The following is a 57,671-nucleotide window of genomic DNA, read 5'->3' on the forward strand; positions in this document are numbered from 1 at the left end:
AGCCTGTGTGGTCACCGGATGGTCAACGTATTTTATTCGTCGCCAGAATAGCAGAGCATTCGAAAGAGGATACGGATTTACGTAAGCAGAATGATTTGTTTACGATAGCCCCTGCGATTTCAAATGGTGATGCAGCAGCACCGCTTAAGCTGACCCATTCTAAACTGCACATCGAGAGTGCCGCTTATTCTCCCGACGGTTCAACGATTGCCTTTTACGGTCATGATCGACATGCCAAAGACGCTACTCAGACCCGACTGTACACGGTTCCTTCCAGTGGGGGGACGGCAGTATGCGTTAGTGAGACGCTTGACGCTCACCTCCGTAATGCGGGTATGAGCGACATGCGTTCACATCTTCATGTAGGACCACCACGCTTCAGTGCGGACGGTCAATCTCTGTATACGCTGGTTACCCATGAAGGAAATGTGCACGTATATCAGTTTGCGCTTGATAGGACTTTTAAAATTTTAACCCAAGGAGAGCGGGAAATTTACCAATTCGAGCTTACTTCGGATGAGCAGCATATCATTGCCGCCTCCACCGATGTAGCTTTACCAGGTGATTTATTCCAGATTGCGATTCATTCAGGAACTGAGGAACGGCTGACACGAGTGAATGATTCTCTGCTTGATGAGATTGAGATCAGTGTGCCTGAGAGCTTCTGGACTGAGGTTGAGGATGGACGACGGGTGCAGGGATGGGTGATGAAGCCTGCTGGGTTTAAGGAGGGGGTATCCTATCCTGCTATTTTGGAGATTCACGGTGGTCCTCATGCCATGTATTCCAATTCTTTTTTTCATGAATTTCAGTTGCTGGCCGCTCAGGGGTATACAGTCATCTACACGAATCCGGGAGGAAGCCGAGGGTATGGACAGTCTTTCACCAATGTCGTCCTTGGAGATTACGGCGGACGCGATTACACCGATCTGCTGAGCGCAGTGGACGAGGCTATACGTCAATTTCCATTCATTCATCCGGAAAGGCTGGGTGTAACAGGAGGCAGCTATGGTGGCTTTATGACAAACTGGATTGTCGGCCATACCGATCGTTTCCGCGCAGCTGTGACCCAGCGCTCCATATCTAACTGGCTGTCCATGTATGGAGTGAGTGACATAGGGTACTCGTTTACTGAAGATGAAGTCGGCGGGAATCCGTGGGAGGATTGCGAGCTTTTGTGGAGGCAATCTCCGCTGGCTTATGTGCAGCAAATCAACACACCGCTGCTCATATTACACGGGGAGCAGGATCTGCGATGTCCTATAGAGCAGGGAGAGCAGCTGTTTACAGCATTACGTCGCTTGGGGAAACCTACGCAATTTGTCCGTTTTCCAGCTTCAAGTCACGAGCTTTCACGAAAAGGGCACCCGCAGCTTCGCGTGGAACGACTGCAACGTATTACCAATTGGTTTGCCCAACACGAATTATAAGTAAATCGATTTCTTGCACTTACGACACAGAAATTTTTACAAAAATTCATTAAAAAATTACAAACAATGCCTGATTTTTAGACAAAAAAGGGCATTGTTTGTGTGTATAATATATTTATACATTATAATGTCATACTTTAATTTATTTTGTGATTATAATAACATAAAAAATCACATATCACATTTTTTTTCTTATTAAAGGAATTTAAAAAAAATATTGACATTTTTCTAGTCCATATTTATTATATAAATAAAATATTTCACATTTAATTCTTACTTATGTAATAACATTTTGTATGACCTCAGCACTTTCACATCACATTCATCTATGATGCTGAATTTTGGGTTCCAAGCCTGAAATTCCAGCATACTCCAAGGTTTTTACACTTCCAAGTCTACTCACACATCATACTTTTAATCTCAATTACACCACGAATGGAAACTCCATAACCAATTCAAATTTACAATATATATTTCTAATTTTTGGAAATCTATATTGTTGCTTTTTGCCACATCTATGTGGAGAGGAAAGGGGGGTGGTATGAATCGCATGGCTTTGGTTTTTCCGGGACAAGGATCTCAGTATGTAGGAATGGGACCCGCATGGCATAGCGATTTTACAGAAGTGGATCGTTTGTTTGAAGAGGCTATTGATATTTTGGGATATGACCTGAAAGCTTTATGCATGGCAGGTCTGATCACCCAATTATCCAGGACATTCTATACTCAGCCCGCACTTCTTACGATCAGCGTCATTGCATTCCGACGTTATATGCACGAAATCGGAATTATTCCCGGATTTTCAGCAGGTCATAGCCTGGGTGAATATTCAGCTCTGGTAAGTAGCGGTGTTCTATCCTTTGGCGACGCTTTACAACTGGTACAAGAGCGGGAACGCTTCATGGAAGCAGCCGCAGAGGCCGGTCTGGGCAGCATGATTGCCATTCGCGGAGCTGAGTTGAACGCCGTGGAAGAATTCTGTCGTCTGCACTCCACAGTCGATCAGCCTGCTGTCATTGCTTGTTACAATTCGCCCAATCAGTACGTCGTCTCAGGTCATCATACGTCGGTAGTTGTGGTAGCTGGCGAATTAGAGCAGCGAGGGGCTCAAATTACCCGGTTGCAGGTCAGTGGTCCTTTTCATAGTCCGCTTATGCAACACGCTGCGGACAAGCTGACCGCAGAGCTGCAAAAATATACTTTCCATGAAGCGCGGTGGCCCGTGATTTCCAATGCGACCGCTCAGCCATACTCCGATGTGGACAGCATCCGTCAAGGATTGGTTTCGCAAATGATTCACCCGGTTCGATGGATACAAACCATGCAATATATGGAAAACTATGGCGTGGAGCAAGGCATTGAGTTAGGCCCACGGACAGTGCTGAAAAATTTGGCGAAAGAAATAAACACTACCATCGAAGTACTGTCCCTGGACAGAGACTTGGATCGCGTTGAACTGGAACGCCGTTTCTCGATCCGTGATTGGGTAGCCCGTTCCCTGTCACTGGCGGTGTCTACCCCCAATGCCAATTGGAATGAAGATGAGTATCGAAAGGGTGTTATTTTACCTGTTCGGAGACTGGAAGAATTACTGCGAAACTCAGAATCAGGCAGCAGTCCACCTCCTGCTTCTGAGCTAAGACAGGAAATACTGGGGTGTATTCGCCTGGTGTTGCAAACCAAACAGGTCGACGAAGGAGAGCAGGAAGTAATGCTAGAGCAATTGAGGAGGGATCAGGATGGAGCAGTTTCAAACTTTAATTGAAATCATTCAAGACCGTGCAAGCCGGGATGAGAACGGGATCACCTTTATTTCCGGTGATAAGCAAGAGGAATATGTGTCCTACAGTAAACTTCTGGAGCAAGCATCACAGGTGCTTCATGCATTACAGGAAAAAGGGATACAACCTGGCGATGAGCTGATCATGCAGATCGACGACAATCATACCTTTGTGAATGTATTTTGGGGCTGCCTGCTCGGTGGAATCGTTCCTGTTCCTGTAAGCATCGGGAATAATGATGAACATAAAATGAAACTGTTTAAAATCTGGAATACCCTATCCCGCCCTTATATGATTGCGGATGATAAGGTAATGGAACAACTGGAAAAGTACTCGCACCAGCACGGATTGCTGGATTCCTTTGAGCCTGTTAAAAAAGCAACTTTTTCAAGCCATACATTCGACTATTCCATTGAGGGTAAAGGGGCAGTTCATGCATCCAAACCGGAGGATTTGGCTTTTATCCAATTTTCCTCAGGCTCTACAGGTGATCCTAAAGGAGTCATGTTGACACATGAAAATCTGGTTTACAATATTCGGGATATCGCAAATCAAACAGGCATGAGCTCCAAGGATGCTTATTTGGGTTGGATGCCGCTTACGCATGACCTGGGATTGATCGCCTTTCATTTAACCTGTGTGGTCGCTAATGCCAAGCAGCTGATTATGCCGACGGCACTTTTTATCCGACGCCCGTCTTTATGGCTAAAAAAAGTATCGGAGCACAAGGTGACTCAAATATGCTCTCCCAATTTCGGATATAAATTTTTTCTCGATCAGTACAAACCTGAAACAGCGGATAACTGGGATTTGTCAAGCGTGCGTATGATTTTAAATGGGGCTGAGCCGATATCTGTAGAGCTTTGCCATGTGTTTATGGATGCGATGAGTGTTCACGGCTTGAATAAAAATGCGATGTTTCCCGTCTATGGATTGGCAGAGGCGAGCGTGGGTGTTTCCACTCCCCCTCTGGACAAAGATTCCTTTATTCCGCTTTATTTGAATCGGCAGCAGTTACACGTAGGTGAACCCATAGAAGAAGTAGACAAGTCCGACAAGCGGTGTCTTACTTTTGTGGATTTGGGGTATCCGATGGCCAGCACCTCTGTCCGCATTTGCGATGAACAAAATCGGGTGCTGGAAGATGGTGTGATTGGACACACGCAAATCCGTGGCAAAAATGTGACCGCTGGATATTACAACAATCCAGAGGCTACTTCGAAGGTCAAAACCGAGGATGGCTGGCTCATCACCGGAGATTTAGGGTTTATGAGAAATGGCCGCCTGACTATTACCGGTAGAGCCAAGGATATCATTTTCGTGAACGGACAGAATGTCTACCCGCATGACATCGAGAGGATTGCCGAGGAACTGGATGGCGTGGATCTCGGGAAAGTAGCTGTGTGCGGTGTACATGATGCGCAAACCAGGCAGGATCGTATTGTTGCCTTTGTGATGCACACGAAAAAGATAGAGCATTTTGTACCGCTAGTTCAAAAGCTGAAAAGCCATCTGAACTACCGGGGAGGTTGGCATATTCAGGATGTAGTTCCGATTCGACGTATCCCTAAAACAACCAGCGGGAAGGTTCAGCGCTTCAAATTAGCCCAGAATTATGAGCAGGGTGACTTTAATGAAATATTGACATCACTGGCCGAGGCTACTCAAATCGCGCAGGCAGTTGGGCGTATAGTCCTGCCTCAAGGAGAAATAGAACAAAAGCTGATTGGAGTCTGCCAGGATATTTTAAATGTAAAGTCGATTGGAACGGATGATAGCTACTTTGATATCGGAGTGACTTCTTTGCAGCTCGTTCAAATTGTGGACCAGTTGGAGGACCAACTAGGGGTTCATATTGAGGTGACGGACTTCTTTTCCTATCCGACCATCGCCAAGCTGGCTTCGTATATCTCCAGTCAAGGCCTAAGCAGCGATGCGACTGCACTAACACAGCCCGAGGGCAAGGAGAAAACCAATGACCGGGATATCGCCATCATCGGCATGTCCGGCAAGTTTCCTCAAGCGGAAACACTGGAGCAGTTTTGGGCGAATGTCGCATCAGGTGCAGACAATATCGGTCCGTACAGCGACGTAAGAAGAAAAGACGCCGAAGCTTTCATTTCCCGTCTGAATACGGAAGGGCGGAATATGCAAATCGCAGAAGGTGGCTATCTGGATGAAGTAGATAAGTTCGATTACTCCTTCTTTAAGCTGACTCCGCGGGAAGCCTTGCTAATGGACCCGAATCAACGGCTATTTCTACAAACCGCCTGGAGCACGATTGAGGATGCGGGGTATGGCGGTAAGCAACTTGCAGGCCAAAAGGTCGGCGTGTATGTCGGCTTCTCCAAGACCAGCTTTGAATACGAGCGTTTGTTGTCCGAGGTGGAACCGGGTGCGCTGCCGAACTTTGCCATTGGTAATTTACCGTCCATTATTTCCAGCCGAATTGCGTATTTGCTCGATCTAAAAGGCCCGGCGTTAACGATTGATACAGCATGTTCTTCCTCACTCGTAGCGGTTCATCTGGCATGCAAGTCTATCCTCAACGGAGACTGCGATATGGCACTGGCAGGTGGAGTGAAGACGATTTTACTGCCGTTGAAAGCAGGTATTGGCATGGAATCCTCCGATGATCGGGCACGAGCCTTCGACGACCAGTCGGACGGAACGGGCTGGGGCGAAGGCGTCGGAGCGGTTTTCCTAAAGCCGCTGCGTAAAGCGGAGCAAGACGGTGACAATATTTTGGCCGTGATCAAGGGAAGTGCAATCAATCAGGATGGCAGTACGATTGGTATTTCCGCGCCGAATGCGCTCGCTCAGGCGGAAGTAATTTCGCAGGCGTGGCACGATGCACAGATTGATCCAGAAACAGTTAGCTACATCGAAGCGCATGGCACCGGGACCAAGCTGGGCGATCCGGTCGAGATTGATGGCATTACCAAGGCTTTTCGCAAGCATACACAGCGCAAGCAATTTGTGGCGATCAGCACAGTCAAAACAAATATCGGCCATTTATACGAAGCCGCGGGGATTGCGGGCTTGATCAAATCCGTACTGTCCATGAAGCATCAACAGATTGCGCCGCTCGTTCATTTTCGCACGCCAAACCAGAAGATCCATTTCGAGGAATCTCCGGTATATGCCAATACGAAGCTGAGGGAATGGAAGACGAACGGCTTCCCGAGAAGAAGCGGGCTGAGTTCCTTTGGATTCAGCGGGACAAACTGCCATGTGGTACTGGAGGAATATATTGCAAAGACGGAATCGGATAAATCCTCCACGGGCAGCAATAATGGATCATCACCGCTGCTGCTGACCCTGTCAGCGCGGAGTGAATCCGCTTTACGCGAGCTGGTCGGGCGATACGCAGAACGGTTCAGACGGGCGGAAGAACTCGTGATGAAGGATGTATGCTATACGGCTAACACGGGGAGAAGCCACCTGAATCACCGGATTGCGGTGACTGCCGCAGGAGCAGATGCGCTGAAAGCAAAGGTGCTTCAGTTGCACGAACAAGGCAGAGCCGTCGATGGTGTATACACCGGGAAAGCGGATAGCGCTGGTGGCACAGAGACGGTCACTGGAAGCTTGGACACGTTGCAATCACTGGAGCAACTGGCTGCCAAGTATGTGCAGGGAGCGCAGATTGATTGGAGTACCCTATATGCAGGTAGGCACTACAAAAAGGTTTCTCTGCCTACGTATCCATTCGAACGGAAAAGATGCTGGATTAACGTGCCCGAACAGGTTCGAAAGGAACAGAAGGCGCCCGTTCATGAAAACTCAACAGTAAGGGAGACTGGAATTATGGGGAAAGAGTATTCGGTGTCAGCATCAGCTACCGATCAGCACAAATCTTCTATCCTTCAAAAGTTAGCGAAAATGATCGGTAACGTGTCCCAACTCAGTCTGGAGGAATTGGAGCCACAAACACATTTTCTGGAGCTCGGGCTAGATTCCATTAATTTGTCTCAGGTTCGCCACAGCATCAAGGATACCTTCGGACTGGACATTCCCATGAACGAATTTTTCGAAACGTTGACCACGCTGGAGCTGTTGGCCAGCTACGTAGCCGAGCGGGTGAGCATTTCCACTTCTGCTGAAGCCCCGGTTCAGTCTGTGGTAAATCGTTCGGAAACAACTCTGAGTCAGGCTGATCATGCATCTTCCCCCTTAACCCAACTGCCTCATGAATCCGGCGTTCCGGCTGAGCAAATACGGGCTCAAAGCTTCACAATCCCTACAGCCACAGGTGTAGAGCGAATTTTGGAGCAACAGCTACATCTGATGTCACAGCAGCTTGATGTTCTCCGACATCAGCCATCTGCATCCGTAATAGCTTCCGAGCCATTTAGCCCGGAATCCAGCATTTTGCCCTCAGCAAGTATAGGAAGCGCGGAGATTATCCGTATCGAGTCCAAGCAGGAAGTCGCGGCTGCATTAGCACCGGCTCCATCCGTAAAGGCTGTTCCCAAGCAGACAGGCAATGAAGCCAAACCGTATACGCCTTATAAAAAGCTGGATGTTAAAGCACGCGAATTGCTTTCGCTCCGTCAGGAACAACATCTGCAAGAGCTGATTGAACGCTACACGGCCCGTACGCGTAGCACCAAGCAGTACACCCAGCAGTATCGCTCCGTATACGCCAATAACCGTAATGCGGCTGGTTTCCGGCCTGTTTTGAAGGAAATGGTGTACCAAATCGTTTCTCAACGTGCAGACGGATCAAAAATTTGGGATCTGGATGGCAATGAATATGTCGATTTGACGATGGGCTTTGGCGTGAATCTGTTTGGGCACAATCCGGCCTTTATCCGAGAAAAAATTGAGGAAGAACTGAAAAACGGCATGTGTGTCGGCCCGATGTCCAACATGGCTGGGCAAGTCGCTGAGAAAATTTGCAAGATGACCGGCGTGGAACGGATTGCGCTGTACAATTCTGGCACGGAGGCCGTCATGGTCGCGCTCCGTCTGGCGCGTGCTGCTACGGGACGAGCTAAAATCGTCATTTTTGCTGGCTCGTATCACGGTACATTTGACGGGGTACTGGCACTGGGGAGCGCAGGTGACAACAAGGAGCATTCGACGCCTCTCGCTCCAGGTATCTTGCAGCATATGGTGGACGATATCGTCGTGCTTCATTATGGAGCGGACGAATCGCTGGATTATATCCGCACCCATGCGCATGAGCTGGCCGCGGTTGTCGTGGAGCCGGTGCAAAGCCGCCGTCCAGATTTTCAGCCTCAAGCCTTTTTGCAGGACATTCGCCAGATTACGGAGCAGTCGGGTACTGCCTTCATTTTTGATGAAGTTATAACAGGGTTCCGTATTCAGCCGGGAGGGGCACAAGCCTGGTTTGGGGTGCAAGCCGACCTTGTGACCTACGGTAAAATCATTGGTGGCGGGCTGCCGATCGGCATCGTAGCCGGGAAAGCCGCCTTTATGAACGGGATCGACGGAGGTACGTGGAGCTTCGGGGACGACTCCTACCCGCAGCATGAGCAACAGCGGACCTTTGTCGCGGGGACCTTCTGTCATCATCCGCTGGCAATGGCTGCATCCTTAGCGGTGCTGGATCATTTGGAGAGCAACGGTGAGCAGTTGCAAAATCGTCTGAACAGCCGCACCTCGGCGTTAGCAGCGGAGCTAAACAGCTATTTCACGGACGAACACATACCTATGAAAGTTGTTAACTTTGGCTCTCTGTTCCGCTTCGTGCTCAAAGGCGATCTGGAATTGTTCTTTTATCACATGCTGGACAAAGGCATCTATATCTGGGAGGGACGAAATTGCTTCTTGTCCACGGCCCATACCGAGGATGATATTGCGCGAATCGTGCAAGCGGTCAAGGATAGCGTGAACGAGCTGCGAAAAGGGGGATTTTTACCGGACCCGCCCCCGAATGGAAACGGCCCAGGGCCGGGCAAGCAAACTGTACCTGTAACTGTACCTCCAGAAGCTGAAGCAGTGAGTGTTCCAGAAACCGTAATTGCGCTGACTCCTGATCAAAAGCAGCTTTGGTTCGCCTCTGTTTCAGAACGAAGTGACTCTCAATCTTTACACGAAACCGCCTTGTTGCGGTTTCGTGGTCCACTTCAGCAGGAGGAGTTCAACCGGGCTGTCCAGACCATTGTGAACCGGCATGAAGCCTTACATACCTTTATGAGTGGTGATGGGGAAACTCAGGTGATCGCTCCTGTGATGAAAGTGGAAGTTCCGCTTCATGATTTTACCAGTCACCATCTAAATGAACAGGAACAACATATCCGGGCATGGATGATCCAGGACAGCGAAATCCCGTTTGCCATGACGCCAGGAGATCCGTTATTCCGAATCCATCTGCTGAAAATATCAGATGAGGAGCATCTGAGTGTCTTTACGTTCCATCATTTTATCGCGGATGGCTGGTCGATTGGTGTATTCATTCAGGAACTGGAACACATCTATTCTGCGCTTGTCCGAAATGCTGACTACAACCTTCCCGATCCAGTACCTTTTCGGAATTACGTTGTTTGGCAGCAGGATCAATTGAAAGCCGGGAAAGAAGGGGCCCTTGCTTTTTGGTCAGCAGTGCTGGAAAATCATCCGCCTGTCCTCAATCTACCATCTCCGGTGAGGGGAATACAGATTCCGTCTTCTAGCGGAAGCAGACATACTGTAATGCTCGAAGCGCCGCTCGTTAAACAATTGAGATCCGCCAGCATAAAGCTTGGCACCAGTCTTTTTATAACACTGCTATCAGCCTTTCAGATTTTTCTGCATCGCCTGACAGGGCAGCAGGAAGTAACGGTGGGGGTTCCTACTGCAGGACAATCCCATATGGACGCCTTCTCCCTGATCGGCAACTGTGTCAACTTACTTCCAGTGATCAGCGAAGTGCGTCCTGATGCTACTTTTACGGAGCATGCCCAAACGGTTAAAAAGCGCATGAATGAACTGGACAGCTTCCAAAAATACAGCTTTGCCGGACTCGCTCAGCTGGGGCTGAGAAATTTGCCTGTCATTAACGCTGTATTCAATTTGGATCGTCCGATTCCGCGTTTTCAATTCCATGGTATGGAAGCAGAACTCATTGAGAATGAGGTATCATTCAGCAAATATGAGTTGTTTTTGAACGTGACAGAGGCACAGAAGCAATTACGTCTTGATTTTGACTATAATTCGGATCTTTTTCAGCAAAACATCATCGAAGCTTGGTCAGGGTATTTCCTGAATCTGCTGCATTCCATTGTAGAGGAAGAAGGGGCTCGCGTTTCCGCGATGTCTTTACTTCGTGCGTCGGAGAACGAACAACTTCGAGCTGCATGGGCAGCAAATACCGATGCCAACGGAAACTATCTTTGCGTTCTAGATGCCTACAAGCATTTGGCACCTGTCGGGACAGCAGGGGAGGTGTATCAAGCCTCAGGAGCAGGCCTGTTGGGAACGACCCGGGAATGGGCTTACGTGGAAAACGATGGCAAGCTGCGGCATATTGGAAATTTAAATCGGACCATTCACATTCGCGGACATCAGGTTAATCTGGAGCAACTGGAGAAACACCTGCTGCAAATTTTCCAATGGGAGTCCTGCGTCATTACACCACAAACGGGCGAAACTGGAAAAGTCTCATATATAACCGCCTATGTGGTTGCAAACGCATCGAAGCCTTGGGAAGAAGACGCACTGAAAAAGGCTGTAATCGAAATTCTTCCAGATTATACGCAGCCCCGTTTTTGGATTCCTATGGATCATATTCCTCTTCTGCCGGATGGTCAGCCTGATCTACAGGCTCTACCAGCGCCAGAACGAGCAAGTGTATTCGCTAAAACAGACGTCGCTTCTGAGAACCACGGCGTAGAAGATCAGCTCGTGAACATTTGGATGAACGTTCTGAATGTAACGGATATCAGCTATGACGATAACTTTTTTCAACTGGGCGGTGATTCGCTAAAAGCGACGGTCATTCTGTCGAGAGTCAACAAGGAATTGGGTGTACACATTCCGCTCAGCCACATTTTTGAGCTGCAAACGATTGCTGAGCTGGCTACATATATTGCGGGTGGAACAAAGCAGACCTATGAACCGATTGTATCTGTAAAATCGCAGGCCTTTTATTCGGTGTCTTCTTCCCAAAAGAGAATGTACGTGCTGGATCAAATGGGAAGCGGAACGGCCTATCATGTACCCGGTCAGCTTTTCATAGAGGGAAATCTGGAGGTCCCCCGCTTTATTGAAGCCGTTAAGGAAGTTATTTTGCGACATGAATCCTTTCGGACGTATTTCGATCTGGAAGACGGGGAAGTAGTACAAAAAGTTCGGGACACGATTCCATTCGACATCCCGTATACCCGTATTTCCAAGGAAGAAGCAAAGCAGGCTCGGGTCTTGTTTGTTCAGCCTTTTCATCTGGGAACAGCTCCTTTATTCCGTGCCGAACTGTACGAATTTATCGAAGGTGGCTTCATACTGCTAGTGGATATGCATCATATTGTGTCCGATGGTTTCTCCATGGCCGTGCTGCTGGATGAAATCATTCAACGGTATCAGGGCAGACAGCTTGCGAACATTCAGCTTCATTACAAGGACTTTGTTGCTTGGCAGAAGCAGCAGATCAATGACGACGCATGGCAAGCGCATGAATCATATTGGTTCCAGACCTTGAATGGCGAGCTTCCTGTACTGAATATGCCTACGGACTTTTCACGTCCGCAAGCACAAAGTTTTGAAGGTGACAGCTTGACCGTTACATTGGAATCCAAACTTACTAACACACTCTACAAATTGGCCCAAGATACCGAATCTACGATCTTTATGGTACTTTTGGCAGCTTATAATGTCCTGCTGGGCAAATATTCTAGTCAAGAGGATATTATCGTGGGTACACCTGTTGCCGGAAGACGGCATGTGGATACTCAAGCGATGATTGGCATGTTTGTCAATACGCTGGTTCTTCGCAATCATCCGCAATCTTCTTTAACGTTCCAATCCTTTTTGCAGGAGGTTAAGCAAAATTCGCTGCTGGCACTGGAGCATCAGGAATACCCGTTTGATGAGCTTGTAGACAAGCTGGAACTGGTACGGGACGTAAGTCGAAACCCGGTGTTCGATACGATGTTCAGTCTGCAAAATGTCGGCACAGATGTTTTGGAAACAGGAGGCATTCGTTTTAAGCCGGAAGAATTCAACGCGGGCATATCCAAGGTGGATTTTTCATTGCATGTGACTGAAGAAAAAGGACGTTTGTCCTTCACTTTGGAGTATGGCACGAAGCTGTTTAAACTGGAGACCATCCGACGGCTGGCAGAGCATTTTGTGCGAATTTTGGAAACAGTGACGCAGGATGTCGGGGTGCAGTTGGCTGATATTACGATCGTATCTGATGAAGAGAAGCAATTGCTGCTGACCGGATTTAACGATACCGTCGTACCTTTTCCGACAGATGAGACGATCCACGGACGATTTGAAAAGCAGGTTGCAATGACCCCGGAGAACATAGCATTTGTATTTAGGGATCAGAGCTTGACTTACCTAGAACTGAATGAGCGGGCTAATTCACTGGCACGAGTGCTTCGTGAAAATGGCGTTGGTCCTGACAAGCCCGTAGGTCTGATGTTGCAACGTTCGACAGAACTGATCGTTGGTATGATAGCTATACTGAAAGCAGGCGGTTGCTATGTGCCGATTGATCCTGAATTTCCACCAGCCCGTATTAGATACATGTTTGAAGACAGCGAGGCGACTGTAGTTTTGACCCATCGTAAACTGGTAGAAGAGAATAGCTACAAAACAAAAATGCTTTTTTTAGAAGATGAGGAATTATATCAGAGAGAGAAGTCGAACCTGGAAGCGAATGTTCAATCAGAGAACCTAGCTTATGTTATTTATACTTCAGGGTCGACCGGGCATCCAAAAGGGGTCATGCTTCAGCATAGTTCCGTTATGAACTTTATCACAGCAATGCATGAATTGATTGATTTTAAGCCTGACAAAAGGATTCTGTCGCTGACTACTATTTCTTTCGATATTTTTGTGGTTGAGACGATATTGCCGCTGCTAAACGGAATGACCTTTGTACTGGGTGATCGCCATCATCAAGTTGATCCACAGACACTTGGGGAATTAATTGTTGCTCAGCATATAGATTTGCTACAAATGACACCCTCTCGCCTTAGAATGTTACTCAGCAGTGAAGCGGGAATGCACGCACTACAAGGTATAAAGGAGATTATTCTTGGGGGCGAGGCGCTTGCGCCTACGTTACTGAAGAAATTGCAACAAATTAAAGGGCTGCGTATCTACAATATGTACGGACCTTCGGAATCAACTGTATTTTCATCAGCTAGGGAACTGACAGGTGCTAAACATATTGATATCGGGTCCCCCGTTGCCAATACGCAAATGTATATCCTTGATGGACAGGGTGCATTACAGCCAATTGGAATCCCTGGTGAGCTATGCATTGCAGGGGAAGGATTGGCTCGTGGCTATTGGAATCGCGCGGAACTGACGGCGGACAAATTTGTAGATAATCCATTTTCAACAGGAACACGAATGTACAGAACGGGCGATCTCGCCCGCTGGAAAGCGGATGGAAATCTGGAGTTTATCGGCCGAATCGACCATCAGGTGAAAGTACGTGGATTCCGGATTGAGCTGGGTGAGGTTGAAAATGCTTTGATTAGCCATTCTGCAATTCGAGAGGCTGTCGTCACTGTAAATCAAAGCAAAGATCATGAATCCGTCTTGTGTGCCTACATTGTACTGCATACAGAAGAAACACCAAGCTTAACCGTAATTCATGAGCATGCCGCCAAGTTGCTTCCGTATTACTCGGTACCGTCTTACTTTGTGTTTCTGGATCGTATACCGTTGACTCCGAATGGAAAAATCGATCGGAAGGCGCTGCCAGCACCGGAAGGTAATATACAAAGAGGGACAGAATATATTGCCCCACGGACGTGGTTGGAAGCGAAACTATCGGTAATCTGGCAGGACGTGTTGGGTTTGATGCAAGTCGGCGTGAAGGAAAACTTCTTTGAAATTGGTGGACACTCTCTACGGGCAATGACGTTGGTCTTGAGGATTTACAAAGAATTGAACAAACCAATTCCTCTACGTAGCATTTTTGACGCACCGACGATTGAACAGCTGGCAGTGGTGATTGAAAATCTGAACGAGGTGGCGTATGCATCTATTTTAGTGGCGGAAGAGCGTCCCTTTTATACCTTGTCTTCTGCACAAAAACGAATGTATATATTGCATCGGATTGATCCGGGTGATGTGAGCTACAACATGCCCGCAGTACTCCAGGTGAGCGGACCGCTGGATGTAAGACGGGTAGAGGCAGCATTTCGGCAGTTAATCTCACGCCACGAGGCCTTCCGCACGAGTTTTGAAATGGTGAACAATGAGCCTGTGCAGCGGATTCAGGAAAGGGTACCTTTCGAGGTGGAGTATGCCAAGGTACGGGAAAAACAGGCAGGGACAGACGCACTTGCATTTGAGACGGAAATAGAAAAATTGGTTAGCAATTTTGTAAATCCATTCGATCTGCAAGCTGCTCCACTGTTACGGGTAGCCTTACTGGATCTTAACGGAGAGGGGACAGAAGAAACACAGCATCTGCTAATGATCGACATGCACCACATTATCTCGGACGGTGTGTCGACGAGTGTGTTGACCCGCGAATTTGTTCGCTTATATAGCGGTGAGAAGTTACCTCCGCTGCGGATCCAATACAAAGACTATGCCGTATGGCAGCAAAGTGAAGCGCAAAAGGATTGGATGAAACGTCAGGAAGCATATTGGCTGGATACCTTCCGGAGTGAGTTACCCGTACTGAATCTGCCAACTGATTTTGCCCGTCCGGCAGTACGAAGTACGGCAGGCGATACAGTGGTATTCAGACTGGAACGCGAAGTCAGCGAGCGCTTGAAAGAGCTGGCGGCGCAGACAGGTTCAACGCTGTACATGGTGCTACTTGCAGCCTATACAGCACTGCTGCATCAGTATACTGGACAGGAAGATATCATTGTCGGGACTCCGATTGCGGGACGGCCGCATGCCGATCTGGAGCCGATCATCGGGATGTTTGTTGGCACACTGGCAATGCGCAATTATCCAACCGCTAAGCAAACGTTCCGAAGCTATGTGGAAGACGTGAAAACCCAAGCTTTGCAAGCCTACGAGCATCAGGATTATCCATTTGAAGAACTGGTGGACAAGCTAAATGTGAAACGGGATATGGGCCGTAATCCGTTGTTCGACACTATGTTTATACTGCAAAATACCGAAGAAGGCGAGCTGAAACTGGAGGATATCCGTTTCCGTCCATACGACATGGAGCAGGCTCCGGTGAAATTTGACTTAATGCTGGAAGCGAGCGAGGAAGAAGAAGGTATTCGGTTCGAATTGCAGTATGCAACATCGTTGTATGAGCGGAAAACGATTGAACAGATTACGCGTCATTTTATACGATTGTCTGAGGCTATTGTGGTGAATCCTGATATTAAACTGGGGGAGCTGGAATGGATCACAGAGGTAGAAACAGTGCATGTGCTGAGAGTGCATCAAGAGCGTCAGAAAGCTTCGCGTTACTGGAGCGCATATCTAGACGGGTATGAAGAAGCTTGCTGTTTGCCACAGGCTAAAACTCAGAGTAGAGCAGAGTGTCAAACGGAGCATTTTAACGTAGCTTTAAGTCCGAGTCTGATGAGCGGGATTCAGCAAATCTCCAACCGCTATCAGGTGAATCAGAGCACGCTGATTCAGACGGTGTGGGGCATTTTGCTTCAAAAATATAACGACACGGATGATGTAGTGTTTGGTAGTACGCTGTCCGGAAATGAGGGTGATATTCCAAATAAGGAGCGTATGCTCAGCTTGATTTTGAATACACTCCCTGTACGTATTACCAGTAGTGAGAACAACTCGTTCTGGGAAGTAATGAAACAAACCCAGAAGCAATCAGTGGCTTCTAGTAAATATGATGCTTTTTCACTATATGAAATTCAGAAACTCTCAGAACTTAAGCAAAATTTAATTAATCATATACTCATTTTTGAAAATGACTGGGTGGAGGAACAGTCTGGGCAACTAGGTGATGATATAGAGTCCCACTTTAGCATTACGGGGGTTGAGTCGGTCGAACAGTCCAACTATGATTTTAACCTGGTAGTTTTTTCAGGGAAAAAAACCCGAATGAGCTTTAGTTACAACGCACTTGTGTTTGATCGAGAAAGTATAAAGCAAATTTATGGACACTTGGTGCACCTACTAGAACAAGTTGTGGTTAACCCGGGCATTCAAGTGCATGAAATGAAAGCGATGACCGAACAGGAGTGCAAGCAAATCCTTGTTGGTTGTGGAGATATGGCAATAGAATATCCAAATAAACAGACGATTCACGGTTTGTTCGAAGCTCAAGTTTTACAAACACCAGAGCAAGTAGCGCTATTTTTCGAAGGGGAGCAGTTGACATACCTAGAGATGAATGAACGCGCTAACTCACTGGCACGGGTACTTCAAGCGCACGGTGTAGGACCCGACAAGCTGGTTGGCCTGATGGTACAGCGTTCGGCGGAGATGATCATCGGTCTGCTGGCCGTGTTAAAAGCGGGTGGTGCTTATGTGCCGATCGACCCTGAATATCCGTCAGCCCGTATTGAATATATGCTGAATGACAGTGAGGCCGCCGTACTTCTGACCAGTCGCGATCTGGTAGGAGAACACCATTACAGCGCCAACACTCTGTTTATCGAAGATGAGGAAGTATATCAAGGGGAAAAGACCAATCTGGAAGCCACTGCCCAGCCGGAGCATCTGGCTTACGTTATTTATACTTCTGGTTCAACCGGAAATCCTAAGGGCGTTATGCTCCAGCATCGCTCGGTGCTGAACTTTATTACAGGAATGCGCGAAGTGATCGACTTTGCAGCGGACAAAACGATTCTATCGTTAACCACCATTTCGTTCGATATTTTCGTATTGGAAACGATCCTGCCGTTGCTGGGCGGAATGACCGTTATACTTGGTGACCACCGTCATCAGGTCAATCCTCAGGCACTTGGCGAGCTGATTACAGCACATCACATTGACATGCTGCAAATGACGCCATCCCGGCTGCAAATGCTGCTGGGTCATGAGGAAGGCTCTCGTGCGCTCCAAGGTGTACAGGAAATTATGGTGGGGGGAGAAGCGCTTCCACCCAAGCTGCTGGAGGCCTTGCAAAAATTGAACGGTCCCCGCATTTATAACATGTACGGACCTACAGAAACGACGGTGTGGTCGGCAGTACAGGAACTTACCCAGGCCAAACAGATTGACATTGGACGTCCTATCGCGAATACGCAAATTTATGTCATTAACGCAAAGGGTGAATTACAGCCGATCGGTGTACCAGGCGAGCTATGCATTGCAGGGGAAGGTTTGGCCCGTGGCTATTGGAATCGCGCGGAATTGACGGCGGACAAATTTGTAGATAATCCATTTTCAACAGGAACACGAATGTACAAAACCGGGGACCTCGCCCGCTGGAAAGCGGATGGAAACCTGGAGTTTATCGGCCGAATCGACCATCAGGTGAAAATCCGCGGGTATCGAATTGAACTGAGTGAGGTTGAGTCGAAGCTGCTGCAAGTTGATTTTGTACGGGAAGTAACGGTCATTGCTCAAGCAGATGAAACAGGGCAAAAGCAAATGGTGGCGTACTACGTCGCCGGGCAAGAAATTGGCGCAAGCGAGCTGAGAAGCGAACTGGGCCGAGAGCTGCCAAGCTATATGGTGCCATCATACTTTATACAATTGGAGCAGATGCCATTAAGTCCGAATGGCAAAATCGACCGCAAAGCATTGCCAGCATTGAAAGATAATCTGCAAAGCAGAACGGATTATTTCGCACCGCGAACGCCAATGGAATCGAAGCTGACCCAAATTTGGCAGGATGTATTGGGCCTGAAGCAAGTCGGCGTGAAAGAGAACTTTTTCGAGATTGGTGGACACTCACTGCGGGCAACTACCTTGACTTCAAAGATTCACAAAGAACTGAATAAATCCCTGTCGTTACGCAGTATTTTCGAAGCTCCAACGATTGAACAGCTGGCTGTAGTGATTGAAAGTTTGAAACAGATGAAGTATGCATTGATTCCGGTGACGGAAGAACGAACTTTTTATCCGCTGTCCTCTGCACAAAAGCGGATGTACGTATTGCACCAGCTTGACCCTGACGATGTAAACTACAACATGCCTGCTATGTTCCAGGTAAGCGGCCCGCTGGATGTGAAGCGGATGGAAGAAGTATTCCGTCAATTGATCTCACGCCATTCAACACTCCGTACCCGCTTTGAAATGATAAATAACGAGCCGAAGCAGCAGATTCAGGATACCGTATCGTTCGAGTTGGAGTATGCGAAGGTGCAGGTGGGACATGTCGTAGCTTATACAGCAGCAGATCGACAAACCGATGTGGAAGTGTTACATCGTGATGTAGTGCAGGAACGGTATGCATCGGTGACTGAGCAGCTTGTGAGCAAGGAAGTACAAGAAAAGATCCAAAGCTTTGTACGTCCATTTGATCTGCAAGCCGCTCCGTTACTGCGGGTTGCCCTGATCGATTTGGGCGTACAGGGAATAGAAGAAGAGCCGCAGTATTTGCTGATGCTCGATATGCACCATATCATCTCGGACGGTGTGTCGACGGGCGTGTTGACTCGCGAATTTGCTCGCTTATACAGCGATGAAGAGCTGCCACCGCTACGGATTCAATACAAAGACTATGCCGTATGGCAGCAAAGTGAAGCGCAAAAGGATTGGATGAAACGTCAGGAAGCATATTGGCTCGACACCTTCCGGGGCGGAGTGCCTGTGCTGGATCTGGCAACCGACTTTGCCCGTCCGGCAGTGCAAAGTGCGGCAGGGGATACGATCGAATTTGGACTGGAGCGTGAAGTTAGCGAACGCTTGAAAGAACTGGCTTCGCAAACAGGTTCAACCTTGTATATGGTGCTGCTGGCGGCGTACACTACGCTCTTGCATAAATACACAGGCCAAGAAGATATCGTAGTGGGAACGCCGATTGCTGGAAGACCGCATGCGGAACTGGAGAGTCTGGTAGGTGTCTTCATCAACACGCTGGCGATCCGCAATTATCCGTCTGGCGACAAATCGTTCCTGGATTATCTGCAAGAGGTGAAGGAGCATGCGCTCAGTGCTTATGAGCATCAGGACTATCCTTTTGAAGAGCTGGTTGAAAAGCTGAATTTAACACGGGATACGAGCCGGAATGCGCTGTTTGACACGATGTTTGAGTTGAAAACATTGGAGCAGCAGGAGTTCGAGCTGGAAGGTCTGACCTTGAATTCGTACCCGTTAGGGAATACTACGGCCAAATTGGATCTGTCCTTGGAGACCATGGAGCAGCCGGAGGGGATTGTGTGCAGTCTGGAATACAGCACGGCGCTCTATAAGCCGGAGACTATCGCCCGATTGGCGCAGCATTTTACGGAGATCGTCCGAGCTATTGCGTATCATCCGCAGCAGTCACTGGCAACTTTGAATATGGTAACCGTCGAGGAAAAAGAACAACTCATCTACGGTTTTGGAGAAGTGGGAGTAAGAGATGTTGCTGCAGTTGAAGCAGGAGCCCTGTTCCATACCTTCGTAGAAGAACAGGCTCAGCTTGTACCGGATCATATGGCGGTGGTGTATGAGGAGCAGCAGTTGACGTACCGCATACTGAACGAGCGTGCGAACCAATTGGCTCGGAGATTGCGGAATGAAGGCGTTGGACGCGAGTCAATTGTCGGCATTTTGAGTGAACGCTCCATGGATATGCTGGTCGGCGTATTGGCGGTGTGGAAGGCTGGCGGCGCATATGTGCCACTGGATGCGGATTATCCGTCCGAACGTATTCGTTTCATGCTGGAGAATAGTGGTGCGACGGTACTGTTAACACAAACGGGATTGCAGGAGCAAGCACAGGCATGGCTGGAGGAAAGCAAGCAGTCCTTGACCAGGGGTAAGACTGAGGGTGAGTTGGAAACAGCGACTGGCGCCGAAACGATGGAATCAGGTGCTCTTCATGGAACTGTGAATGGAGCAGCAGATTCGCCAACTGACAGCGAAGCAGCATCCCAATCCGTAGCAAACTTACGTTTGCACACCGTACTAGCATTGGACGACGAATCACTGTACACCGGGGATGCCACGAATATCGAGCCGATCAATGAGCCGCAGGATCTGGCGTATGTGATCTACACGTCCGGGACAACAGGACGTCCGAAGGGCGTCATGATCGAACATCACAGCTTGGTCAATACGGCTGCGGCGTATCGTCGGGATTACCGTCTGAGCCAGTTCCCGGTACGACTGCTGCAGCTGGCGAGCTTCTCCTTCGACGTCTTCGTCGGGGATATCGCGCGGACGCTCTATAACGGTGGCACGATGGTTATTTGTCCGAAAGACGACCGGATTGATTTTAGCCGTTTGTATGGCTGGATTCGCGATTACCAGATTACAGTGTTCGAATCGACCCCGGCCCTGATCGTACCGTTTATGCAGCATGTGCATGAACAGGGGCTAGACATGAGCAGTCTGGAACTGCTGATCACCAGCTCGGATAGCTGTAGCGTGACAGATTACCGGGTGCTGCAAGAACGGTTTGGCGCAGATATCCGCATTATGAACAGTTACGGCGTCACGGAAGCGGCGATTGACTCCAGCTTCTATGACGAAGAGCTGTCGAAGCTGCCAAGCAGCGGCAATGTACCGATTGGTCAGGCATGGCTGAACGCACGCTTCTACATCGTGGACAGCCAACTGAATCCGGTGCCAATCGGCATACTGGGTGAGCTGTGCATCGGCGGGATTGGGGTCGCACGGGGATACTTGAACCGTGCGGACCTGACAGCCGAGAAATTCGTAGCGAACCCCTACGTACCGGGTGAACGACTGTACCGCACAGGCGATTTGGCACGGTGGATGCCGGACGGCAATGTGGACTTTGTTGGCCGGATGGATGATCAGGTCAAAATCCGGGGCTTCCGGATTGAACTGGGCGAGGTGGAAGCGCAGCTGCTGACTGTGGATGGCATCGAGAAAGCGATAGTCACCGCCTGGGAAAACGAAAACGGAGACAAGGATTTGTGTGCGTATGTCGTAGCTTCCGAGGCGCTGAATTTGCCGGAGCTGCGCAGCATACTCCAGCCAAAACTGCCGGGCTATATGATCCCGACATATGTCGTACAACTGGATCGTTTCCCTCTGACACCGAATGGCAAAATCGACCGCAAAGCATTGCCAGCATTGGAAGATAATCTGCAAAGCAGAACGGATTATTTCGCACCGCGAACGCCAATGGAATCGAAGCTGACCCAAATTTGGCAGGATGTATTGGGCCTGAAGCAAGTCGGCGTGAAAGAGAACTTTTTCGAGATTGGTGGACACTCACTGCGGGCAACTACCTTGACTTCAAAGATTCACAAAGAACTGAATAAATCCCTGTCGTTACGCAGTATTTTCGAAGCTCCAACGATTGAACAGCTGGCTGTAGTGATTGAAAGTTTGGAACAGATGAAGTATGCATTGATTCCGGTGACGGAAGAACGAACTTTTTATCCGCTGTCCTCTGCACAAAAGCGGATGTACGTATTGCACCAGCTTGACCCTGACGATGTAAACTACAACATGCCTGCTATGTTCCAGGTAAGCGGCCCGCTGGATGTGAAGCGGATGGAAGAAGTATTCCGTCAATTGATCTCACGCCATTCAACACTCCGTACCCGCTTTGAAATGATAAATAACGAGCCGAAGCAGCAGATTCAGGATACCGTATCGTTCGAGTTGGAGTATGCGAAGGTGCAGGTGGGACATGTCGTAGCTTATACAGCAGCAGATCGACAAACCGATGTGGAAGTGTTACATCGTGATGTAGTGCAGGAACGGTATGCATCGGTGACTGAGCAGCTTGTGAGCAAGGAAGTACAAGAAAAGGTCCAAAGCTTTGTACGTCCATTTGATCTGCAAGCCGCTCCGTTACTGCGGGTTGCCCTGATCGATTTGGGCGTACAGGGAATAGAAGAAGAGCCGCAGTATTTGCTGATGCTCGATATGCACCATATCATCTCGGACGGTGTGTCGACGGGCGTGTTGACTCGCGAATTTGCTCGCTTATACAGCGATGAAGAGCTGCCACCGCTACGGATTCAATACAAAGATTATGCCGTATGGCAGCAAAGTGAAGCGCAACAGGATTGGATGGAAGGTCAGGAAGCGTATTGGCTCAATACTTTCCGGGGCAATCTGCCTGTGCTGAACCTGCCAACCGATTTTGCCCGTCCGGCGGTACGGAGCACAGCAGGCGACACGGTTGTATTCAGATTGGAGCGTGAAGTTAGCGAGCGCTTAAAAGAACTGGCAGCACAGACAGGTTCGACGCTGTACATGGTGTTATTAGCGGCCTATACAGCGTTACTATATCAATATACAGGGCAGGAAGATATCATTGTTGGCACCCCAATTGCGGGACGCCCACATGCCGATCTTGAGCCCATCATTGGGATGTTTGTCGGAACCCTGGCACTACGCAATTATCCGACTGCAGAGCAGACGTTCCGCAGCTTTCTAGAAGATGTGAAAATCCGGGCTTTACAAGCCTACGAGCACCAGGACTATCCATTTGAAAACCTGGTGGACAAGTTGAATGTGAAGCGGGATATGAGTCGGAATCCGATCTTCGATACGATGTTTGTACTGCAAAACACCGAGCAAAGCGAGTTGAAGCTCAAAGAACTGAGCTTCCGACTATACGATATAGAGCAAACTCCAGTGAAGTTTGACCTGACGCTGGAAGCGAGAGAGGAAGAATCCGGAATACAGTTCGGATTGCAGTATGCGACCATGCTGTACCAGCGGGAAACAATTGAGCAGATCACACGCCACTTTGTACGGTTGGCTGAAGTGATTGCGGCTAGCCCAGATACCACATTGAGTGAGCTGGAATGGATTACAGTGGAAGAAACAGTGGATGTACTGAAAGTGCATCAAGAACGTCAGAAGGCTTCTCGTTACTGGACCGCATACCTGGATGGGTATGAAGAACAGGCCCGTTTGCCACAGGCTAAAATCCAGAGCAAAACAGGTTATCAGGCGGAGCGTCTGGATTTTGATTTGGGCGCGGGTCTAACGGCTGGAATTCAGCAAATCGCCAAGCGTTATCAGGTGACGATGAATACGCTGATGCAGACGGTGTGGGGCATGTTGCTTCAAAAATATAACGGTACGGATGATGTGGTGTTCGGCAGCGTCGTATCCGGACGTCCGGCGGAGATTCCAAATGTGGAGCATATCATCGGTCTGTTTATTAACACGATTCCTGTACGCATTCACAGTCATAAGGACAGTCTGTTCTCGGACGTGATGAAGCAGAATCAGGAGCAATCCATCGCTTCCCAAGCCTATGATACGTACCCGCTGTATGAGATTCAGGGACTGTCGGAGCTGAAGCAGGATTTGATCAACCATATCCTTATTTTTGAAAATTACCCGATGGAGGAGCAAATCGAGCAGTTGGGTGAGGGGGAAGCATCCAGCTTCCGCATTACGGGAGTGGAGTCCGTCGAGCAGACGAACTATGACTTTAACCTGGTGGTCCTGCCGGGGAACACGATCCACATGAGCTTTGTCTACAATGCGCTGGCATTTGAACGCGAAAGTGTGGAGCAAATTCAGGGTCATCTGATGGAACTGTTGAAACAGGTGGTAGCTACCCCGGATATTTCGGTACGTGAGCTGGATGTATTGAGTGAGCCAGAACGGGAGCAAATCCTGCGCGTATGGGGAGATACGGCAGCGGACTATCCAAGCGAGCAGACGATTCACGGCTTGTTCGAGGCGCAAGCGGCGCAGACCCCGGAGCAGGCAGCATTGTTCTGCGAGGGAGAGCAACTGAGCTACCGCGAGCTGAACGAACGCGCCAACCGTTTGGCCCGTACCCTGCGTAGTCACGGAGTGACGAGCGATCGTTTGGTGGGTCTCATAACCGATCGTTCGGTGGATATGATCGTAGGCATCTTTGGGATTTTGAAAGCCGGGGGAGCATATGTGCCAATTGATCCGACGTATCCGGAAGAGCGTATCCGCTACATGCTGGACGACTCTGGGGCAGAGCTGTTATTGACGCAAAATCATCTGGTGGGCAACGTAGCTTTTGACGGTAAGGTGCTGGTTTTGGATGGAGAGCAGGCGGTCTATCACGAGGACGGTTCAAACCTGGAGCCTGTATCCGGGCCGAACGATTTGGCCTATGTGATCTATACATCAGGGACCACAGGCCAGCCGAAGGGCGTTATGCTGGAGCATCACGGACTGTGCAACCTGAAAGTCTATTTCGATCAGACGCTGCATATTGGCATATCGGATCATATCCTGTTGTTTGCCAGCTATTCATTTGATGCGGCTTGCTGGGAAATCTTCCAGGCGCTGTTCTGCGGAGCCACGTTATACGTGCCAACGTCAGAGACGATTTTGAACTACGAGCGGTTTAAGCAATATATGGCGGATCATCACATTACCGTGGCAACCTTGCCGCCGACCTATGCGGTCTATCTGGAGCCGGAACGGATGTCAAGCCTGCGTATTCTGTTCACAGCCGGATCAGCATCGTCGATAGAGCTGGTGTACAAGTGGAAGGATCAGGTTGCGTACTACAATGGCTACGGCCCAACCGAAAACTCGGTAGCTACGTCGATATGGCCGGTGTCTGAGGATGCGAGAGCAGGACAATTGATTTCCATCGGACGTCCTGTGCCAAACCATCGGGTGTACATGGTGGATGCACATGGTCATCTGGCACCAGTGGGCGTAGCGGGTGAGTTATGCGTATCCGGGCCGGGTCTGGCACGCGGCTATCTGGATCGTCCAGAGCTGACGGAGGAGAAATTCGTACCGAATCCGTTTGCGAATGGAGAAGCGGGCTATGAACGCATGTACCGGACAGGTGACTTGGCGAGATGGATGCCGGATGGCAACATCGAATATCTGGGCCGGATCGACCATCAGGTTAAAATCCGGGGGTACCGGATTGAGTTGGGCGAGGTCGAGGCGCAAATTTTGAAAGTGGAAGATGTGCAGGAGGTCATCGTGCTGGCACGTGCAGATGAGCAGGGGCAAAACCAACTGGTCGCCTACTATGTGGCAGAGCGAGAAGTGAATGCAGGTGAGCTACGCAGCTTACTGGGTGAGAAACTGCCAAACTACATGGTGCCTGCGTACTTCGTACAACTGGAGAACATGCCGCTGACACCGAACGGTAAAATTGATCGCAAAGTACTGCCAGCACTGGAAACAAATTTTCAGGGTAGAAGTGAATATGTTGCTCCACAAACGGATGCAGAGCAGGTTCTGGCTTCTATCTGGCAAACCGTACTGGGTAAGAAGCCAATTGGCTTGCTAGAAAATTTCTTCGATTTGGGCGGCGATTCGATCAAGGCGATTCAAGTATCTTCACGTCTGCTTCAGGCAGGCTACAAGCTGGATATGAAGACATTGTTTAAGCATCCGAGTGTGTCAGAATTGGCTCCGTACTTGAGTGTGGCGGGTGTCAGAACTGCCGAGCAGGGTGAGATTAAGGGCAATGTGCTGCTTACGCCGATTCAACATTGGTTTGCAGATTTGGATGAAACGGCTGCACATCACTTTAATCAGGCTGTTATGCTACACCAGGACCAGAGATTTAACGAGTCGGCACTGCGCCTGACACTGACAAAACTGGTGGAACATCATGATATTCTGCGAACGGTGTTCCGCAAAACGGAGCATAGCTATGAAGCGTGGAATCGTGGGACGCAAGAAGGTGAGCTATATCATCTTGATATGTTGGACTTCGACGATATACCCATTGGATCGGAGTTGAACCAAGCAATTGAAGCTAAAGCCAATGAGATTCAAAGCAGTATTTCTTTAAATGAAGGGCCACTAATGAAAGTCGGTTTGTTCCGTTGTGCGGATGGTGACCATTTGCTGATCGTGATTCATCATTTGGTAGTGGATGGGGTATCGTGGCGTATCTTGTTTGAAGATTTCGCGACTGCTTATGCGCAAGCTGTGAATGGAGAAGCAATTCATTTGCCTGATAAGACGGACTCCTTCCGTGCCTGGTCTGAAAAATTGGCTGTTTATGCAATCAGCCCGGCAATGGAGAGCGAACGCGCGTACTGGGAGCAATTAGACAAAGTAATCAGTTCTGATCAGGCTATATTACCTGAGGATTATAAGCATGATGGCAGATTTATGATTCGCGACATGGACACCGTAACAATGCAACTCACAGAGGAAGAGACCGTTCAACTGTTGAAACAAGCGCATCATGCATATAGCACGGAAGTGAACGATTTGCTGTTGACTGCTCTTGGTATGACGCTGTATGCCTGGACGGGCCATGAGAGTATCTTTATAAATCTGGAAGGGCACGGACGGGAGAGCATTATACCAGACATTGATATTTCTCGTACGGTTGGTTGGTTTACAAGTCAATATCCGGTTTTGTTGAATATTGGAGAGAAATCCGACGTGTCGAGACGTATCAAACAGGTCAAAGAGGGTCTACGTCAAATACCGCATAAAGGCATCGGATACAGTATTTGGAGATATCTGAGTAAAACAGGTCAAAAAGGGGGCCATCCTGAACCACAGGTGAACTTTAACTATCTGGGAGAGTTTGATCAGGATCTCCAAAATAGCGATATTCACACTTCACCCTATTCGTCTGGAAGAGATTTCAGCGACCGAATTGAGCTGAAATCTGCTTTAGACGTGGGGGGAATGGTAACAGATGGCAGGTTGGAGCTTAAGATTAAATATAATAGCAAGGCATTCTGCAAGGATACGATAGAGGATCTGGTTCATCTGTTAAAGAAGAATTTACAGGAAGTGATCAGGCATTGCATATCTCGAGAACGGACGGAGCTAACACCTAGCGACGTACTGCTTAAGGAACTCACCGTGGAGCAATTGGATGCCATTGTGGAACAAACGCAGTCGGTTGGAGAAGTAGAGAATATATATGCACTAACACCGATGCAAAAGGGGATGTTGTTTTACAATTTGATGGATTCTCAATCGGGTGCTTATTTTGAGCAGTCCTCCTTTGACCTGAAAGGATGTTTAAATCTGGCTGCGTTTACAGCGAGTCTGGAACTGCTGGTACAGCGGCATTCTGTACTACGGACAAATTTTTATAGCGGCTGGAAGGACGAGCCCCTGCAGGTTGTGTACCGGAATAAACGCAGTGAGTTGTATATAGAGGATTTGCGAGATATGGAGGAAGAAGAGCGGAACGATTATATCCTCGAATATACGCGCAAAGACAAGCAGAGAGGCTTTGATCTAGCGGAGGATACTTTGATGCGTGTCGCGATTTTGCGTACGGCTGAGAAAACATATCGTTTTGTATGGAGCTTTCACCATATTTTAATGGATGGCTGGTGCTTGTCGCTGGTGACGAATGAGGTATTTGCGAGTTACTTTGCGATTCTCGCCCATAAACAGCCGGAACTGGGACCTGTAACGCCATATAGCCAATATATTGAGTGGCTGGAGCAACAGGATCGTCAGGCTGCTTCAAACTATTGGAGCAGGTATCTGGATGGATATGAGGAGCAGTCTCGTTTGCCACAGGCCAAAATCCAGAGCAAAACAGGTTATCAGACGAAGCGCCTGGACTTTGATTTGGGCGCGGGTCTAACGGCTGGAATTCAGCAAATCGCCAAGCGTTATCAGGTGACGATGAATACGCTGATGCAGACGGTGTGGGGCATGTTGCTTCAAAAATATAACGGTACGAATGATGTGGTGTTCGGCAGCGTCGTATCCGGACGTCCGGCGGAGATTCCAAATGTGGAGTATATCATCGGTCTGTTTATTAACACGATTCCTGTACGCATTCACAGTCATAAGGACAGTCTGTTCTCGGACGTGATGAAGCAGAATCAGGAGCAATCCATCGCTTCCCAAGCCTATGATACGTACCCGCTATATGAAATTCAGGGGCTGTCGGAGCTGAAGCAGGATTTGATTAATCATATTCTTATTTTTGAAAATTACCCGATGGAGGAACAAATCGAGCAGTTGGGTGAGGGGGAAGCATCCAGCTTCCGCATTACGGGAGTGGAGTCCGTCGAGCAGACGAACTATGACTTTAACCTGGTGGTCCTGCCGGGGAACACGATCCACATGAGCTTTGTCTACAATGCGCTGGCATTTGAACGCGAAAGTGTGGAGCAAATTCAGGGTCATCTGATGGAACTGTTGAAACAGGTGGTAGCTACCCCGGATATTTCGGTACGTGAGCTGGATGTATTGAGTGAGCCAGAACGGGAGCAAATCCTGCGCGTATGGGGAGATACGGCAGCGGACTATCCAAGCGAGCAGACGATTCACGGCTTGTTCGAGGCGCAAGCGGCGCAGACCCCGGAGCAGGCAGCATTGTTCTTCGAAGGAGCACAGTTGACCTACCGCGAGCTGAATGAACGTGCAAACCGACTGGCTCGTACCTTGCGGAGTCACGGCGTAACAACAGACAGCTTGGTGGGGATTATGACGGAGCGTTCGGTGGATATGATCGTGGGGATGCTCGGGATTATGAAAGCGGGAGGCGCGTATGTTCCTCTAGATCCAACGTATCCAGAGGACCGTATCCGTTACATGCTGGACGACTCGGGAACAGCTCTCTTATTAACACAAAGCCATCTGGTGGAAAAAGTGGCCTTCGACGGCAAGATACTGGTGCTGGATGGGGAACAGGGGATCTATCACGAAGAGGGGGCGAATCTGGAGCCAGTGTCTGGCCCGAACGATCTGGCGTATGTGATTTATACCTCAGGAACGACGGGCCAGCCGAAGGGCGTTATGATCGAGCATCACGGGCCATGCAATCTGAAAACCTATTTTGATGAAACCCTACACATGAGCTTGTCGGATCATGTCCTGATGTTTGCCAGCTATTCCTTTGATGCCGCTTGCTGGGAAGTGTTCCAAACGCTGTTCTGCGGAGCCACACTGTACGTACCGACCATGGAGACGATTTTAAACTATGAGCGGTTTGAACAATATACCGCAGAGCACCAAATTACCGTAGTCATGCTGCCACCGACGTATGCGGTGTATCTGGAACCGAAGCGGATGTCGAGTCTGCGTATCCTGTTTACAGCCGGATCGGCCTCCTCATTAGAGCTTGTACAGCAATGGAAAGATCAGGTTCCGTATTATAACGGATACGGCCCAACGGAAAACTCAATTGTCACAACGATCTGGCCGGTGTCTGAGGATGCGAATGCGGATGAACGGATTTCTATCGGACGTCCCGTACCGAATCACCGGGTATATATCGTGGATGCGCATGGACATCTGGCACCTGTGGGCGTAGCTGGAGAATTGTGTGTATCGGGGGAAGGGCTGGCACGTGGATATCTGCATCGTCCGGAGCTCACGGATGAGAAATTTATACCTAATCCGTTTACGGACGGAGAAGCAGGATATGAACGGATGTATCGCACAGGGGACTTGGCGAGATGGATGCCAGACGGCAACATTGAGCACTTAGGCCGGATCGACCACCAGGTGAAAATCCGGGGGTACCGGATTGAACTGGGCGAGGTGGAGGCAAACCTGCTGAAGGTGGAGGCTGTGCAAGAGGTAATTGTACTATCCCATGAGGATGAGCAGGGTCAAAACCAACTGGTGGCGTACTATGTGGCAGAGCGCGAAGTGAGTACAAGTGAGTTACGCAGCTTACTGGGTGAAAAGCTACCTAACTATATGGTGCCTTCGTACTTTGTGCAGCTGGAATCCATGCCACTAACACCAAACGGTAAAATTGACCGCACGGCACTGCCACTGCCGGAATTGGCAAGTAGCCCGGATATAGCTTACGTGGCTCCAAGAAATGAAGTGGAACAACAATTGGCGAATCTCTGGCGGGCGGTGCTTGGGGTAGAAAAGGTAAGTATCGACGAGAACTTCTTTGAGCTTGGAGGTCATTCTTTAAAGGCCATTCAGCTCGTTTCCAAAGCACAGGAATCAGGTATTCCACTCGGCATACACCAAGTGTTGCAACATCAAACCATTCGAAGCTTGTCCGATCTGTTATCCCTTGATAAAGTTGTCACCAAGCAAGATACTTCATTGCTTACAGATGTAACGGAAGCTGAACAATGGATTAGCGAAACCTTTGGCGTACAGGCCATGCTTCAATTCGTACCTAACGATGAACGCGACTACTTGTTTCTGCATGTGCATCCCTTACGGGCAGATCAGGTGGACGAGATGACCGCCGGAATCTCGTCTCATGTTCATTCCGACCTCCATCCTCATTATATCGTTCCGATGGGTGAGGAAGACGCCAGCCTAAGGGTCAGAACAGGGCACGCAGAGCTGGAGCAAACAGACGAGGAACAGGAAAACAGTCACCAACGTCAGACTGAAGAATGGATTTTAAAAATCGCTGAAATGAATGCTAGCTGGCATGAGCATCTACTCAGCTCAGAGGCTATCTATCGTTTCCCGCTGGCCCCTGCTCAGCATTACCATTTGATGCACCCGGCTTCCTCGGGCACCGTGGTTCGGTTGGACCAATACGTGGATATGGGGCGTCTGAATACAGCGATTCGGCAGTTAATTCATCGCCATGAATTACTGAGAAGTGTGCTTGTACACGCGGATGGAGTCTGGGAATGGGAAGTACGGCCAACACCGGAGCATATTTCATTGCCTTGTGTGGATCTTTCGATCTATCCGGTACAGACCCAACAGCAGCTTCTTTCATCCCTCATGTCGAATCTTTATTTTGAACCATATGAGCAGAAACACGCTCTGCAATACCGGATGATGCTGGTTCGCTTGAATTTGCGGGAACATTTACTGCTACTGCCATGCTCACATATCATCTTTGATGCGACGAGTGGTGTAGTTTTGCATAATCAGCTTCTGGAGGAATACGATCATATACAGCAAAGTCAGACAGTTAAAACATTCCATTATCACGATTATGTCGATCATATCCGCCAAGGTCCTCAAGGACTCAGCGATCCGCAGATTGTGGAGCAATTTAAGCTCCCGGCATTTGAGGATCATAATAGTCGTATCCATGAACGGATGCTGGGGTGTAATTATGCAGCACCTACTTCATATCATTGGAATCTAAACCTGCATGATATTCGAACGCAGGAGGAGGCTGTGAACCTATGGGATATTTCGTTGCAAATGGCATTCCAGTTCTTGAGCAGCTATTTTGAACAGTCCGAAGTTCCATTATGGTTGACACAGTATGGACGACAGTATGGGGATCGGAACTACTTTGGATCGGTGGGAGAATATATTGACCACATTCCCGTCTTACTCCTGAAGGAGGAGAGAATATCCTACGAAAATGATATCCAGAAACTCTTGGATACTGCCACACATCATCATTTAAATTTCTTCAATCTGATCTTTAACGAAGAAATGAAATCAGCTTACCCGCAATCAAGCAACATTCTAAAAAAGGGACTTGAACAACTGCCAATCGTGTTTAACTACTTGGGTGAAATGCAGGGAGGCTTAAATGAAATCGGTGCTTTGGACAGGAAGAAGGAACAGGCAAACGGAGGAAAAGCGATTTTCTTTGAGTCTGTATACACAGAAAGTGTATTGCAGATTTCTCTATCCCTTCCCTTTGAAGAGGATCACGAGAAAATTCATCGAATCTTCCAAGCTGCCAGTGACAGGCTCTTAACCGCTTTGACCATCTCGCAGTAAGGAGATGAAGATGTGAATCAATTGTTTAAGGATCATCGTTTTATCCGTTTCTTTGCTTCCCGTACTTCTGCCAACATCGCGGACAGCATTTATTCTATCGTCCTGCTGTATTTTGTACAGCAATCGACACAGTCGGTGGCGATGACCAGCTTCACGTATACGGCCGTATCTGCGGCGTCGATTTTCAGCTTTCTCGTGGGTCCTTTGGTGGATCGCTATTCACCGCCTTTGTTGGCCAGTATCGCCTTGTTTACGCAGGCTGTGCTCATTTTGGCTGTCCCGTTTCTCATTCAGGACGGGATGGTTAATCTGGTCGCTATCCTTGTTATTGTTTTTATTGCATCCTGCTTCTCTACATTGTTTTATCCGGCCAACAGTAAAATGCTGCCGCAACTGGTAGGCTCGCCGGATTTGATTGTCCGGGCGAATTCCATGATTTCGTCGACGGATCAGGTGATTAATATCGCCGGGTATCTGGCTGGAGCCTCGCTCATTATCGCCATGGGGATGAAAAACACGTTTTTTCTAGCCAGCGCAATGCTGTTTCTGGCAGGCTTTGTGTATATCAGGCTCAGCAAGCAGATCGACGCTCCTGCGATGGAGGACACGAACGGTAAAGGTTCACTGAAGCTGGGGTACTATCTGAGGGAGCTGAAAGAAGGGTATCTTTTTGTAAAACGGCACGCCTTCCTGAGAATTATGCTCCCGTTCTTTGCTTTGACGAATTTTTCGATGGCCATTTTAATTATTGCCATACCTTCCATTGCGGTATCCTATGGCTCACCGATCTATTACAGCTTACTGTATGTGGCCTATTTTATCGGTATTTTTGTCGGTTCCTTTCTGGTCAGTGTATTGAAAAAGAACGGCATCACCATTGCGGTCTCCTGGGTAGCCATGGGGCTGGCGATCTACGTGTTTTCCATTGTGCCGGAGATGTGGATGAAGCTGCTGGCCGCCCTGTTGCTAGGTATTTTTACAGGCATCATCAATGTACTGCAAACGTCCTTGATTCAAATTACTACCCCGCTGCCGTTAATGGGACGGGTGGCATCCTTTCTAAACACGCTGTCGAGCGCAGCCCTGCCATTGGGAGCCTTGATTGGTGGTGCGCTAGCTTTACGGTTTGCTCTTAGTGAGGTGCTGTTTTTCAGCGGACTGATTACCGTATTGTGCGGCTTGATCATGTTTTTGGTCAAGGATATTCGCCAGTTTGAGATTCCTTCAGAGGAGATTGGAAGAGTAACCCCAACTCCCGTTACTGAGGACATAAGCTAGAGCTTGATCCAAATTCATAAGCTACGCATGCAAAATGTCAGGCCCTCATCACAGGGCCTGGCATTTTTAGTATTTCTGGCTCTGGAACGTAGGAGCTGATCGTTTTAGTGCTGGTGTTGGAGCGCTGTTTATGGTTATCATAGACGAAGGTATGAATCTATCGTTTACATTCGGATACAAAAGGAGATACAAGATGGCTGAACCTTTAAAAAATATATACACAGAGGATTTTCTTCGCCTTTTCGGTGAAAGAGTACAAACGGCGTATAGCTCGTTTGATACCCAGAGATTTATCCATCAAGTCATGGACGAATCGTGGAATGAGCTGGAGCTAAAAGCCCGGATGCGGCGGATTTCACTAACATTGGGGACGTTCTTGCCAAGTCGTTATGAAGAAGCCCTGGCTGTCCTTTTTGCTTTAGACGAGCATTGCAGCGGTTTCCCGTACTTATTCTTTCCGGATTTTGTGGAGGTGTATGGGCAGGGGGAGGAGCATTGGACGCTTTCCATGGAAGCGCTGGAGCGTTTCACACAGAAGTCATCTGCGGAGTTTGCCGTCAGACCCTTCCTGCTGCGCGAACCGGAACGGATGATGCGCCAGATGACGGTCTGGGCAGGGCATCCGAGCGAGCACGTCCGCCGTCTTGCCAGCGAAGGCTGTCGTCCACGACTGCCGTGGGGGCAAGCGTTGCCCATATTTAAGCGCGATCCCGCTCCGGTATTGGCCGTGCTGGAGCTGTTGAAAGCCGATCCCTCACTGTATGTACGTAAAAGTGTAGCCAACAACCTGAACGATATTGCCAAGGATCATCCTGATGTGGTCATTGCTACGGCTCAACGGTGGAAAGGAACACATCCTGACACCGACTGGATTGTGCGTCATGGCTGTCGGACCCTGATTCGCAAATCCATCCCCGAAGTGATGGCAATGTTCGGCTATGCGGATGAAACAGACGGGGCGCCGTTAGTCACGGGAGCCTCTTTCACCACAGACCCTGCCATGCTAAAGCTTGGTGATAGCTGTGAGTTGAGCTACGCGCTTCAGCTTCGTGAAGGTGACCCGGTACGAGTCCGCATCGAGTACGGCATCGACTTTGTGAAGGCGAGAGGACAAGTCTCACGTAAACTGTTTTTGCTATCTGACAAAACGGTCCCTGGAGGAACCCATCTTACAGGTACACGGACACACCGTTTTGCAGACCTGACAACTCGTCGCCATTATGCGGGAGCGCACCGGATTGCACTGCTCGTAAACGGTCAGGAAGCGGCTTCTACAGTGGTAGAGCTCCAGTTGTAAATCACGATAGTAGTGAAGAAAAAGAGCCTGTAATTAGGCTCTTTCTTTTTGTCGTTCGCTTTACCAAATTTATTTTTTTCCAAAAAAATGATTCTGGTATTAGAACCTGGTACTAAGACGTGTTATACTACAGTAAGAAAGTGGATCTCATCTTATGTATAAAGGGGAAGGTATAATTTGACAGATCAACAACAATGGCTTGCGCCTGAATATTACAATATGACTTCGGAAATGGAACACCATGATGCTGGTAAAACCGCACTCAAGTGGCTGAGTGAGACAGGAGAATACGAAGAAATCACCTATGGAGAGCTGTTGAAAAAGGCTAACCGACTGGCTGGAGGACTCGCAAATCTGGGATTTAACAAAGGTGACAGAGTTCTGGTCGTAGTACCACGGCGTATTATTGCGTATGTAATTTATCTGGCCTGCTTGAAACTTGGGCTTGCTGTCATTCCATCTTCAGAAATGCTACGTGCCAAGGATATTGCATTTCGTCTTCGCCATTCAGAAGCGCGCGCAGTCATTGCCTGGACCGGAGTAACAAGCGAAGTGGACAAAATAAATGATGATTTGCCTGCTCTGGATTATCGCATCGTGGTCTCCGGGGACGACACGGCAGATGTATCTGGCTGGCTCGTGCTGAATGAGCTGATGGATGGACAGGAAGATACTTTTGAAGCTGTGAAGACGCACCGTGACGACATGGCCATTCTGGCCTATACTTCCGGCACCACAGGAAATCCTAAAGGTGTTGTACATAGCCATGGCTGGGGATATGCTCATCTGCGGATAACATCACCATGGTTGGATATTCAAGCTTCAGATATAGTATGGGCTACAGCTGCACCGGGATGGCAAAAGTGGATTTGGAGTCCGTTTTTATCCGTACTAGGAAATGGAGCGACCGGATTCGTATATAATGGTCCGTTTCGTCCAGGTCGGTATTTGCAGTTTATGCAGCAGTATGGAATCCAAGTGTTGTGCTGTACGCCGACAGAATATCGGATTATGGCGAAAACGGATGGTTTGGATCAATATGATCTATCCCAATTGCGCAGCGCAGTTTCTGCGGGAGAGCCTCTCAATCAGGAGGTCATTAACAAGTTTCAGGAGCAATTCAACATTACGATTCGTGACGGCTATGGTCAAACGGAGAGCACATTAATTATTGGTAATTTAAAGGATGCACCTCTGCGTACAGGCTCGATGGGCAAATCCATTGCACCGGGGCTCGTTGAGGTCGTAGACGAGGATGGCATTCCGCTGGCTCCGGGGCAAGTGGGAGATATTGCAGTGCGTGCCGATCTGCCGGCATTATTCCATACGTATTACCATGATCCAGAACGCAAATTAGCTAGTGTCCACGGAGATTATTTTGTTACGGGAGACCGGGCTCGCAAAGACGAGGATGGATATTTCTGGTTCGAAGGACGTGGTGATGATATCATTATCAGTTCTGGCTATACTATTGGTCCTTTTGAAGTAGAGGAAGCGCTTATGAAGCATGACTCCGTGCAGGAATGTGCTGCCGTAGCCAGCCCTGACGAAATCCGTGGACATGTTGTAAAGGCTTTTGTCGTACTCAAAGCTGGGGTAGAAGGATCACCGGCGTTAGTGAAGGAACTGCAACATCATGTGAAAACATGGACGGCGCCTTATAAATATCCACGAAAAATAGAGTTTATTAAAGAGCTTCCTAAAACTAGCTCGGGCAAAATACGAAGAGTGGAGCTGCGTGAACTGGAGAAGCAATCCGTACTGTAGTGATGAAATCATTCAATATAATCAAAACGGAACAGGAGCGTGGAAAAATGAGTACGTTTGAATCATTGTTGGAGCAATACGCAGAACTGGTCGTAAGAGTAGGGGTTAACATTCAGCCCGGACAGGTGTTTTTGGTAACTGCACCACTGGAAACTGTTGAGTTTACACGCCTGATTGTCAGCAAAGCCTATGAAGCAGGCGCTAAATATGTACAGGTAGAGTTCGAGGATGATTCCATTACACGTAGTCGTTTTGAACATGGTGACGAAGCCAGCTTTGATTACTACCCTACTTGGAAGGCAGAAATGATGGAGAAATTTGCCGAAGAGGGTGGAGCCACACTAACGATTAAAGTGCCGAACCCGGATTTATATCAAGGCATTGATCCACAAAAGGTATCTCGTGCGACTAAGGCGGCAGCTACGGCGAGAGAAGGTTTTTCCAAATATACCCGAAATCATAAAATTAGCTGGTGTTTGATTAAAGCGCCGACGAAGGCTTGGGCCGATAAAGTATTTGCAGATGTAGCAGAAGAGGATCGTATACGTGTCATGTGGGATACAATCTTCCAAATGAACCGTGTAGATGGCTCTGATCCTATTCAGAATTGGCAGAAACATTTGAAAAACCTTGAACAGGTACAAGACAAGCTGAATCATAAAAAGTATAAAAGCCTCCATTATCGTGCACCAGGAACAGATTTGAGAATTGAACTGGCTGACGGTCATATTTGGCGCAGCGGTGGTGGTGAGAACGAGCACGGAGATTATTTTGTCGCGAATATGCCGACAGAAGAAGTGTTCACGATGCCTAAGCGTACAGGTGTGAATGGTCATGTCACAAGTACCATGCCACTCAATTTAAATGGACAACTGGTGGATCGCATAACGTTTACCTTTAAGGACGGTAAAGTCACTGAATATACAGCAGAATCCGGCGAGCAGCATCTGACTCATTTGCTCGCTACGGATAAAGGGGCCAGCTATTTGGGAGAAGTTGCACTGGTGCCGCACGATTCACCGATTTCCAATCTCAATCGCATTTTTTACAATACAGGTATCGACGAAAATGCCTCCTGCCACTTGGCTCTAGGCAGTGCGTATCCATTTAATATGGAAAATGGCACACAAATGAACCGGGAGGAGCTGCTCCAGAACGGTGCCAATGTCAGCCTGACTCATGTTGACTTCATGATCGGCTCAGCTGAGCTGGATATTGACGGCGAACTGCAAGACGGAAGTAAAGAAGCCGTGTTCCGCAAAGGAAATTGGGCCATTTAGGCCTTTTCTCAATCTCCATTCAATCGACCCGCAAACGATCTTATTCGTTTTGCGGGTTTTTCTATACCTAAATCTCAGATCGCCCCTTGTTTTGTGAAATATAAAGTGCTAAACTGAGTTCAAACAATAATTTAAACAATGTTTTAATTGTTGTTTGAAAAGTTACTTATATAAAGTTGTGTATTTCATTCATCCGTTATGATTGGACGAAACAGGAGGAGGAAGAACATGAATCACCCAGACAAAAAACAACAAACCAAAGAAAAAATCTTAGACGCTACGCTGGAATTTATTCAAAAGGAAGGTTTTGAGGCGGTTACAATCAGAAAAATTGCCGACCTGTCTGCTACTAATATTTCTTTAGTTAATTATTATTTTGGCTCCAAGGAAAATCTGCTCAGTGAAGCTATTGAAGTGATATTAAATGGCTTTCAGCACACCTTTTCTATTTTGGACAATACAGCGATGCCCCCCCAAGATAGACTGAAACAATTTTTACTTAACTATCTACAGGTCATTCGTCAATATCCAGAGCTTCTTTCGCGAATTATTGCCATGGGCAGCACGCCCTTTACATCTCAACAGGAATACGGAAGGTTTTTAAACATCATGGGATTTCCAAAGGTTCAGAGCACGATCAAGGAGCTGACAGGTGAGCAACAGCCGGAGCGCTTGTTAGCGATGATGCTGCAAATATTTGGAGCTATTTTTCTGCCTGCACTGATGAGTCCGATTCTTGAATCAGGGGCAGTTGTGGAAATACCTTCAATAGAGGAACAATTAAATCTGCTGTTCGAAAGATATTTTGATCAAAAATAAATCATAGGGGTGACTAATATGAATTTTTTAAGAAAATATTGGCAAGATGCAGGGGCTATAATCGGTGTGGTTGTATGTATTGTTTTACTTATGAATCCAGCTATCCTTTCGGATATAACAGGCATGTTATGGTTGAGTTTTGTAGCTATATTATTTCATCAATTTGAGGAGTACCGCTGGCCTGGATATTTTGCTGGTTTATTTAACAATGTTATGTTTAAAAGTGATACACCGGATCATTACCCCTTAAACACTCAATCAGCGATGATTATCAATGTGGCAATTGCCTACGTGTTTTATCTGCTCCCCGTATGGTTCCCGCAAGTAGTCTGGCTTGGACTCGCACCAATTTTTATGGGATTCTTTCAGGTCGTTTGGCACGGTATCGTTGTCAATATTAAAGCAAAAACCTTATATAATCCTGGCTTGTTTACGGCACTTCTCCTGCATGTTCCAGTCGGAATCTGGTATATTCATGAAATAGTACAGCGAGACATCCCAACGGCAATAGACTGGATTGCGGGTACGATCTACTTTGTTTTTGCTGTATACATCTTCATCATTAAAGGGAATATATGGTTGAAGAAGAGTGACTCTCCTTACTCCTTTTCTAAACAACAGCTGGGAGCTTACGGTCGTAAATAGGGTATGTTAGAAAATCATCAATGTCCTTGTTTACAAGTTGGATACAAGTAGAGGTATTCTGGAAACGAGGTTCGGTTACACTTGCTTTGTACCCATGAACAAGGAAAGAGTGATCTTATAATGAAGCATACACATCAATCTCATGATCGTAAAAAGTTGGCTTGCAAGCTAATCACCACTAGTGCTTTCTTGGCTATAGGTTTTGCTGTGATGACAGGATGCAGCAATAGCGGGGAAGCAAAATCAACTGCTCCTACTAAAGCAGAAACAGTCACACCACCTGCTAGTTCTACAGATCAAAACACGGATCCCAATACTAATGGGCAAGGCTCAACCTCTACCCATCAAGAACCTGCCAGTAGTACAGCTTCATCTCACAGTAAACACAGCTCCGCAGCCGCTATATTCAGCGCAGCCAAGCAGGGGACCTTACCGAATTTGCCTAAAGGTCTTGGCTTGGGAACTAGCAGCGATCTGTTATTTGAGCTGTGGGGGAAATCCGAGTCAGGTTCTACAGGTCCTATGAGAAGCTACGCTAAGTATCATACAGACATCGTGCTGGATGGAAGCGATAAAGTTACAGAAATCACATCTTCCGATCCAGACTATAAGAAGTTGCTTATCAAACAAGTTGTTGACGAATTGGGCCAACCTACGGAAACCGTTGACACCTCTAGAGACATACCTGACACAGCAGAAGCTAATTATACGATCAATAACACATCAGGACTTAGTTATTATTTAGTATTTTCCTATCAAACCAAAACGCAAAAGGTCAATTATATCCGATTATATTTTAACTCTAAGACGCCATAATTGGATGTATATAAGAGAGTCGTTTCCGTCAGAATTGCGGGGCGACTTTGTTCAAACTCATTGCATTTTTAGGTTATGTCGTTTATACTGATTAGTAATTGATTAATCACTAATCAGAAAACTGTGCTAAATTAAAGGATGAAAAAAACATGGCTAAAGCTACGTCAACATCTATAAATCGCCAAAAGGAAATCATATCTGCTGCCATTGAAGTGTTTGCAGAGATGGGCTACTACCGAGCTACAACAGCCAAAGTTGCGGAACGGGCCAATATTTCTCAGCCCTATGTCTTTCGTTTTTTCGCTACCAAGGAAGCGTTGCTTGTTGAAGCCTTGAAGGTTTCATTTGCACGTATCATAGACTCTTTTCACAGAGTTATTCATTCGGCCTCATCTGAACAGCTCGAGCAAGAGCTAATTGCAGCCTATTCGCAAATTATGATGGAATACCGCAATGAAACACTTTTGCAAATGCAGGCGCAGACGATCCGCGAGGATGAGGTTGTAAGCGTGATGCAGCAAGGATTCCGTGAAATTCATACGACGGTTTATGATGCTTTCCGACGGGCAGGTATTGAACAAGCAATGGAAAGAACGATGCTTTTTCTCGCCAGAGGTATGCTGTGTAATATTTCGATGTCGCTGGATCTACCAGAACTGATGAAAAAAGACGATTAATTTTGGTTTATGTATTAGAGTCGCGTTTTTGCGCGGCTTTTTTTGCTTTTAATTTTATTTTGTTTAAGACATGATTTCATTTGCTTCTGAGAAAAAACGGCCAAATAAGTTGACAAGAGAAGCGAGTCTCGTTATTCTAATACCCATAGGGGTATATGTATAAAGAAATTTAACTAAACTAAGTCCCCTCAAAAAACAGGCGGAGGTTATAGAATGTCATCAACTAACAATATCCAAGCAGATCATATTCTTGATTGCAAAGGGCTAGCTTGTCCTATGCCTATTGTAAAAACAAAAAAGGCTATGAATGAGCTCGTTCCCGGAAAGATTATAGAGGTTCAGGCGACTGACAAAGGTTCATTAGCCGATTTTCAGAGCTGGGCTAAAAACACCAGACATCAATATTTGGGCACCCTCCAAGAAGGAGATGTAATGCGACATTATTTACGAAAAGCAAATCCGGCTGAAGTGAAGAAGGAGCAAATATTTTCTTCTACGATAAGCCATGAAGAGCTACAAGCAAAATGTTCTGGAAAAGAGAACTTCATTTTGCTTGATGTTCGTGAACCCGCTGAATTTGCGCTTAAACATATCCCTGGATCTAAGCACATCCCTCTTGGCGAACTGGAGAACAGACTTTCTGAGCTGAACTTGGAAGAAGAGATCGCAGTGATTTGCCAAGCTGGAGCACGCAGTGAAATGGCTTGTCAGTTCTTAGTTTCCAAAGGCGCTAAAAAAGTCAAATCTGTGCTTTCAGGCATATCCGAATGGGCTGGAGAAACTAAGGGAAGCGAATCCATATGAGTACAACAGCAGGAATTTATACAAATAATCAAGAACATGTTCAGTCCAAAACAACGATTGTATTATTCAGCGGGGAGCTGGATAAGGCGATTGCTGCATTCATTATTGCGAATGGAGCGGCAGCATATGATCATGAAGTAACTATTTTCTTTACTTTTTGGGGGCTAAATACGCTGCGCAAGGATGAAATCGTGAGCACCAATAAGGGAATGCTCGAAAAAGCCTTTGGCTGGATCATGCCTCGTGGACCCAAAAAGCTTGCACTATCCAAAATGAATTTTGCCGGACTCGGTCCACAGATGATCAAGCATGTCATGAAAAAGCACAATGCGCTTTCCTTGCCGCAGCTTATAGAGTTGGCACGAGAGCAGGGGATCAAGCTCGTCGCCTGTACCATGACCATGGATTTGTTAGGACTGCAGCAAGAAGAGCTAATCGACGGTTTGGAATATGCTGGAGTAGCCGCCTACTTGGGGGATGCTTCGCAGGGGAAGGTGAATCTATTTATTTAGGGTATCCTATTTATTTTTTTGGTTTATAATATACCTATACGTGTATATGGTAAGTCAAAAAAGGAGTGCATTACTTATGGATTACAATTACAGTGATGAACTGAAAACGCGCCTGAGGAGGATTGAGGGACAGGTACGTGGGGTACTTCGTTTAATGGATGAAGGTAAATCGTGCAAAGACGTCGTTAGCCAGTTATCTGCCGTACGTAACGCATCAGATAAAGCGATTGCCCAAATTGTAGCAGAGAATCTGCAACGATGTATATTGGAAGAGCAAGAGGCAGGAGGAGACACGGATAAGCTGGTTAAAGAAGCGATTCAGCTTCTTGTGAAAAGTAGATAATCATGTCTCCAGAGTCCATGCTAGCGGGCAATGATGTTACTATGTACAAAATTACGGGAGCTGGCATATTGCCTTTACCCAGCCACATATATTGGACGTTGTTAAGAAGTTTTTTGATAAACATCTGAAAGATTAAGATTATATACTAGCCATAATTAAAGTTCGCTGCCTCTAGTTGGTAGCGGGCTTTTTTAATCGGACATTTTAGGAATAACCCTCTGTTTATGCTGAGGTAGACAGGTGTAAATAACACATAAGGAAAACAACTTCTTCCGGGAGGCCTATTTATGGAGGTATTTGTTACGATTGGTGTCAAATTGATCATCAGCTTTTTTGGCTTGTGGATCATTACTTTTATTACAGGTCGAAAAACACTCAGTCAGTTAACACCACTCGATTTCCTAACATCATTGGTGTTAAGCGAAATTGTGGGAAATACGTTATATGACGATAAGGTGACCATTGGGCAGCTTTTGTTTGCTTTGGCACTATGGTGCGCGCTGGCCTACTTTTTTGAAAAGGCGACGACCCGTTTTGTGAAATTTGGATATATGGCAGAAGGTCGAACAGTGCTACTCGTGGATAAGGGCCAGGTCAATCAAGAGATGCTTGAAAAATATGATATAGAATTTACCCAGCTGCTCTCCATGCTACGCCAGCAAAATATTTTTTCTCTTCGTGAGGTCTGGTACGCCACGTTAGAAACGAATGGTTCATTGTCAGTCATGCGCAAACCCGAATACGAGCCACCCGCCGCTCAGGATATGGGAATAGATGCACAGCCTGACCTTTTTTCTGTAACAGTCATTGATAAAGGAAAGCTCCTGAACGAATCTATGCGTGGGAAGTCAATCGATATTGAAGAGATTAAAGTAAAGGTGCGCGAGCAGGGATATGATAGTATCGACGAAATCGCCTACGCAGAGTTTAGCGAGGATGGAACAATTCACATCGTGCCGATGAAATAGAAAATGTACAGTAAAAGAGGCTGAATTACGAAGCAGGCTGTTTTTTTAGCTTCTTTCTTTTTCTAATAACTATTACTATAAAAAGCAATAATGGGAGGATAAACTGAAAAACAGGAAACCAAAAAGTAACCACAGTCTTCCGACCCGTCATAATATGATGAGTGTAGTTAGGGGATAGAAATGAAAGCCCATAAATGAGAGCCCCGAGAGGCAGAACCCATTTTTTAAATCCAATTTTAGTTATTCTTTCAAGCCCTATCACAGCACTATTAAAAAATGCGACCATTTTAATAATTAAGCCAAGAAAGAGGAGCAAGGTGAAAAGTGCATCCATGCGTTCGAACACTTCTGCCAATTCAATCAACTGAACAGTTTCCAAAAGAGGCAGTGTGCTGCCTGCGGCGATCTTGGGACCCAGAACAAAAATAATTAGTTGATTAATAAATGTCAGGGCAAGAGCAGTAATCAAGGCGTGGAAATTGCCTAGACAATGCCTGTATAGAATCCTTCTTTTCCCATCTTAAAACAGAGAAGATTTATTTAACGAAACCCGGAACCCTAGCGGAGGTAGAACAACACGTACGGGAGTACATTTCATTTTATAATGAAAATAGATTTCAGAAAAAATTAAACAACCGTTCCCCGATTGAATACCGAGAAACGGTTGCTGCTTAAAGATGTCTTTTTAGTTCTGTCTACTTGACAGGGGTATGACCATTATCGCGTTTTTTTTGTTTCACAAAAGATGTGCTTGTCAAAAATCCAGTATGGATCCCATAAGTCAAGACAAGTAAGACAAAAATAACCCAGTTTTGTTTTTGAAAAAACCATGTTAAACTTTTCTCCTAAAAATAAATGTACTTTCTGAGGTGAGTTGAAGTGTTGGAACGTTCTATGGAGAATACAAGGGAATTACACAAAGGAAAGGGAGTGATTTAAAAAAGAAAAGGAGATTATAAATGAGCACTTATCAAACAGTTATTAGTGATGGATTTGAGCTGAAATATGCTATAACAGGTAACGGAAGGCCGATATTGGTGATCGGCAGTAGTGTATATTATCCTCGCTTATTTTCAGACCATTTATATAAAAAGTTTCAGTTTATTTTTCTGGATCATAGAGGGTTTGCAAAACCGACTCGAGCTTTAAAACCAGAAGACTATACTTTGGATAAAGTTATTAATGATATAGAAACAGCAAGACAATGCCTTAATCTAAACGAATTTATCATATTAGGACATTCCGGGCATGCCTTTATGGCTTTGGAATATGCTAAACAATACCCGGACTATGTTCAAAAAGTGGTGCTTTTAAATTCAGCACCTACGAACAGCCAGGAAAGACAGCGGCGAAGCGCTTCATTCTTTTATGAAACGGCCAGTCCAGAAAGAAAGGAACGTTTTGAAAAGGACATTGTTTTATTAGAGGAAGATATCAAAAGAGACCCTGATAGAAGGTTTGTTCACATGTGTATACGAATGGGAGCCCAAAGCTTTTATGATTATGCCTATGATGCGGCTTACACGTGGAATGATGTGTACACGAACATGCCTATCATTGATTATTTATGGGGAGAAGCTTTTGGTAACATGAATTTGATACAATCCCTGGCGGATATCCATAAACCCGTATTTATTGGTTTGGGAAGGTATGATTATTTGGTTGCACCTGTTTCATTATGGGATAGGGTCGATGACACCTACGAGAACGTGAAAAAAGTGATTTTTGAATATAGTGGGCATAACCCGATGTTTGAAGAACCTCATTGTTTTGATCAAACATTAGCAAAATGGATTAATGATGATCACTAAGATTTTAAACGGTCGATTCCTATTTAATAAGGAGTCGACTTTTTTGATGTTAACAAAGATCATAACTGAGCTTAGGAAAGGCGTATAACATGGGGTTGACGAAACTTGTAATCACGTTTAATAAGGTCATTAGCAATTGACTTCATGCTGCGCCCAAACAGAGCTTATATCGAGTGTTTTCTTCGGATGTCACTGCCATGTTCGGTGATTTGTTTGACAGAGAATAAAATTAGTAATACTGTGAATTCTAAATGACACTCCGTCTGTCATTTCCATGACTTAAATTTAATAAGTAAGTTTAAAGAAAGAGGGATAAGATTGTTTTCAAAACGGCAAAAAGAAATACTCTTATACTTAATTAGTTCTAATCATCCTGTTACTGCTGCATGGATTTCTAAAGAATTAAATGTTAGTGATCGAACCATACGTAATGATTTGAAATATATACAAATTAAGTCTGCTCCAATGGGTCTAAATTTAGAATTGATTAGGGGAAAAGGATACGACATAAAAATTACCGATAAAGATTTGTTTAATCAAAATTTCAATGACTTAACTAATGATAAACTCAGTCATTCTACAATTGACTTTTCTGAACAAGATAACCGAGTTATTTATTTGTTGAGCCGTTTCTTGTTAGAAAATAGCTATATAAAATTAGTGACTATTGAAGAAGAAATGTTTGTATCTAAATCTACAATACAAAACGATTTAAAAGAAGTGCGAAAAATACTGGAAAAGTACAACCTGAATTTAGTAAATCGCCCCCACTACGGCTTGTATATAGAGGGTGATGAATTTATGAAACGAACATGTTTATCAAATTATTTATACAAAAGAGAAGAAAACTTCGATCAATCTCATGAGGACTTTCCTTTATTTGATAAAAAGGAATACAAGAAAATTAAAGAAGTAATAATCGAAAAAGTAAACAAATACAAAATTGAAATATCAGATATTTCTTTAGAAAACCTTGCTATTCATTTAATTATTGCTTGTAAGAGAATCGAAGAGGGATTTTTAATTGATAATCCGTCGGTATATTTACAAAAAGACTACCCTTTCGAAGAAATAGTGGCCCATGAAATTGTCAAAGAAATAGAAGACATTACAGGATTGCTATTTCCTGATTCGGAGATCAATTATGTTATTACCCATTTGGTAGGTACTAAATTGCTTCCAAAAGAAAGTTTGTCAGAGTACAGTAAGTTGGATGAAGTCGGATCCATTGTGAGTTGTATTCTGAATAAATTACAGAAAGAATTAAATTGGGATTTCAATCATGACGTTGAATTCATTCAAGCACTCACACTTCACATTAGGCCTGCAATGAACAGACTTAGGTACAAAATGAACATTAGAAACCCTTTATTAAATGAAATTAAAGTAAATTATCCAGCGGCATTTGAAGGAGCTCTTATAGCCAGCAAGTGTATTAATAATTTTTTGAATTTAGAAGTCGGAGAACATGAGGTGGCTTTTATCGCTTTACACATTGGAGTTGCTTTAGAAAGAATGAAAAATAAAAACAACAAGATAAAAAAAGTGATTATTGTATGTGCTTCAGGTGTCGGAAGCGCAAAATTACTGTATTATCGATTAATTAATTTATTTGAAAATAAGTTACAAATTGTAAATACAATCAGTTATTATAAATTAGCAGAAGCCGATTTATCCTCTATAGATTTTATAATCAGTACAGTTCCGATCAAAGAGGATATAGGGGTACCCGTCTATGTAGTAAATACCTTTTTAGATGATAAGGATCTAAATCGAATCAGGAACCTCTTATCCTCTTCAGAACAGCAAAGAGAAGCTCATACTTATCTTGAGCCATCCCGGGTGTTTGTGAAAAAAGAATTAACAACAAAGGAAAGCGTTATTCATTTTTTAAGTAGTAAGTTGGTTAAACAAGGTCTTGTACCTGATGATTATGTATCTTTAGTATTAGAAAGGGAGGCATTGGCTCCAACAAGTTTTGGTAATCTAGTAGCCATTCCACATCCGACTCTTCCCGTTACGACAGAAACTTTCTGGACCATATGTACGTTAAAACGCCCAATTCGATGGAACGATAAGCAAATGGTACAGTTGATTTGTTTGTTAAACATTAAAGAAGGAAACAATGTCGATTTAGAAAACATGTATAAGAAACTCGGTTCGCTTATAGAAAATAAGGAGATTGTCCAACGAATTCTTGCCAAAGACTCCGTGGAAGAAATCATGCAGTTACTAAACTGAAACAACAAGGAGCCGTTTTTTACACCACAAACGTTTCCTATTGTTTTTGGAAAAAGGTTCGGTTAAAAAGAAAGCGATTTAATTGTAAACTTAAGTTGTTCAGTAAATGAAGGAATTTAAGGGGGAAAAGATTATGAATACAATTATGTTAGTATGTGCAGCAGGAATGAGTACAAGTTTATTAGTAACGAAAATGCAAAAAACAGCTGAGGAAAAAGGCATAAAAGTAGATATTTTTGCCAAATCGGCTTCTGAAATTGAATTTACTTTGAAAGAGAGAAATGTAGACGTCATATTATTAGGGCCTCAGGTGAAATATTTGAAAAAGCAATTAGAAACTAAATTGGCAGATAAAAATATTTTTATTGAAGCTATTAATATGCAACATTACGGTATGATGAACGGTGAAAAAGTGTTAGAAGATGCATTACAGTTAATAAAAAGCAAATAACAAAGGATTTGAATTAAGAATTTGTTACTAAACAATAAAAGATAAGAGGGGAGAAGTTATGGTAAAAGAAGAATACTATACGGTGGCGTTTAACATTATTAGTAACGTAGGTACAGCTAAAAGCTTAGTAATTGAGGCACTTTATGCGGCAAAAGAAGGAGAATTTCAATTAGCAGAAGGAAAGTTAGAAGAGTCAAAGCAATTTTTTAGAGAAGGACATAGAGCGCATTCTTCATTAGTAAAAAGAGAAGCAAATGGAGAGCAACTTGATTTCTCACTGATATTAATGCATGCAGAAGACCAACTCATGAGTGTAGAAACCATTTCACTGCTTGTTACAGAAATGATCGAGCTATATAAGCGTTCAAAATAGAGATTGTTCAAGCCAAATAGAAGTGGCATCGCTACAAGAAATTACATCTTCGGGAGAGGACACGATGTTATGGGTAAAATAACTGAGTTTTTAGAAGAAAAGGTAATGCCAATTGCAGGCAAAATTGCTGGTCAACGGCATTTACAAGTACTTCGCGATGCAATGGTTCTAACAATCCCATTTATTATTATCGGTTCCGTGTTTCTAATCTTAGCAAATCTGCCAATTCCAGCTTATATAAACTTCTTAAAAGCTCATCCAGATATCAAAGCAACCTTACTTTATCCTTACAATGGTACATTTAATCTGGTCGCATTAATTGCTACCTTTGCTGTCGGATATAGGCTAGCTGAGAGTTATAAAGTGGACCCACTTGCTTCAGGGGCTGTAGCATTATGTTCGTATTTTGTTGTCACGCCTAATACAACTTTTACGGTAGATAAAGTGGTCACAACAGCAATGAATGTTAATTACTTTTCGAGTCAAGGCTTATTCGTAGGATTGCTTATTGCAATTTTCTCGACAGAAATTTACCGTAGGGTCGTTCAAAAGAATATTGTTATCAAAATGCCAGATGGAGTTCCGCCCACTGTTGCAAAATCCTTTACAGCAATTATTCCAGGTTTTATTGTCATCGTGAGTGTATGGGTTATACGTTTACTTGTTGAAAACTTTACTCATTTTGAAAACGTTCACACTATCGTCGCAAAACTTCTACAACAACCTTTAACCAATGTTGGTACAAGCCTAGTTGGTACAATCTTTGTATTCTTATTAATCAATTTGTTATGGGCGATTGGGTTACATGGTTCTACAATTGTAGGTTCTGTCATGTTACCTATCTGGTTACAGTTGACATCAGAGAACGCAGCTGCCTACGCAGCAGGATTACCCGTCGATAATATTGTTACGGCAGAATTTAGATATCTTATCTTTATCGGTGGATCCGGTGCAACACTTGGTCTTGTGCTCGCAATGTTTTTCTTTTCTAAGAGTAAACAATTGAAGCAAATGGGACGACTAGCCATTGGACCCGGACTATTTAATATCAATGAACCGTTAATCTTCGGTATGCCAATCGTATTAAACCCAATCATTTTGATTCCGTTTCTTATAACACCAGTTATTAGCGTGTTGATAACCTATCTATCTATGTATTATGGATGGGTAGCGAGCCCCATTGGTGTGTTGCCTCCTGGGACAATGCCAATACTTATAGGCGGATATCTGATGACTGGCAGTGTCTCGGGGATCGTCTTACAACTTATTTTGTTTGCTGTATCCTTTGTTATTTACTTCCCGTTCTTTAAGATCATGGACAATCAGAAATATAAAGAAGAACAGAAGGCGCTTGCAAGCTAAGATGAGATCATCAATTAAAGCCTGTTAGAGTTTCTTAATGCATTTCTGTTCATAAAAATAATAGTTTGTTGACATAGGATCTATGTACTAATAGGAGGGTTATCATGTTTCAAATGAAAACAAAATTTCCAGAAGATTTTTTGTGGGGTGGAGCAACGGCTGCAAATCAACTAGAAGGAGCAAGTGATGTTGGCGGCAAGGGACTTTCTCTGGCTGATGTATATACGTTTGATGAAAAGATGCCGAAAGAGCAATGGTCAGATCAGTGGCATTTAATGACTCATAAGCAAATAGAAGAAGCTCAAGATCCTGCAAGTAAAAAATATTATCCCAAAAGACATGGGATAGACTTTTATCATCATTATAAAGAAGATATCGCATTATTTGCAGAAATGGGCTTTAAAGCTTATCGCATGTCAATTGCTTGGACTCGTATTTTTCCGAATGGTGATGAGTTAGTACCCAATGAGGAAGGATTGTCGTTTTATGATCGTGTTTTTGATGAACTGAATAAGTATGGAATAGAGCCTGTTGTTTCTTTATCTCATTATGAAATGCCACTACACCTTTCAACAAAGTATGGTGGCTGGGTGAATCGTAAACTAATAGATTTCTTTGTTCGTTTTGCTTCAACTGTATTTGACAGATATAAAAACAAAGTGAAATATTGGATGACTTTTAATGAAATTAACTGTGTGACCCATCACCCATATGTAAGTTTAGGGGTTATTGAGGAAAATCACCCTAATATTGAACAAGCAAAATTTCAAGGCGCTCATCATCAATTTGTAGCAAGTGCTCTTGCAACCAAAGCATGCAAAGAGAGTAATCCTAAAGCAATGGTAGGATGCATGGTTAGTTATCAGTTGCTTGTTCCTTATAGCTGTGATCCAGATGATGTTCAAGCTACAGTAGATAAACAGCGTACCTCATTGTTCTTTACAGATGTTCAGGCAAGAGGCTATTATCCTGCTTACACAGCTAAAATGCTTGCAGAAAAGAATGTAGTACTGGAAACAGAACCCGAAGATGAACAAATTATGAGAGATTATCCGGTTGATTACGTGTCCTTTAGCTACTATATGTCTAGCGCAGTCAGTGCACATCCAGAAAGAATCGAAGGAGCGGTAGGAAATCTACTTACAGGAGGAGTTAAAAATCCTTATTTGCCAACAAGTGATTGGGGATGGCAGGTTGACCCTAAAGGTCTACGAACTGCTTTAAACCAATTGTATGATCTTTATCAAAAACCATTATTTGTTGCTGAAAATGGATATGGCGCTTTAGATGTATTAGAGGAGGGCGATAAAATTGAGGATGATTATCGTATTTCTTATTTAAAAGAACATATTAAACAAGTAAAAGAAGCAATTGCAGATGGTGTAGATGTATTTGGCTACACGAGCTGGGGCTGTATCGATATGATTAGCGCCGGAACTAATCAAATGTCAAAACGCTATGGATATATTTATGTAGATCAGGACGATATGGGCAGAGGTACAAAACGTCGCATAAAGAAAAAATCATTTTATTGGTATAAAAATGTTATTGCTACGAATGGAGAACAATTAGACTAAATTTTTAAAAGGAGAATGGTTACCTATAGGCTTGTCTCATCAGGGGCAGCTTGAGGAAGCATTCTCCTCTTTTTATAAATCGATATGTCAGCGGCTTGGCAAAACGCATGCGCTTCTCACTAGCTCAAATCATCAATCAGTTCATGTTCGTCACCAATATCCAACTTTAGCGAAATATTGTTATCATAAGTTCCAACGGTAATCTTTTAATTTCAATTAGGACAGCCAGAAAATCAAAAACATATAGAAGATGATAAACAATAAACAAGATTGACGAAATATTAGAAGAAAGATACGATCTCGATTTATCTGATAAAACAAACAATGTAAATAAACTGTTGGGTAATATTACTTCATCCTTGTTGTCGTGACTTGACGGCTTAACTAGGATCTGTATAATAACCGGGAGATCATGTTACATTGATAGTCTAATTCCCGTTTTTTATGCCCTATCAGAAACAACTCTAAGACTCATAGAACTGAACAATTTAGTAAAGCAATGATACGGAGGTCGTTATGAAATACGAAATTATTTTATTTGATGTCGATGATACGCTGTTTGATTTTAAAAAGGCAGAGAGTCATGCGCTACATAATACGTTTACCCAATTTGGATTGCCACTAGGGGCCACTGAGTATAAAGCTAGTTATGATGAAATCAACAGTGCGTTGTGGCGAGAGGCAGAGGAAGGACACATTACCTCAGCGCAACTGCGTGTGGAACGGTTTAAGCGATTATTTACTATTCATGATCTAGATTTCAATCCAGACGCCTTTAGTGCAGCATATTTACGTTATTTGGGTGAAGGTGCTTTTTTGATGCACGGAGCGGTTGAATTATGTGATATGCTGTCTGATTGTCGTTTGGCGATCATTACGAATGGAATCAAAGAGGTGCAAACCTCCAGAATTCAGCTTTCACCGCTGCGTGATGTATTTGAGCAGGTAATTATTTCAGAGGAAGTGGGTTGCCAAAAGCCACAAGCTGGTATTTTCGATTATGCATTTACTAAGCTAGCCATTTCAGATAAAAGTAAGGTTCTCATGGTCGGTGATTCTTTGACCTCGGATATTCAAGGAGGGAACCAATACGGAATCGATACCTGCTGGTTCAACCCTGCTGGGAAAACAAACGTGTCTGGCATTCAACCCACTTATGAAATAAAAAGCCTGATGGAGTTATCGAATCGTGTGCTTTCAAAGCGTCTCGTACTGAATCGTACATCGGCTGAAATTAGATGAATAATGTCGAAATCAGAAGGCCGGAAATTAAGGACATTGAAATGATAAATGAATTGTTTAGAATTGTGATTATAGACACGTTTGCTAAAGAAGGCATTGGTCATATGCTGGAAGACATAGATGAGGAAATTGAGACTAAGAGGCTATATTTGGAACGTGACTTTGAGAGTCACGGTGAACAACGATACTTCTTAATCGCTGTAGATGGGAATCATATAATAGGTTCTATTGAATATGGACCAGTAAGTGAACTAATAAGTAAATCTACCAATGCTACATTTAAAAATTTGTGCGAGGTAGGAACTGTACTTGTTCACCCTGACTACAGATAGTGGATATCGTATTGCGCAGAAAATATGGAAAAAGAAATTTGGAACTCCTGATTATTTATTAAAAGATTATTGGGGAGCAGGCTCTGATCATATGATATGGAGAATCAAAGTCAAGGATGCTATTAAATGATCAATTGCTTGGCAATCTCTTGTGTGTCTTTAATCTACAAGGACCAAAGTTATTAAACAAGGCAGGCCGGAAAATCGGCCTGCCTTGTTTAATTTTTTTATCGTCACTGGCTGGTCCATGACTAGCAGGAGACAGCTTTAAGGCGGAAGGTAGAGCTGGCGAAATCTCCAGTGAGATCGGAGACAACAAGCCCAATTCTCATTAGGCGGTCACCTCCGAAAATTTCTCCATCAAATGCTACGCGGAAGGGGGAACCGCCATCTTCCACTAAGGTATTACCCGTATGGACTTCAGAGTTGCCCGTCGCCCCGTGTTCGATTATATACTTTTTATTTGGATCAAGTCCTTTTAGAGTTAGTCGCCGGATGGGGCCATTTGGTTCAGCTAGTACACGGAAGTAAGCGACAAAAGCTTCGGACTGGTCCTCGCTAACGAACATCCAGGCCGTGTCGCCTCGGCCCTCAAATGGACTAAGGAGTCGATACATATCTCCTTGCTGTACAAGGGAACGAATTTCCTTATACTGGGCGATTTGTTTGGCAGCGAGCTCCTTTTCTTCATTTGTAAAGGCAGTTAGGTCAAGTTCGTAGCCAAAATTCCCGCTCATTGCCACGTCGCCGCGTATAGCGAGGGAGGTGATTCGCCCCACCTGGTGATTCGGTACATTCGATACGTGTGCGCCCATGGTACTGGCCGGATACACGATGCTTGTGCCGTACTGGATAGCCAATCTTTCAATGGCATCAGTATCGTCACTGGTCCATGTCTGCGGCATATAGTAGAGCATTCCTGGATCGAATCGTCCACCGCCTCCGGAACAGCTTTCGAACAAGATGTCCGGGAACTGGGAAGTCAGACGTTCCAGCAGATCGTAAAGTCCGAGCATATAACGGTGCGCAGTTTCCTTTTGTCGTTCGCTAGGAGCTGTAGCCGAAGCAATCTCCGTCATGTTACGGTTCATGTCCCATTTAACATAAGATATCGGAGCGATCGAGAATACGGAGCTAAGCGTCTCGTACAAGTAGTCGCATACTTCCTTGCGGGAGAGATCGAGCACCAGTTGGGATCGGCCTTCCGTCCGCCGCCGACCTTCCGCATGCAGGCACCAGTCGGGATGGTTGCGGTACAGTTCACTATCAGGTGATACCATTTCCGGCTCAACCCACAAGCCAAACTGTAATCCTTGTTCATTAACCCGTTTGGCCAGGTCGGCAAGCCCGCCAGGCAACTTGCGACGGTCTTCAAACCAGTCCCCAAGCGAATTGTCGTCGTTGTCGCGCTTACCAAACCAACCGTCATCTAGAACAAAGAGCTCAATTCCAAGGGGGCCTGCTTCCTTGGCAATCGCTTCGATTTTATCGGCGTCGAAGTCGAAATACGTGGCTTCCCAATTGTTCACGAGAATAGGACGCTCTTTGTCACGGTAAGTCCCCCGGCAAAGACGTGTGCGATAGAGTCGGTGATAGGTGCGTGACATGCCCCCAAGACCTTCTTCGGAAAAGACCAATACGGCTTCAGGGGTCTGGAATGACTGACCCGGCTCAAGCCGCCAGGAGAAGTCAAAAGGATTGATTCCGATACTTACACGAGTCTGATTGAACTGCTCTACTTCTGCCTGTGCGACGAAGTTGCTGCTGTAGATTAGACTGAAACCGTACACATCCCCACGATCTTCAGTCGCATCAGGACGAAGCAGTGCCAGAAATGGATTCATTTGGTGACTGCTGGAACCCCTTCGGCTCTCGAGCCGAAGGGAGCCGGGTCCGAGATCGCGGCGTTGGATATGTCTTTCCCGAACCCAGGCTCCAGGTAAGTAGAGAGCTTGGTAGTTGGAATCGGCGAAGTCGACAGAGGCGCTCATGGCGTGTTCAATATTTATGGTAGCGCTTCCCTTTTGTTCAAAAAGAGTAGACCTAGCAATGGCACTGTGATTCGCAAATACAGTATAGAGCAGTGTAGTCTTAAGCCCAGAGTATGGATCCTCAAGGATCAAAAAGAGGGTTGTGGCTTCATCATCCGATTCGGTATAGACGGAAGGAAGTCCTTCGAGCTTTGGTTTACCCGGTTCAATACGGTAACCACTATATTTCAGCTCCGTAGTCCGAGTCCCGTCCGCAAGTGCAACCTGGTAAGCTGGTTGACGAAAGTCGCTTGTTCCATACTGGGGGTATTCCTGTGGAAGCGTGTCCAAAGAAATTGTACGGCTGGAAGAAACGGGAGTGGGAGAGAAGGAGCAACGCTCCCTAAGCTCCAATATACTTGCGAGACTTTGGTCATGATGAAGTTGAGCTCCCCAATAGACATGTGCGGGATATCCTTCTACAAGCTGGATAATATAGCTGCAATCCTTGGACTGCAAATGAAACAAACCAAGCGCCTCGTTAACATGAATGTTCATGATATTCACTCCTTAGGGGGTTATCATTATTGTTTTACGTAAGGATACTGATCAATGACAATAAGGCTCTCAAGTACTGATTTTAGCCTTTTTTGCATGAGCTCTCCCGAATGACAAGCTTAGTCCCGATCACGCTATACGCAGGTGGTTCACGCCCCTCAAACCGTTCAGAGAGCAGTTGCACGGCAGCCTTTCCCATCTGTTCAGGATAGGCACGGACGGTGGTTAGCGGAGGCTGCACGAAGGCTGCCATCTCAATGTCGTCGAAGCCGACAACAGCCATATCCTCTGGTACCTTGACTCCATGTCCATGAAGGGCGCGGAGGGCACCAATAGCGAGCGGATCGCTTGCAGCGAAGCAGGCCGTCGGTCGTTCCTGTTGGGTTAGAAGCTCGTTCATCATGAGATAACCATCCGCGGTACTCCAGGCACCTATACGGACGAATTGAGGATTGTACAACCCCTGTTCCCGCATGAATCGTTCAAAATAATGCGCTCTTCGCTCACCGTCGCTCTTACCGCCGATAAATCCGATTTGTCGGTGGCCAAGCTCAAGTAGATGTCCGAGTGCCTGATCAACAGCTTGCCGGAAATGAAGTCGTACAGAATCATACTCCAGCTGTTCATGGTACTGGTCGACAAGGACAATGGTGTTCTTGTCAGGATGAAGTTTGAATACCTCTTCAGGATCAACGCCGCCCACAACAATCAGACCGTCCGCCTTCTGCAGGGTGCCGATGGATGAGCGGCCTCGCAAGGTCTGGCCCAACGTCAGTCCAAGCTCTTCACAGCGCAGTTCGATTCCACGGCGGATCGAGGCGTAATACGGATCGTCTCTTTCCTCCTCAATAGAACACCACAGCAGGAGGGAGACCGTTTTCCCAGCACGTTCCGTATTCTGCTTTAATTGCCTTAGCCGGGTAGGCTTATACCCGAGTTGCTCGGCAACCAAAAAAATTCTGCTTTTGGTGTCTGGGCTTACGGACAGTGACAGATCGTTATTTAAAACCCTTGAAACGGTTGCGGCAGACACACCCGCTTCGCGGGCAATGTCTTTAATGGTTGCCAAAAGAGCTCACACCTTTTTAGTTAATAATTTTACTAAAAATCGACTTTATCCTAACACATCTTTAAAGCACTTTCAAGATGGACGATTGAATTTTTTTAACATTATTTTTGATCTACTACTGTAGAGATTGTTTGTGTTAACATGATGAATATTCTCTTGATGACGGAGGGGTCCTAGTTGAATATTCTGTCACTAGCTCGTAAGTGGTTTGGTCGACTTCGCTTTAAAAGCAAGGTTATAACGGTATTTCTTCCGCTAATTATTGTTTCTCTGCTTACTCTTGGACTGTTGTCCAACCAGCTTTTCAGCCGTTCTTTGATAGACCGAACCACCAGCAACGTGGTCGATGAGTCTCAGCTTATCTTGTCTCGGACCGATTACATATTCAGCAGTGTGGAAACAGCGGCCAATATTATGGTGACGAATATTAACCGGATGTATGATTCATACGGTGCCAAACCTGGTACTGCGATGGAGTCTATTCAGTTTGGAAACTTGATGCAGAGCCGCCTATCCATTGATTTGTCAATCTTTCGTGAGGTGGATGCCGCTGTATTCATTGATAATGAAGGAACAATTTTCGCCTCTTATACCGAAAGCGGGGATGATCGCAAGATCTATAGCATGCTTAAGCGGGTAAGGGAATCCGAAAGTTATGGACAGGCACTCTGGTTTGATATGGAGAAGAGGGATTTCCTAACACCAGATCCGAACTCTCCGGTTTTGACGTTGGGGAAGACGGTCATTAATATAGACACGGGCGAACCCTATGGAACCCTTTTTTTGTTAGTGAAGGAAGAAGGTTTGTCCGATTACTTCCGTTCCAGCGATCCGGATGCGCCCAAATCTTATTATTTTTTAGATAACGGAATGCGCGTGGCGGTGGCAGAAGACAATGAGATGCTGATGAATCCGGTGAATCCACAGCTAGGTGAGGCCATCCAACGTTGTGCGCCTAATGCATCCCAAGGAACGTGCTCATTCGAGGATGAGGGTAACCTGGTAACGGTCACTGATTATAACCGGATGGAGTGGAAGTTGGTCAATATCGTATCTCTTAGCCTGCTTACGGCTGATGTCCGGCAAAATGTTAGATTGTCGCTCTTAATCGGCGTATTGTGCCTTGTTTTTTCCTGGCTGGGCGCTAGCTTTCTATCCAAAATGGTCGTTAGCCCACTCGAACAACTGACTAGGGCCATGCGAAAAGTAGTAACTGGTGACTTGCAAGCGGTTACGACAGTCCGCACAGAGGATGAGATCGGTACGATTGCTGAAGCGTTTAACTTTATGGTAAGACGAGTTCGGGAGCTGCTGGATGAGGTAAGGCAGGAACAGAACCGTAAGCGTGAATATGAGCTCGCACTGATAAGCGCCCAAATTAAACCGCATTTTCTGTACAACACTTTGGATACCATTTATGCACTCAATGAGTTAGATCGTAATGATGAGGCTAGAGATACTACAAAAGCGCTGGCAGATTTTTATCGAATGGTGCTGA

26 protein-coding genes and 2 pseudogenes (2 of these 28 running past the window's edge) are annotated in these 57,671 nt (G+C 45.8%); 25 read left to right on the forward strand and 3 right to left on the reverse strand.

Annotated elements, in window-relative coordinates; all coding sequences use genetic code 11:
- The 15 genes from ACUUJN_RS12360 to ACUUJN_RS12430 form a co-directional block, all read left to right on the forward strand.
- Nucleotides 1-1,430: the 3' portion of a S9 family peptidase gene (locus ACUUJN_RS12360; protein ID WP_484669678.1), read on the forward strand. The gene continues 598 nt to the left of window position 1, outside the view; the window shows 1,430 of its 2,028 coding nt (coding positions 599-2,028); the start codon falls outside the window, past its left edge; the stop codon is at nt 1,428-1,430.
- A gap of 541 nt (nt 1,431-1,971) precedes the next feature.
- Nucleotides 1,972-3,195, forward strand: a complete 1,224-nt coding sequence (gene fabD / locus ACUUJN_RS12365; protein ID WP_071558769.1) for an ACP S-malonyltransferase — start codon at nt 1,972-1,974, stop codon at nt 3,193-3,195.
- Nucleotides 3,170-31,981 (forward strand): non-ribosomal peptide synthase/polyketide synthase, encoded by a 28,812-nt coding sequence (locus tag ACUUJN_RS12370; protein WP_484669679.1) that lies wholly within the window; start codon nt 3,170-3,172, stop codon nt 31,979-31,981. The genes fabD and ACUUJN_RS12370 overlap by 26 nt, the downstream gene beginning before the upstream one ends.
- A 12-nt stretch (nt 31,982-31,993) precedes the next feature.
- A complete protein-coding gene (locus ACUUJN_RS12375) occupies nt 31,994-33,259 on the forward strand; it encodes an MFS transporter (RefSeq protein WP_279836359.1) in 1,266 nt (421 codons plus the stop codon).
- Between the two features lie 193 nt (nt 33,260-33,452).
- Nucleotides 33,453-34,556 carry a DNA alkylation repair protein gene (locus ACUUJN_RS12380; RefSeq protein WP_076265432.1) on the forward strand — a complete coding sequence of 368 codons (1,104 nt, stop codon included), beginning with the start codon at nt 33,453-33,455 and terminating at the stop codon, nt 34,554-34,556.
- A gap of 177 nt (nt 34,557-34,733) precedes the next feature.
- A complete protein-coding gene (locus ACUUJN_RS12385; RefSeq protein WP_254349157.1) occupies nt 34,734-36,323 on the forward strand; it encodes an acetate--CoA ligase in 1,590 nt (529 codons plus the stop codon).
- 47 nt (nt 36,324-36,370) lie between these two features.
- Complete coding sequence (locus ACUUJN_RS12390) at nt 36,371-37,603, forward strand: aminopeptidase (protein ID WP_254349156.1); 1,233 nt, start codon at nt 36,371-36,373, stop codon at nt 37,601-37,603.
- 228 nt (nt 37,604-37,831) lie between these two features.
- Entirely contained in the window at nt 37,832-38,422 is a 591-nt protein-coding gene (locus tag ACUUJN_RS12395; RefSeq protein WP_023988547.1) for a TetR/AcrR family transcriptional regulator, read from the forward strand.
- A gap of 18 nt (nt 38,423-38,440) precedes the next feature.
- On the forward strand, nt 38,441-39,067 hold the full coding sequence (locus tag ACUUJN_RS12400) for an HXXEE domain-containing protein (protein WP_023988548.1): 627 nt from the start codon (nt 38,441-38,443) through the stop codon (nt 39,065-39,067).
- Nucleotides 39,068-39,187: 120 nt separating this feature from the next.
- Complete coding sequence (locus ACUUJN_RS12405; protein ID WP_076295945.1) at nt 39,188-39,883, forward strand: DUF4309 domain-containing protein; 696 nt, start codon at nt 39,188-39,190, stop codon at nt 39,881-39,883.
- A gap of 149 nt (nt 39,884-40,032) precedes the next feature.
- Nucleotides 40,033-40,560: a TetR/AcrR family transcriptional regulator gene (locus tag ACUUJN_RS12410; RefSeq protein WP_028541323.1), complete on the forward strand. Its 528-nt coding sequence runs from the start codon at nt 40,033-40,035 to the stop codon at nt 40,558-40,560.
- Nucleotides 40,561-40,773: 213 nt separating this feature from the next.
- A complete protein-coding gene (locus ACUUJN_RS12415; protein WP_484669680.1) occupies nt 40,774-41,364 on the forward strand; it encodes a sulfurtransferase TusA family protein in 591 nt (196 codons plus the stop codon).
- The gene (locus ACUUJN_RS12420; RefSeq protein WP_049828400.1) at nt 41,361-41,876 is read left to right on the forward strand and encodes a DsrE/DsrF/DrsH-like family protein; all 516 of its coding nucleotides are present in this window, start codon (nt 41,361-41,363) and stop codon (nt 41,874-41,876) included. The genes ACUUJN_RS12415 and ACUUJN_RS12420 overlap by 4 nt, the downstream gene beginning before the upstream one ends.
- Nucleotides 41,877-41,952: 76 nt before the next feature.
- Nucleotides 41,953-42,219, forward strand: a complete 267-nt coding sequence (locus tag ACUUJN_RS12425; protein WP_013310304.1) for a metal-sensitive transcriptional regulator — start codon at nt 41,953-41,955, stop codon at nt 42,217-42,219.
- A 287-nt stretch (nt 42,220-42,506) separates the two neighbouring features.
- A complete protein-coding gene (locus ACUUJN_RS12430) occupies nt 42,507-43,187 on the forward strand; it encodes a YetF domain-containing protein (protein WP_028541320.1) in 681 nt (226 codons plus the stop codon).
- A 25-nt stretch (nt 43,188-43,212) separates the two neighbouring features.
- Here the strand turns inward: ACUUJN_RS12430 and ACUUJN_RS12435 are convergent, their stop codons facing one another.
- Nucleotides 43,213-43,653, reverse strand: coding sequence for a GerAB/ArcD/ProY family transporter (locus ACUUJN_RS12435; protein ID WP_231517176.1), 441 nt, complete (start codon nt 43,651-43,653; stop codon nt 43,213-43,215).
- On the opposite strand from ACUUJN_RS12435, the pseudogene ACUUJN_RS12440 reads away from it, so the two are divergent.
- From ACUUJN_RS12440 to ACUUJN_RS12480, 9 genes and pseudogenes are all read left to right on the forward strand, one after another.
- Nucleotides 43,653-43,862 (forward strand): annotated as a pseudogene (locus ACUUJN_RS12440) (IS3 family transposase); the annotation flags it as partial. The gene ACUUJN_RS12435 and the pseudogene ACUUJN_RS12440 sit on opposite strands and share 1 nt — an antisense overlap.
- A 284-nt stretch (nt 43,863-44,146) precedes the next feature.
- Nucleotides 44,147-44,998, forward strand: coding sequence for an alpha/beta fold hydrolase (locus ACUUJN_RS12445; RefSeq protein WP_484669681.1), 852 nt, complete (start codon nt 44,147-44,149; stop codon nt 44,996-44,998).
- A 318-nt stretch (nt 44,999-45,316) separates the two neighbouring features.
- Nucleotides 45,317-47,239, forward strand: a complete 1,923-nt coding sequence (locus ACUUJN_RS12450) for a BglG family transcription antiterminator (RefSeq protein ID WP_484669682.1) — start codon at nt 45,317-45,319, stop codon at nt 47,237-47,239.
- 133 nt (nt 47,240-47,372) lie between these two features.
- Nucleotides 47,373-47,690: a PTS sugar transporter subunit IIB gene (locus tag ACUUJN_RS12455; protein ID WP_023988560.1), complete on the forward strand. Its 318-nt coding sequence runs from the start codon at nt 47,373-47,375 to the stop codon at nt 47,688-47,690.
- A gap of 58 nt (nt 47,691-47,748) precedes the next feature.
- Nucleotides 47,749-48,063 (forward strand): PTS sugar transporter subunit IIA, encoded by a 315-nt coding sequence (locus ACUUJN_RS12460; protein ID WP_023988561.1) that lies wholly within the window; start codon nt 47,749-47,751, stop codon nt 48,061-48,063.
- A 69-nt stretch (nt 48,064-48,132) separates the two neighbouring features.
- Nucleotides 48,133-49,425, forward strand: a complete 1,293-nt coding sequence (gene celB, locus ACUUJN_RS12465; RefSeq protein WP_023988562.1) for a PTS cellobiose transporter subunit IIC — start codon at nt 48,133-48,135, stop codon at nt 49,423-49,425.
- A gap of 104 nt (nt 49,426-49,529) precedes the next feature.
- Nucleotides 49,530-51,002, forward strand: coding sequence for a glycoside hydrolase family 1 protein (locus tag ACUUJN_RS12470; RefSeq protein ID WP_197032078.1), 1,473 nt, complete (start codon nt 49,530-49,532; stop codon nt 51,000-51,002).
- 516 nt (nt 51,003-51,518) lie between these two features.
- Nucleotides 51,519-52,244 (forward strand): YjjG family noncanonical pyrimidine nucleotidase, encoded by a 726-nt coding sequence (locus ACUUJN_RS12475; protein WP_053325417.1) that lies wholly within the window; start codon nt 51,519-51,521, stop codon nt 52,242-52,244.
- Nucleotides 52,241-52,706 (forward strand): annotated as a pseudogene (locus tag ACUUJN_RS12480) (GNAT family N-acetyltransferase). Before ACUUJN_RS12475 ends, ACUUJN_RS12480 begins: the two are co-directional and overlap by 4 nt.
- A 121-nt stretch (nt 52,707-52,827) precedes the next feature.
- Here the strand turns inward: ACUUJN_RS12480 and ACUUJN_RS12485 are convergent.
- Complete coding sequence (locus tag ACUUJN_RS12485; protein ID WP_076265394.1) at nt 52,828-55,104, reverse strand: alpha-galactosidase; 2,277 nt, start codon at nt 55,102-55,104, stop codon at nt 52,828-52,830.
- An 82-nt stretch (nt 55,105-55,186) separates the two neighbouring features.
- A complete protein-coding gene (locus ACUUJN_RS12490; protein ID WP_025723649.1) occupies nt 55,187-56,173 on the reverse strand; it encodes a LacI family DNA-binding transcriptional regulator in 987 nt (328 codons plus the stop codon).
- Between the two features lie 177 nt (nt 56,174-56,350).
- On the opposite strand from ACUUJN_RS12490, the gene ACUUJN_RS12495 reads away from it, so the two are divergent.
- Nucleotides 56,351-57,671 carry the 5' portion of a cache domain-containing sensor histidine kinase gene (locus tag ACUUJN_RS12495; protein WP_484669683.1) on the forward strand. 488 nt of this gene lie beyond the right edge of the window, so only the first 1,321 of its 1,809 coding nucleotides appear in the window; the start codon lies at nt 56,351-56,353; the stop codon falls past the right edge of the window.

Source organism: Paenibacillus sp. LRG-1 (assembly GCF_057220305.1).

Excerpts from the sequence above, each read along its gene's own strand:
- ACUUJN_RS12410 (WP_028541323.1), top strand. The coding sequence starts at position 40,033 with ATGGCTAAAGCTACGTCAACATCTATAAATCGCCAAAAGGAAATCATA.
- fabD (WP_071558769.1), top strand. The coding sequence starts at position 1,972 with ATGAATCGCATGGCTTTGGTTTTTCCGGGACAAGGATCTCAGTATGTA.
- ACUUJN_RS12415 (WP_484669680.1), top strand. The coding sequence starts at position 40,774 with ATGTCATCAACTAACAATATCCAAGCAGATCATATTCTTGATTGCAAA.
- ACUUJN_RS12390 (WP_254349156.1), top strand. The coding sequence starts at position 36,371 with ATGAGTACGTTTGAATCATTGTTGGAGCAATACGCAGAACTGGTCGTA.
- ACUUJN_RS12380 (WP_076265432.1), top strand. The coding sequence starts at position 33,453 with ATGGCTGAACCTTTAAAAAATATATACACAGAGGATTTTCTTCGCCTT.
- ACUUJN_RS12370 (WP_484669679.1), top strand. The coding sequence starts at position 3,170 with ATGGAGCAGTTTCAAACTTTAATTGAAATCATTCAAGACCGTGCAAGC.
- ACUUJN_RS12455 (WP_023988560.1), top strand. The coding sequence starts at position 47,373 with ATGAATACAATTATGTTAGTATGTGCAGCAGGAATGAGTACAAGTTTA.
- ACUUJN_RS12470 (WP_197032078.1), top strand. The coding sequence starts at position 49,530 with ATGTTTCAAATGAAAACAAAATTTCCAGAAGATTTTTTGTGGGGTGGA.
- ACUUJN_RS12425 (WP_013310304.1), top strand. The coding sequence starts at position 41,953 with ATGGATTACAATTACAGTGATGAACTGAAAACGCGCCTGAGGAGGATT.
- celB (WP_023988562.1), top strand. The coding sequence starts at position 48,133 with ATGGGTAAAATAACTGAGTTTTTAGAAGAAAAGGTAATGCCAATTGCA.
- ACUUJN_RS12445 (WP_484669681.1), top strand. The coding sequence starts at position 44,147 with ATGAGCACTTATCAAACAGTTATTAGTGATGGATTTGAGCTGAAATAT.
- ACUUJN_RS12400 (WP_023988548.1), top strand. The coding sequence starts at position 38,441 with ATGAATTTTTTAAGAAAATATTGGCAAGATGCAGGGGCTATAATCGGT.
- ACUUJN_RS12460 (WP_023988561.1), top strand. The coding sequence starts at position 47,749 with ATGGTAAAAGAAGAATACTATACGGTGGCGTTTAACATTATTAGTAAC.
- ACUUJN_RS12395 (WP_023988547.1), top strand. The coding sequence starts at position 37,832 with ATGAATCACCCAGACAAAAAACAACAAACCAAAGAAAAAATCTTAGAC.
- ACUUJN_RS12420 (WP_049828400.1), top strand. The coding sequence starts at position 41,361 with ATGAGTACAACAGCAGGAATTTATACAAATAATCAAGAACATGTTCAG.
- ACUUJN_RS12405 (WP_076295945.1), top strand. The coding sequence starts at position 39,188 with ATGAAGCATACACATCAATCTCATGATCGTAAAAAGTTGGCTTGCAAG.
- ACUUJN_RS12475 (WP_053325417.1), top strand. The coding sequence starts at position 51,519 with ATGAAATACGAAATTATTTTATTTGATGTCGATGATACGCTGTTTGAT.
- ACUUJN_RS12430 (WP_028541320.1), top strand. The coding sequence starts at position 42,507 with ATGGAGGTATTTGTTACGATTGGTGTCAAATTGATCATCAGCTTTTTT.
- ACUUJN_RS12485 (WP_076265394.1), bottom strand. The coding sequence starts at position 55,104 with ATGAACATTCATGTTAACGAGGCGCTTGGTTTGTTTCATTTGCAGTCC.